The 57671-nt window shown below is 72.2% G+C and carries 45 protein-coding genes (2 of these 45 only partly in view); 19 read left to right on the forward strand and 26 right to left on the reverse strand.

Annotated features, from left to right (window positions below; translation table 11 throughout):
- The 4 genes from ACQPZW_RS09290 to ACQPZW_RS09305 all read left to right on the forward strand — a co-directional run.
- Window positions 1-639 carry the 3' portion of a carbohydrate ABC transporter permease gene (locus ACQPZW_RS09290; protein ID WP_433794407.1) on the forward strand. Its footprint begins 267 nt before the window's first position, so 639 of the gene's 906 nt are visible here — the last part of the coding sequence; its start codon lies beyond the left edge, outside the window; its stop codon occupies window positions 637-639.
- 111 nt (window positions 640-750) lie between these two features.
- Window positions 751-2343 carry a bifunctional 3'-5' exonuclease/DNA polymerase gene (locus ACQPZW_RS09295; protein WP_433797490.1) on the forward strand — a complete coding sequence of 531 codons (1593 nt, stop codon included), beginning with the start codon at window positions 751-753 and terminating at the stop codon, window positions 2341-2343.
- A 121-nt stretch (window positions 2344-2464) separates the two neighbouring features.
- The gene (metH, locus tag ACQPZW_RS09300; protein ID WP_433794408.1) at window positions 2465-6088 is read left to right on the forward strand and encodes a methionine synthase; all 3624 of its coding nucleotides are present in this window, start codon (window positions 2465-2467) and stop codon (window positions 6086-6088) included.
- A 146-nt stretch (window positions 6089-6234) separates the two neighbouring features.
- Window positions 6235-7419, forward strand: coding sequence for a zinc-dependent alcohol dehydrogenase (locus ACQPZW_RS09305; RefSeq protein ID WP_433794409.1), 1185 nt, complete (start codon window positions 6235-6237; stop codon window positions 7417-7419).
- A 1-nt stretch (window position 7420) separates the two neighbouring features.
- Here the strand turns inward: ACQPZW_RS09305 and ACQPZW_RS09310 are convergent, their stop codons facing one another.
- Both ACQPZW_RS09310 and ACQPZW_RS09315 read right to left on the reverse strand, forming a co-directional pair.
- Window positions 7421-8242, reverse strand: coding sequence for a metal-dependent hydrolase (locus ACQPZW_RS09310; RefSeq protein WP_433794410.1), 822 nt, complete (start codon window positions 8240-8242; stop codon window positions 7421-7423).
- A 111-nt stretch (window positions 8243-8353) separates the two neighbouring features.
- A complete protein-coding gene (locus tag ACQPZW_RS09315; protein WP_433794411.1) occupies window positions 8354-8782 on the reverse strand; it encodes a DUF1707 SHOCT-like domain-containing protein in 429 nt (142 codons plus the stop codon).
- 228 nt (window positions 8783-9010) lie between these two features.
- Between ACQPZW_RS09315 and ACQPZW_RS09320 the strand changes: the two genes are divergently transcribed.
- Together ACQPZW_RS09320 and ACQPZW_RS09325 are read left to right on the forward strand one after the other, a co-directional pair.
- The gene (locus ACQPZW_RS09320; protein WP_433794412.1) at window positions 9011-10369 is read left to right on the forward strand and encodes a sensor histidine kinase; all 1359 of its coding nucleotides are present in this window, start codon (window positions 9011-9013) and stop codon (window positions 10367-10369) included.
- Window positions 10366-11043, forward strand: coding sequence for a response regulator (locus ACQPZW_RS09325; protein WP_433794413.1), 678 nt, complete (start codon window positions 10366-10368; stop codon window positions 11041-11043). Before ACQPZW_RS09320 ends, ACQPZW_RS09325 begins: the two co-directional genes overlap by 4 nt.
- Before the next feature lie 71 nt (window positions 11044-11114).
- Here ACQPZW_RS09325 and ACQPZW_RS09330 read toward each other — a convergent pair whose 3' ends face one another.
- Entirely contained in the window at window positions 11115-12575 is a 1461-nt protein-coding gene (locus ACQPZW_RS09330) for a GGDEF domain-containing protein (protein ID WP_433794415.1), read from the reverse strand.
- 69 nt (window positions 12576-12644) lie between these two features.
- Window positions 12645-14453: an amylo-alpha-1,6-glucosidase gene (locus ACQPZW_RS09335; protein WP_433794416.1), complete on the reverse strand. Its 1809-nt coding sequence runs from the start codon at window positions 14451-14453 to the stop codon at window positions 12645-12647.
- Window positions 14454-14644: 191 nt separating this feature from the next.
- Here ACQPZW_RS09335 and ACQPZW_RS09340 point away from each other — a divergent pair, with 191 nt between their 5' ends.
- Window positions 14645-17275: an MGH1-like glycoside hydrolase domain-containing protein gene (locus tag ACQPZW_RS09340; protein WP_433794417.1), complete on the forward strand. Its 2631-nt coding sequence runs from the start codon at window positions 14645-14647 to the stop codon at window positions 17273-17275.
- A 757-nt stretch (window positions 17276-18032) separates the two neighbouring features.
- Here the strand turns inward: ACQPZW_RS09340 and ACQPZW_RS09345 are convergent.
- Together ACQPZW_RS09345 and ACQPZW_RS09350 are read right to left on the reverse strand one after the other, a co-directional pair.
- On the reverse strand, window positions 18033-18305 hold the full coding sequence (locus tag ACQPZW_RS09345; RefSeq protein WP_433794418.1) for a hypothetical protein: 273 nt from the start codon (window positions 18303-18305) through the stop codon (window positions 18033-18035).
- A 166-nt stretch (window positions 18306-18471) separates the two neighbouring features.
- Window positions 18472-19494 (reverse strand): DUF559 domain-containing protein, encoded by a 1023-nt coding sequence (locus ACQPZW_RS09350; protein WP_433794419.1) that lies wholly within the window; start codon window positions 19492-19494, stop codon window positions 18472-18474.
- Window positions 19495-19578: 84 nt separating this feature from the next.
- Between ACQPZW_RS09350 and ACQPZW_RS09355 the strand changes: the two genes are divergently transcribed.
- Both ACQPZW_RS09355 and ACQPZW_RS09360 read left to right on the forward strand, forming a co-directional pair.
- Window positions 19579-19770: a hypothetical protein gene (locus tag ACQPZW_RS09355; protein WP_433794420.1), complete on the forward strand. Its 192-nt coding sequence runs from the start codon at window positions 19579-19581 to the stop codon at window positions 19768-19770.
- A 258-nt stretch (window positions 19771-20028) separates the two neighbouring features.
- Entirely contained in the window at window positions 20029-20262 is a 234-nt protein-coding gene (locus ACQPZW_RS09360) for a hypothetical protein (RefSeq protein WP_433794421.1), read from the forward strand.
- A 110-nt stretch (window positions 20263-20372) separates the two neighbouring features.
- On the opposite strand, the gene ACQPZW_RS09365 is transcribed toward ACQPZW_RS09360, so the two are convergent.
- Together ACQPZW_RS09365 and ACQPZW_RS09370 are read right to left on the reverse strand one after the other, a co-directional pair.
- Window positions 20373-22361 carry an anthranilate synthase family protein gene (locus ACQPZW_RS09365; protein WP_433794422.1) on the reverse strand — a complete coding sequence of 663 codons (1989 nt, stop codon included), beginning with the start codon at window positions 22359-22361 and terminating at the stop codon, window positions 20373-20375.
- Window positions 22362-22593: 232 nt separating this feature from the next.
- Window positions 22594-22827, reverse strand: a complete 234-nt coding sequence (locus ACQPZW_RS09370; protein ID WP_433794423.1) for a hypothetical protein — start codon at window positions 22825-22827, stop codon at window positions 22594-22596.
- A 183-nt stretch (window positions 22828-23010) separates the two neighbouring features.
- Here ACQPZW_RS09370 and ACQPZW_RS09375 point away from each other — a divergent pair, with 183 nt between their 5' ends.
- Complete coding sequence (locus ACQPZW_RS09375) at window positions 23011-23385, forward strand: response regulator (protein ID WP_433794424.1); 375 nt, start codon at window positions 23011-23013, stop codon at window positions 23383-23385.
- A gap of 3 nt (window positions 23386-23388) precedes the next feature.
- On the opposite strand, the gene ACQPZW_RS09380 is transcribed toward ACQPZW_RS09375, so the two are convergent.
- Window positions 23389-25590, reverse strand: a complete 2202-nt coding sequence (locus tag ACQPZW_RS09380) for a glycoside hydrolase family 3 C-terminal domain-containing protein (protein ID WP_433794425.1) — start codon at window positions 25588-25590, stop codon at window positions 23389-23391.
- A 173-nt stretch (window positions 25591-25763) separates the two neighbouring features.
- Here ACQPZW_RS09380 and ACQPZW_RS09385 point away from each other — a divergent pair, with 173 nt between their 5' ends.
- Window positions 25764-26297 carry a TetR/AcrR family transcriptional regulator gene (locus ACQPZW_RS09385; RefSeq protein WP_433794426.1) on the forward strand — a complete coding sequence of 178 codons (534 nt, stop codon included), beginning with the start codon at window positions 25764-25766 and terminating at the stop codon, window positions 26295-26297.
- Here ACQPZW_RS09385 and ACQPZW_RS09390 read toward each other — a convergent pair.
- The gene (locus ACQPZW_RS09390) at window positions 26294-27535 is read right to left on the reverse strand and encodes an NYN domain-containing protein (RefSeq protein ID WP_433794427.1); all 1242 of its coding nucleotides are present in this window, start codon (window positions 27533-27535) and stop codon (window positions 26294-26296) included. The two genes, ACQPZW_RS09385 and ACQPZW_RS09390, sit on opposite strands and share 4 nt — an antisense overlap.
- A 353-nt stretch (window positions 27536-27888) precedes the next feature.
- On the opposite strand from ACQPZW_RS09390, the gene ACQPZW_RS09395 reads away from it, so the two are divergent.
- Complete coding sequence (locus ACQPZW_RS09395) at window positions 27889-28134, forward strand: hypothetical protein (protein WP_433794428.1); 246 nt, start codon at window positions 27889-27891, stop codon at window positions 28132-28134.
- A gap of 34 nt (window positions 28135-28168) precedes the next feature.
- On the opposite strand, the gene ACQPZW_RS09400 is transcribed toward ACQPZW_RS09395, so the two are convergent.
- The 4 genes from ACQPZW_RS09400 to ACQPZW_RS09415 form a co-directional block, all read right to left on the reverse strand.
- The gene (locus ACQPZW_RS09400; protein WP_433794429.1) at window positions 28169-28834 is read right to left on the reverse strand and encodes a hypothetical protein; all 666 of its coding nucleotides are present in this window, start codon (window positions 28832-28834) and stop codon (window positions 28169-28171) included.
- Window positions 28798-29970, reverse strand: a complete 1173-nt coding sequence (locus tag ACQPZW_RS09405) for a DUF2201 family putative metallopeptidase (protein WP_433794430.1) — start codon at window positions 29968-29970, stop codon at window positions 28798-28800. Before ACQPZW_RS09405 ends, ACQPZW_RS09400 begins: the two co-directional genes overlap by 37 nt.
- A gap of 9 nt (window positions 29971-29979) precedes the next feature.
- Window positions 29980-31023: an ATP-binding protein gene (locus ACQPZW_RS09410; protein WP_433797491.1), complete on the reverse strand. Its 1044-nt coding sequence runs from the start codon at window positions 31021-31023 to the stop codon at window positions 29980-29982.
- A 178-nt stretch (window positions 31024-31201) separates the two neighbouring features.
- The gene (locus ACQPZW_RS09415; protein WP_433794431.1) at window positions 31202-33286 is read right to left on the reverse strand and encodes a sigma-70 family RNA polymerase sigma factor; all 2085 of its coding nucleotides are present in this window, start codon (window positions 33284-33286) and stop codon (window positions 31202-31204) included.
- A 382-nt stretch (window positions 33287-33668) separates the two neighbouring features.
- On the opposite strand from ACQPZW_RS09415, the gene ACQPZW_RS09420 reads away from it, so the two are divergent.
- The 6 genes from ACQPZW_RS09420 (at window position 33669) to ACQPZW_RS09445 (ending at window position 41278) form a co-directional block, all read left to right on the forward strand.
- Window positions 33669-35243, forward strand: a complete 1575-nt coding sequence (locus ACQPZW_RS09420) for a DNA polymerase IV (protein ID WP_433794432.1) — start codon at window positions 33669-33671, stop codon at window positions 35241-35243.
- 403 nt (window positions 35244-35646) lie between these two features.
- Entirely contained in the window at window positions 35647-36810 is a 1164-nt protein-coding gene (locus tag ACQPZW_RS09425; protein WP_433794433.1) for a sensor histidine kinase, read from the forward strand.
- The gene (locus ACQPZW_RS09430) at window positions 36807-37463 is read left to right on the forward strand and encodes a response regulator (protein WP_433794434.1); all 657 of its coding nucleotides are present in this window, start codon (window positions 36807-36809) and stop codon (window positions 37461-37463) included. The genes ACQPZW_RS09425 and ACQPZW_RS09430 overlap by 4 nt, the downstream gene beginning before the upstream one ends.
- Before the next feature lie 85 nt (window positions 37464-37548).
- Window positions 37549-37824, forward strand: a complete 276-nt coding sequence (locus ACQPZW_RS09435) for a hypothetical protein (RefSeq protein ID WP_433794435.1) — start codon at window positions 37549-37551, stop codon at window positions 37822-37824.
- A 178-nt stretch (window positions 37825-38002) separates the two neighbouring features.
- Window positions 38003-39751 (forward strand): aa3-type cytochrome oxidase subunit I, encoded by a 1749-nt coding sequence (ctaD, locus tag ACQPZW_RS09440; protein ID WP_433794436.1) that lies wholly within the window; start codon window positions 38003-38005, stop codon window positions 39749-39751.
- A gap of 135 nt (window positions 39752-39886) precedes the next feature.
- The gene (locus ACQPZW_RS09445; protein ID WP_433794437.1) at window positions 39887-41278 is read left to right on the forward strand and encodes a hypothetical protein; all 1392 of its coding nucleotides are present in this window, start codon (window positions 39887-39889) and stop codon (window positions 41276-41278) included.
- 146 nt (window positions 41279-41424) lie between these two features.
- On the opposite strand, the gene ACQPZW_RS09450 is transcribed toward ACQPZW_RS09445, so the two are convergent.
- The 8 genes from ACQPZW_RS09450 to ACQPZW_RS09485 form a co-directional block, all read right to left on the reverse strand.
- Entirely contained in the window at window positions 41425-42321 is an 897-nt protein-coding gene (locus tag ACQPZW_RS09450; RefSeq protein ID WP_433794438.1) for an NAD-dependent epimerase/dehydratase family protein, read from the reverse strand.
- 61 nt (window positions 42322-42382) lie between these two features.
- Window positions 42383-43516: a cytochrome P450 gene (locus ACQPZW_RS09455; RefSeq protein ID WP_433794439.1), complete on the reverse strand. Its 1134-nt coding sequence runs from the start codon at window positions 43514-43516 to the stop codon at window positions 42383-42385.
- 123 nt (window positions 43517-43639) lie between these two features.
- Window positions 43640-44434 carry a glycosyltransferase family 2 protein gene (locus ACQPZW_RS09460; RefSeq protein ID WP_433794440.1) on the reverse strand — a complete coding sequence of 265 codons (795 nt, stop codon included), beginning with the start codon at window positions 44432-44434 and terminating at the stop codon, window positions 43640-43642.
- A complete protein-coding gene (locus ACQPZW_RS09465; RefSeq protein ID WP_433794441.1) occupies window positions 44431-45882 on the reverse strand; it encodes an AMP-binding protein in 1452 nt (483 codons plus the stop codon). Before ACQPZW_RS09465 ends, ACQPZW_RS09460 begins: the two co-directional genes overlap by 4 nt.
- Before the next feature lie 10 nt (window positions 45883-45892).
- Window positions 45893-46630: a glycosyltransferase family A protein gene (locus tag ACQPZW_RS09470; RefSeq protein WP_433794442.1), complete on the reverse strand. Its 738-nt coding sequence runs from the start codon at window positions 46628-46630 to the stop codon at window positions 45893-45895.
- Entirely contained in the window at window positions 46627-47607 is a 981-nt protein-coding gene (locus tag ACQPZW_RS09475; RefSeq protein WP_433794443.1) for a 3-oxoacyl-ACP synthase III family protein, read from the reverse strand. Before ACQPZW_RS09475 ends, ACQPZW_RS09470 begins: the two co-directional genes overlap by 4 nt.
- Window positions 47608-47765: 158 nt before the next feature.
- Window positions 47766-49415: a serine/threonine-protein kinase gene (locus ACQPZW_RS09480; protein WP_433794444.1), complete on the reverse strand. Its 1650-nt coding sequence runs from the start codon at window positions 49413-49415 to the stop codon at window positions 47766-47768.
- Between the two features lie 287 nt (window positions 49416-49702).
- On the reverse strand, window positions 49703-50401 hold the full coding sequence (locus ACQPZW_RS09485) for a TetR/AcrR family transcriptional regulator (protein ID WP_433794445.1): 699 nt from the start codon (window positions 50399-50401) through the stop codon (window positions 49703-49705).
- Between the two features lie 62 nt (window positions 50402-50463).
- On the opposite strand from ACQPZW_RS09485, the gene ACQPZW_RS09490 reads away from it, so the two are divergent.
- Window positions 50464-51411: a hypothetical protein gene (locus ACQPZW_RS09490; RefSeq protein WP_433794446.1), complete on the forward strand. Its 948-nt coding sequence runs from the start codon at window positions 50464-50466 to the stop codon at window positions 51409-51411.
- 87 nt (window positions 51412-51498) lie between these two features.
- Here the strand turns inward: ACQPZW_RS09490 and ACQPZW_RS09495 are convergent, their stop codons facing one another.
- The 4 genes in view from ACQPZW_RS09495 to ACQPZW_RS09510 are tightly spaced (each overlapping or abutting the next) and all read right to left on the reverse strand, a layout consistent with a single transcriptional unit that may run on beyond the window.
- A complete protein-coding gene (locus tag ACQPZW_RS09495; RefSeq protein ID WP_433794447.1) occupies window positions 51499-53055 on the reverse strand; it encodes a hypothetical protein in 1557 nt (518 codons plus the stop codon).
- Window positions 53045-54430, reverse strand: coding sequence for a glycosyltransferase (locus ACQPZW_RS09500; RefSeq protein WP_433794448.1), 1386 nt, complete (start codon window positions 54428-54430; stop codon window positions 53045-53047). The genes ACQPZW_RS09495 and ACQPZW_RS09500 overlap by 11 nt, the downstream gene beginning before the upstream one ends.
- On the reverse strand, window positions 54427-56490 hold the full coding sequence (locus ACQPZW_RS09505; protein ID WP_433794449.1) for a polyprenol monophosphomannose synthase: 2064 nt from the start codon (window positions 56488-56490) through the stop codon (window positions 54427-54429). Before ACQPZW_RS09505 ends, ACQPZW_RS09500 begins: the two co-directional genes overlap by 4 nt.
- Window positions 56490-57671 carry the final stretch of a PA14 domain-containing protein gene (locus ACQPZW_RS09510; protein WP_433794450.1) on the reverse strand. Its footprint extends 2277 nt past the window's final position, so the window shows 1182 of its 3459 coding nt (coding positions 2278-3459); its start codon lies off the right edge, out of view; its stop codon occupies window positions 56490-56492. The genes ACQPZW_RS09505 and ACQPZW_RS09510 overlap by 1 nt, the downstream gene beginning before the upstream one ends.

Consider the following 57671-nt stretch of genomic DNA (forward strand, 5'->3'; position numbering starts at 1 on the left):
ATCGGCCAGTACTTCCTGAACAGCGTCTTCGTCGTGCTGATCAGCACGGCCGGCACCATGCTGCTCGGGTCGATGGCCGCCTACGTGCTCGCCCGCTACAAGTTCCCCGGCAACCGGTTCATCTACTACCTGTTCGTGTCCGGGCTGGCCTTCCCCACGTTCATGGCGCTGGCCCCGCTGTTCGGCATCGCCCAGTCGCTGAACCTGCTGGACTCGTACTTCGGCCTGATCGTCATCTACATCGCGTACTCCCTGTCGTTCACCGTGTTCTTCCTGGTGGCGTTCTTCCGTACGCTGCCGCACGAGATCGAGGAGGCGGCGACCGTGGACGGGGCCGGGCACGTGCGCCGGTTCTTCCAGGTGATGCTGCCGATGGCGAAGTCCGGCCTGGTCAGCATCGCGATCTTCAACATCGTCGGCCAGTGGAACCAGTACCTGCTGCCGGTCGTGATCATGCAGAGCGAAGACAAGTACGTGCTCACCCAGGGCATCGCGAACATCAGCGTGTCCGCCGGTTACCAGGCCGAATGGGGCCAGCTCTTCGCCGCGCTGACCCTCTCCATCCTTCCCATGATCATCGTGTACGCGGTCTTCCAGCGGCAGATCCAGGCGGGTCTCACCTCCGGAGCGGTGAAGTAGGCGCTCGGGAGGGTCGTCCGACAGACGTTCGAGGAAAGTGTCATACCCCCGGGTGACAATGGCCCGGTGCTGATAGCTGTGGTGCCCGACCCGGACGGCCTCGGTGGCCGTCTGGGCCGGCACGCTTCCGGGGAGCTGTGGCACGTTCCCGACCTGGCGGCCGAGATCACCGCGCTGGAGGCCGCCGGGCAGCCGCGCTGGGTGTGGACCTCGACGGCCGTCGTCTACCCGGCTCTGCTGCGCGCCGGGGTCCGGGTGGCCCGCTGCCACGACCTGGAGCTGACCGAGGCCCTGCTGTCCGGTCATGCGGGCCGCTGGGGCGAGCCACGCGGGCTGGCGGCCGCCGTCGCCCGCCTCCATGGCCTCCCGGCCCCTCCGGACCGGCCACGGCCGGATGCCGAGCCGCCGGGTTTCGCGCAGGTCGCCCTCTTCGACGCGGTCCCGGCCGGGCGCGTGGAGGTCTCCGACCTTCTCGAGGTGTATGAGGAGCAGGTGCGCCGCATCGGCGAGACAGGCCATCCCGGTCGTTTCCGGCTTCTGGTGGCGGCCGAGTCGGCGGGCGCCCTGATCGCGGCCGAGATGGGTCACACCGGCCTGCCCTGGCGTCCGGATGTGCACGACGAGCTGTTGCGCGAGCTGCTCGGCCCACCGCAGCCGATGGGCCCGCCCCGTCGCCTGGCCGAGCTGACCGCCGAGATCAACGCCGCGTTCGGCACCCACGGCCTGCACCCGGACCTGCCGGCCGAGGTGGTGAAGGCGTTTCACCGGGCCGGCATCGACATCCCCAACACGCGGCGCTGGGTGCTGCGCCAGGTCGACCATCCGGCGGTGGCGCCGCTGCTGGAGTTCAAGGAGCTCTACCGGATCTGGACGGCGCACGGCTGGGCCTGGTGCGACGCCTGGGTGCGCGACGGTCGCTTCCGCGCTGAGTATGTGGCCGGTGGCGTCGTCTCCGGTCGCTGGGCCAGCCGGGGTGGCGGTGCCCTCCAGGTGCCCAAGGTGGTCCGCCGGGCGGTGATCGCCGACCCCGGCTGGCGGTTCGTCGTGGCCGACGCCGGCCAACTGGAGCCCCGGGTGATGGCTGCCGTCTCCGGTGACCGGCGGCTCGCCGCGGCGGCGGCCGAGGGCGACCTCTACGCCGCGCTGGCCGCCGACTCGTTCGACGGCGACCGCGCCAAGGCGAAGATCGCCCTGATCGGGGCCATGTATGGGCAGACCGGTGGCGACGCCATCCCGGCCCTGGCCGTGCTCCGCCGGCAGTATCCGACCGCTTTCGAGTTCGTGGAGGCCGCCGCCCGTACCGGTGAGGCCGGTGGTCTGGTCCGCTCCTGGCTGGGCCGCACCTGCCCACCGGCGTCCGGCGCCTGGCGCGACGCCGGCCTGGACCCGCCGGACGAGGTGGCCCCGCCACCCGGCCGGGCCCGGGGGCGATTCACCCGCAACTTCGTGATCCAGGCCACTGCCGCCGAGTGGGCGCTGGTCCTGCTCGCCACCCTTCGTCAGCGGCTGGCCGGCACCGAGGCCGAGCTCGTCCTGTTCGTGCACGACGAGGTGGTCGTGCACTGTCCCGCCGACCAGGCCGAGTCGGTGGTGGAGGCGGTCCGGGAGAGCGCGCTATCGGCGGGCCGGTTGCTGTTCGGTGACACCACGGTGCGATTTCCCCTGGACGTCTCAGTGGTTGGTGCCTACGCCGACGCCACATGAAAGAGTCGGTATCGTTGTCGGTCCGGACGAGAGGCGCTGCAGCGGGCCCATACCCGTCACGCTCGACCGGTGAAACACCCGAGACAAGGGCGCCTCCGACTCACTATCGGAGGTGTTGGCGTTGACTCAGACCGTCACTCAGCTGCGCGAGCTGCTCGCCGAGCGGATCCTGGTGCTGGACGGCGCGTGGGGCACCATGCTCCAGGGCGCGAGGCTCACCCCGGCGGACTACCGCAACGAGCTGATCCCGGCTGACCACCCGAAAGACGTCACTGGTGACCCGGATCTGCTGATCCTGACCCGGCCCGACGTCATCCTCGACGTGCACCGGCAGTATCTGGCGGCCGGCGCCGACATCACGACCACCAACACGTTCACCGCCACCAGCATCGCCCAGGCCGACTACGGGCTGGAGCACCTGGTCCGGGAGATGAACGTGCAGGGCGCCCGGCTGGCCCGGCAGGCCGCCGACGAGGCGTTCGCCGCCGACGGCCGCCCCCGGTTCGTGGCCGGCTCGGTCGGCCCGCTCAACGTCACCCTGTCGCTGTCGCCCAAGGTCGAGGACCCGGCCTACCGTGCGGTCACCTTCGACCAGGTCAAGGCCACCTATGCGGAGCAGATGTCGGCACTGGCCGAGGGCGGCGTCGACCTGTTCCTGATCGAGACGATCTTCGACACGCTGAACGCGAAGGCGGCCGTCGCGGCGGCCCGTGAGGTGGCGCCGGAGATCCCGCTGTGGATCTCCGTGACGATCGTGGACCTGTCCGGGCGTACCCTCTCGGGCCAGACCGTGGAGGCCTTCTGGCGCTCGATCGAGCGCGCCGAGCCGCTGGTCGTCGGGGTCAACTGCTCGCTCGGCGCGACCGAGATGCGCCCGCACGTGTCCGACCTGGCCCGCCTGTCGAACGTCTATGTGGCCTCGCACCCGAACGCCGGCCTGCCGAACGCGTTCGGCGGCTACGACCAGACCCCGGCCGAGACCGGCGAGCTGCTCCGCGAGTTCGCGGCGGACGGCCTGGTCAACCTGGTCGGCGGCTGCTGCGGGACCAGTCCGGCGCACATCGCTGCGGTCGCCGACGCGGTCCGTGGCGCGGCGCCGCGGGTGATCGACCCGCCCGCCCCGACCACCCGGTTCAGTGGGCTGGAGCCCTTCGAGATCGGCCCGGACACCGGCTTCGTCATGATCGGCGAGCGGACCAACGTGACCGGCTCCGCCAAGTTCCGGCGGCTCATCGAGGCCGACGACTACCAGGCCGCCGTCGACGTCGCGCTGGAGCAGGTGCGCGGCGGCGCCAACCTGCTCGACGTCAACATGGACGCCGACCTGCTCGACAGCGAGCAGGCGATGGTCACCTTCCTGAACCTGATCGCGACCGAGCCCGAGGTCGCCCGGATCCCGATCATGATCGACAGCTCGAAGTTCTCCGTGCTCGAGGCCGGCCTCAAGTGCGTCCAGGGCAAGGGCGTCGTCAACTCGGTCAGCCTCAAGGAGGGCGAGGAGGCCTTCCTCGCGCAGGCGCGACGGATCCGTGACTTCGGCGCCGGCGTCGTCGTGATGGCCTTCGACGAGCAGGGCCAGGCCGACACCCGGGACCGCAAGGTCGACATCTGCGGGCGCGCGTACGACCTGCTCGTCGCCGACGGGTTCGACCCCAACGACATCATCTTCGACCCGAACGTGCTCGCGGTCGCGACCGGCATCGCCGAGCACAACGGGTATGCGAGGAACTTCATCGACGCGCTCCCGCTGATCAAGCAGCGGTGCCCGGGCGCCCGTACCTCCGGTGGCATCTCGAACCTGTCCTTCGCCTTCCGCGGCAACGACGTCGTGCGCGAGGCCATGCACTCGGCGTTCCTGTTCCACGCCGTCAAGGCGGGGCTCGACATGGGCATCGTCAACGCCGGGCAGCTCGCCGTCTACCAGGACATCCCCGCCGACCTGCTGGAGCTCGTCGAGGACGTGATCTTCGACCGTCGGCCCGACGCCACCGACCGGCTGGTCACCTTCGCGTCCACGGTCACCGGCTCCGGCGCCAAGCGCGAGGTCGACCTGTCCTGGCGGGAGACCTCCGTCGAGGACCGGCTCAGCCACGCCCTCGTGCACGGCATCGTCGACTTCATCGAGGCCGACACCGAGGAGGCCCGGCAGAAACTGCCCCGCCCGCTCGACGTCATCGAGGGCCCGCTGATGGGCGGCATGAGTGTCGTCGGTGACCTGTTCGGCTCCGGCAAGATGTTCCTGCCGCAGGTGGTCAAGAGCGCCCGCGTCATGAAGCGGTCGGTCGCGTACCTGCTGCCCTTCATGGAGGCCGAGAAGGAGCAGGCCCGCCTGGAGGGGCGTGTCGAGACCCACCGCGAGCAGGGCAAGGTCGTCCTCGCCACGGTCAAGGGCGACGTCCACGACATCGGCAAGAACATCGTCGGCGTGGTCCTGGGCTGCAACAACTACGAGGTCATCGACCTCGGCGTGATGGTCCCGACCGCGAAGATCCTGGAGACCGCGATCGCCGAGGGCGCCGACGCCATCGGGCTGTCCGGCCTGATCACCCCGTCGCTGGACGAGATGGTCGCGGTCGGCGCCGAGATGCAGCGCCGCGGGCTCAAGCTGCCGCTGCTGATCGGCGGCGCCACCACGTCCAAGCAGCACACCGCGGTGCGGATCGCGCCGGCGTACGACGGGTCGACGGTGCACGTGCTCGACGCGTCCCGGGTCGTCGGTGTGATGTCCGACCTGCTCGACCCGGATCGGGCGGTCAAGCTCGACGAGGCCAACCGGGACGAGCAGCAGCGCCTCCGCGAGCAGCACGAGCAGCGTCACTCCAAGCCGCTGCTCACCCTCGCGCAGGCCCGGGCCAACCGGGAGGCGGTCGACTTCACCGACCTGCCCACGCCGCGATTCACCGGGGTCCGCGAGGTCGCGCCCACCATCGCCGAGCTGCGCGCGCTGATCGACTGGCAGTTCCTGTTCCTCGCCTGGGAGCTCAAGGGCAAATACCCGGCGATCCTGGCCCAGCCGGTCGCCAAGGAGCTGTTCGACGACGCCAACACGCTGCTCGACCAGATCATCGCGCAGGGCTCGTTCCAGGCCCGCGGTCTCTACGGGTTCTGGCCGGCGCACACCGAGGGCGACGACATCAAGCTGGCGAACGGGGTGTCGTTCCCGATGCTGCGCCAGCAGACGGAGAAGCCGGCCGGGCGGGCCAACCGCTGCCTCGCCGACTACATCGCCCCGGCCGGTGACCACCTGGGTGGTTTCGCGGTCGCCATCCACGGCGCCGACAAGCTGGCGGCCAAGTACGAGGGCGAGAACGACGACTACCGGGCCATCATGGTGAAGGCGCTCGCGGACCGTCTGGCCGAGGCGTTCGCCGAGTACCTGCACCTCAAGGCCCGCCGCGACTGGTTCGAGCCGGACGCGCGGCCCAAGCTCGAAGACCTGCACGCCGAGCGGTTCCGCGGCATCCGCCCCGCGCTGGGCTACCCGGCCTGCCCCGACCACAGCGAGAAGCGGGAGCTGTTCGAGCTGCTCGGCACCTCCGCCATCGGTGTCAACCTGACCGAGTCGTTCGCGATGACCCCGGCCGCCGCCGTCAGCGGCCTGATCTTCGCCCACCCGGACGCGAAGTACTTCACCGTCGGCCGGCTCGCCAAGGACCAGGTCCAGGACTACGCGTCGCGCCGCGGCCTCCCGCTCGGCGAGGTCGAGCGCTGGCTGCGCCCCAACCTCGCCTATTCGATCGACTGACCCGCTGCCGTTCCCCCGGCTGGTCGTGAGTGCTGTTTCGAGCTGCCTGAGACAGCACCGAGGGCCGGCCGGGTCTCGGGTGCGGTGGGTTGCCGGTCTTTGACGAGGTGACGATTGGGCCGGGATCCTCGGGGCATGCCGGAGGTATGCGAGCACTGACGTGGCAGGGCACCGGCAAGGTGTCCGTGGAGAATGTCCCCGACCCGAAGATCGAAGAGCCGACCGACGCGATCATCCGGATCACCTCGACCGCGATCTGCGGCTCCGACCTGCACCTTTACGACGTCCTCGGCATGTACCTCGACAAGGGCGACGTCCTCGGCCACGAGCCGATGGGGATCGTCGAGGAGGTCGGGCCCGAGGTGACGCACATCCGGCCCGGCGACCGCGTGGTGATCCCGTTCAACATCTCCTGCGGGCACTGCTGGATGTGCTCGCGCGGATTCTTCGCCCAGTGCGAGACCACGCAGACGCGGTCGCAGGGGACCGGGGCTTCGCTGTTCGGCTACACCAAGCTGTACGGCCAGGTGCCCGGCGGCCAGGCCGAGTACCTACGGGTGCCGCAGGCCCACTTCGGCCCGATCAAGGTGCCGGACGGCCACCCCGACGAGCGTTTCCTGTTCCTGTCCGATGTGCTCACCACGTCCTGGCAGGCGGTGAAGTACGCCGACGTCGAACCCGGCGACACGGTCCTGGTGACCGGCCTCGGCCCGATCGGGCAGATGTCCGCCCGCATCGCCCGGCATCTCGGCGCGGCCCGGGTGATCGGTGTGGACAGCGTGCCCGAGCGCCTGGCGATGGCTTCGCGCAACGGCATCGAGACCCTCGACACGGGTGCGGTCGACGACATCGGCGACGCGGTCCGCGAACTGACCGGCGGCCGTGGCGCCGACGGGGTGATCGAGGCCGTCGGCATGGAGGCGCACGGCACCCCGGTGCAGGCGGCGGCGATGAAGGCGGCCGGCATGCTGCCCGATCCGATCGCCCGCAAGGCGACCGAGACGTTCGGCGTGGACCGGATGGGCGCGCTGCGGACGGCGTTCGACGCGGTCCGGCGGGCCGGCACGATCTCGATCATCGGGGTGTACGGCGGTAACGCCGACCCGTTCCCGATGATGGACCTGTTCGACAAGGGGGTGACCCTGCGGATGGGCCAGGCGCACGTGAAGCGCTGGGTCGACGACCTGATGCCGCTGCTCACCGGCGACGGCGACCCGCTCGCCGTCGGTGACCTGGTGACTCACCGGGTGCCGCTGGAGCAGGCGCCGGACGCCTACGAGATGTTCAAGAAGAAGGACGACGGCTGCATCAAGGTCGTCCTCAAGCCCTGACCTACTTGCTGGCCCACACGTCCAGGTTGAAGCGCTCCAGCACGCCCGGAACGAAGAGGCCGCCGATGGAGAGCAGCGAGATGACCGTGAAGGCGGTGCGCAGGACGACCACCTCGACCTTGCCGCCGACCTTCACGGCCATGCTGTTCGGGATGCCGATCATCATCCACATGCGACGCCTGATCGGGATCGGCCAGAGGATCGGTACGCCGTTCTTGGTGATCATGTCGCCGAGGATGTGCACGAAACAGCCGACACCGGCGGCCAGCCCCAGCAGCGGATAGCCGCGGTCGCTGGGCAGGTTGGCGGCGGTGAACCAGGCGATCGCGGCCGAGGACAGGGTCACGATGACCCAGCCGGCCCGCTCCGCCCAGTCGTCGAACAGCCCGCGCAGCGCCAGGCCGCTCATGAAGAAGACGATGCCGATCACCGCCCAGTAGCCGTAGCTGTCGGCCAGCGCCGTGGTGCCCCAGGCGAGCAGCGCGCAGAACGGCAGCGTGTGGGTGAACGTGCGGTGCCCGTTGTCCCGCCGCGGATCGCGCTTCAGCTTCGTCGCCGTGTAGACGCCGAGCGAGAACTTCTCCACCACCTCGGCCACGAAGAGCGACGCCACGCCGAACGTACGGGCCACGGTCGCGCCGCCCTGGTTACGGGTGACCTTGCCGGACATGTCCAGGTCGGGCAGGAGCGCGCCACCCGCACAGATCGCCGTGCCGACCGCCACCTCCAGCGGCGTCTGACTCACGTAGGCGAACTGATCGAGCGCCCAACTGCCTGCCAGCCAGGCGGCCGCGCCGGATAGCGCGTGCGACGGACCCATCATGTGCGTTGTCCCTCCCCGAACAAAACTCGGCCACTGTGGCAGAGCGAGCGAAGAAGATCAACGATGCGGTTGGCGTGTCGCACGTGGGGTCGGCCACCCGACAGCGGGCGATCAGTGCCGGTGGTGGTGGCCGAACGTGTACTCGGGGCGCCAGCGGCCGTACCGGGCATGCTTGAACAGGCCGATCACCAGGAACGTCAGCGGGATCACCGGCCAGAAGAACGTGGCGTTGGACAGCATCCACACTCCGGTGAGGACGCCGGCGATGATCAGGACGAGGCTGGCGTGCCGGCTCACCGACCGGCGCGTCGCGGCCCGGGCCGCCGGGGTCCGGGCCAGCGCCTGACGGCCCCCGAACGGCAGGTCGGCGGTGAGTGGCGCCAGCTCGTCACGGAACCTGGCGGCGTACGCGGTGGCCAGCCGCTCCTCACCCTCGGTCAGGTCCAGCCGGCCCTCGGCCATGGCGGCGCGCAGGATCTCGGCGACCTCCTCCCGTTCCGTGTCGGACGTGCGCAGCCGGGTGGGTCCCTGGGTTTGCATGGCTTCTCCTTCGGCGGGTCTCTCGGTCTCCGCTCCAGGATCGGCCTGCCGGGCGGCCACGCGCGTCGGCCCGGGGAGGCATCCGCCGGGCGCATTCCGCGCCGTTCTCGATCTTCGGGGTACGCCCGGAGGAGTACACGGGTGCCGCGGTGTGAGCCCGGGGTGGTAGGTGCGATGCGCGCCCGCCGACCGATGACCGGGGCCGGGGCGCTGACGTAGGTTCAGCTCATGAGGCATGTGGGCCGTGGTTGGGCGCCCGGCGATCCGGCATGGCGACGTGCCCGGCGCCGGGGGCACGACGGCTGGCCGCCCGGTGCGGTGATCGCCGCGTCGATCTTCCACCTCGCGGGGTCGAACGATCTCGCCGACCGCGGCGGTGTGCACCTCACCTCCCCGGTGCTCTACCACCTGCTGCTGCTCGCCGGTCCGGTCGCGCTGTTCTGGAAACGCCGCTCCCCACTCGCCGCCTTCGTGATCGCCGCGGCAGCCTCGCTCCTGTTCGCCACCCACGCCGATCCGTACTGGATGTATGCGATGGCCCCCGCTCTCGCGCTCTTCGCCCTGGCCAAGGCCGGCCGGCGAACCGAGGCGGCGATCGCCGCGGCCGTGGCCTGGTCGCTCTACCTGCTGGTGAACGTGGTCCTGGCCGGCCCGCTCAACCTGCCCGCCGGGGTTTCGCCCACGCTGCGGGAGGCGTTGCTGGCCGGTGTCGGCCTGGCTGTGCCGGTGCTGGCGGGCATGGTGTCGAAGGTGCGGCACGAGCAGTTGGCCGCGCTGGCCCGCGCACACGAGGAGCAGGAACGGGCTCGTGGCGAGCAGAGGCGCCGGCAGGCCTCCGAGGAGCGGCTGCGGATGGCGCAGGAGCTGCACGACGTCCTCGGTCACCACCTGTCCCTGATCAACGTGCAGGCCGGGGTGGGGCTGCATCTGATGGACAACCGGCCGGAGCAGGCCCGGGAGGCGCTGACCGCGATCAAGACGGCGAGCGCGGAGGCGCTGCGCGAGGTGCGTTCGGTGCTGGGCGTCCTACGCACCGACGGGGAGGCCGCGCCCCGGCAGCCGGCGCTGGGCCTGAGCCGCCTGGACGACCTGACCGCCGACGCGGGCTTCCCGGTCCGTACCGAGATCGTCGGCGGCCCCCGCGACCTGCCGGCCGAGGTCGACCGGGCCGCGTACCGGATCGTCCAGGAGTCGCTGACGAACGTCCGCAAGCATGCCGGGCCCGGTCCGGACGCGCTCGTCGAGATCCGGCACACCCCGGCCGCGCTGCACCTGTCGATCACGAACACCGGAGTGGCCGGCGGGTCGGCGCCGCCGGAGGGCTCCAGCGGCCTGACCGGCATGCGGGCGCGGGCCGAGAGCCTGGGCGGCACCCTCACGGCGGGCCCCTTGGCGGGTGAGACCAGCGGCTACCGGGTCACCGCGGTCCTCCCGGCGGCGGGTGCGGTCCGCTCGACGGCGCCGGGCCGGGCCGTCCCGATGGAACCCGGGACGGCGGGTGATGGTGCGGTGCCCGGCGCGGGGGAGGCCGGACCGGTGGACGACGGTGTGGTGGCGGACGTCGGGCGAACGGGGGAGACCGGATGATCTCGGTGGTGCTGGCCGATGACCAGGCGCTGGTGCGGGCCGGGTTCCGGGCGCTGCTCGACGCGGAGCCGGGCATCGAGGTGGTCGGCGAGGCTGCGGACGGGCTGCGGGCGGTCGAGGTGGTCCGGCAGACCCGGCCGGACGTCGTGCTGATGGACATCCGGATGCCCGGCGTGGACGGGCTGGAGGCGACCCGGCGGATCGCCGCCGACCCGGAGCTGGCCGCCACCCGCGTGGTCATTTTGACCACGTTCGAGCTGGACGAGTATGTGTTCGAGGCGCTGCGGACCGGGGCTTCCGGGTTTCTCGTGAAGGACACCGAGCCGGTGGATCTGCTGCGCGGGGTGCGTGCGGTCGCCGCCGGGGACGGGTTGCTGTCGCCGAGCGTGACCCGGCGGGTGATCGGCTCGTTCGCGGCGGCGGCCGTCGCGCACGGGCGGCCGCCCGAGCCGCCGCGCGACCTGGGCCAGCTCACCGACCGGGAACGCGAGGTCCTGGTCCTGGTCGCCGAGGGGCTGTCCAACGACGAGATCGCCGCCCGTCTGGTGATCAGTCCGGCCACCGCGAAGACCCACGTCAGCCGCACGATGATCAAACTCGGCGCGCGCGACCGGGCCCAGCTGGTCGTCTACGCCTACGAGGCCGGCCTGATCCGCCCCGGCTGGCTCGGCTGATCCGTTCGGCCGGTCGTCAGCGTCGTCCTGGGCCGTTTCGGGCAGCGCTGCGAGCCGGCCGGGACGGGCCTTCAGTGCGTGGCGGGCACGACGTCGGCGAGGACACAGCGGTTGCGGCCCGCGGCCTTGGCTGCGTAGAGCGCCTCGTCGGCGAAACGGAGCAGGGAGTCCGGCCCGGGATGCGTCTGGGCGGCCGCGCCGACCGAGACCGTGACGCCGAGCAGTTCGCCGCCGACCTGGACGGGGAGCTCGGCGACCGCGGCGCGCAGGCGTTCGGCCAGGGCGAGCAGTTCGCCGGGGCCGGTGTGCGGGGCGAGCACGACGAACTCCTCGCCGCCGTACCGGGCCACCACGGTGCCGGCCCGTGCCGCGGCGGAGAGACGTCGGGACACCTCACGCAGCACCTCGTCGCCGGCCGGGTGGCCGTACCCGTCGTTGATGCGCTTGAAGTGGTCGACGTCGATGACCAGCAGGCCTACGCCGTGGCCGGTCCGCCCGGCCCGCCGGCATTCCAGGCTCAGCGCGTCGGAGAAGTAGCGGCGGGTGCGCAACCCGGTGAGAGCATCGGTCACGGCGGCCTGACGCTGTGCCGCGACCAGACCGGCCATCCTGGTCATCACCAGGATGAACATGACGGCACAGCTACCGCTGATCAGGGGGATGTTGAGCGGCCAGTCGAGCAGCCAGACCAGCACCTGCACGCCGGGCGCCATCAGCACGGCGATCGCCAGCACCCCGAGCCGGGCCGGTGACGCGTCCGGCTGGGCATGCTCGCTGCGCAGGTCGAAGTGCCGGACCCCGCGATGCAGGGCGGCGGCGCCGAGGAGACCGAGGGAGGCCATCCAGAGGGCGTCCAGGTACGACTCCGACACCCCGCCGCCCTCGAGGATGTTCTGCACCAGATAGATCGTGTCGACGCTGAGCATCAGGACGAGGCTGCCGAGCAGCGAGTAGAGCACCGCGCCGCGAGTGCCGGTGCCCATCGCCAGCCGGACCGCGAGGATCAACAGCATCAGATCGAGGACCGGGTACGCCGACTGGGTCAGTTTCGCGTTGAGCGGCAGCTCGGAGTCCGAGGTCAAGGGCTGGAGCACGAAGATCCAGGTGATCAGTCCGGCGCTGACGGCGACGATGAGCGCGTCGATCATGCTGGGCACGTCCCAGCCGGGACTCCGCCGGCGGATGAACAGCAGCACCGCCGCCGCGATGAGCAGGTAGTAGGCGAAGTACAGCAGGTCCGCCGGCGTGGGCTCGAGGAACTCGCCGGAGAGCACCTCGTCCACCACCGTGACGGTGTCGGCGGCGGCGTAGAAGACCTGCGCGGCGACCAGCAGGAACCAGCCGGCCCGGTGCGGCGGCCGGTGCCGGAGTGTGCCGATCAGGACGACGACCGGGGTGGCGAAGCTGACCAGCATGTACGGTGCCACGGCGACGAGGTACGGGGTCTCCTGCGCTTCCAGGACCACACGCAGCACGATGCTGATCGCCAGCACACCCAGCCAGGCGATCATGGTCCAGCGGTCTCGTCCCACCAGGCGAGCATGCGGCAGCCAGGTTGCTCCGCGGGTGCGGAACGGGCATCACGGGGTTCTCATCGGCTGTCAGAGCCGCCGGGCACGCAGGTGCTCGGCCACCGACCAGGCCTGGAAGGGGCAGCCGGTGGCCCGGTGCGGCGGATCGCCGTCGGCGGTCTCCGAGATCGAGCCCAGCCCGTGCTCGGACAGGTGGGCCTCGGCGTCGGTGAGCACGTCCTCGCCACTCGCGCCGATGCGGTGCAGGGCGGTCACCCACGGGCCGGTCAGCCACGGCCAGACCGTCCCGGTGTGGTACGCGGTGTCCCGCTCGGCCGGTGTGCCACGGTGCCGTCCCGAGTACCCGGGCTCGCCGGGGGCGAGGCTGCGCGGCCCGAGCGGGGTGAGCAGCACGGCGCCGAGGCGTTCGAGGGCGGCCCGGTCCGGGCGGGCCGGGGCGTGCGGCAGCGACCAGGCGAGCAACTGGTTGGGGCGTAGCACCGGATCGGCGCCGTCCACACCGCCGACGACGTCGTGCAGCAGGCCACCGGGCGCCGGATAGCGGCGGCCGAACCCCTCCCGGGCCTGCGGGCAGGCGCGCTCGGCCGGTCCGGGCGGGATCCCGGTACGCGCGGACAGGTCCAGCACGGTCGCCAGCCCGTTGATCCACAGCGCGTTCACCTCGACCGGCTTGCCCGCGCGGGCGGTCACCGGAACCCCGTCGACGCGGGCGTCCATCCAGGTCAGCGCGGCACCGGGGGCGCCCGCCCGGAGCAGCCCGTCGGCCGGGTCGGCGCGGATCCCGAACCGGGTGCCGGACAGGTGGTGGGCGACCACGTCCCGCAGCAGGGGCAGCAGCTCGGCGGCCAGGTCGTCGTCGCCGGCGACCGCCACGTGTCGCCCGACCGCGTGCAGGAACCACAGCGTGCCGTCGACGGTGTTGTACTCGACGGCGCCGGTGTCCGCGGTGTTCGCGAGCATCCCCTCGGACAGCGTGCCGGCGTAGGCGCGCAGCAGCTCCCGGCCCTGGTCGGCCCGGTTCGTGGCCAGGAACAGCCCCTCGTAGCCGATCATCGTGTCCCGGGACCACGACCCGAACCACGGATAGCCGGCGACCACGTCCGGCCCGTTCCCGGCGTGCACCACGAAGGCGTCGGCGGCCAGCGCCAGCGTCGCCTGGGTCTCGTCGGCGGGTGCCGCGGCGGCGACGACCTCCCGGTTGCGCAGCCGGGCCGCGGCAACGGCCGGCCCGGCCGGGAGCGGCGGATCGTCCAGCTCGCCCGCCCACGCCGACACCTCCGCGAGCTCCCCGGGGCGGCGTAGCTCGGCGTGGAAGCTCCCCGCGTACCACAGATCCTCGGTCGGGGTGAGGCCCCGCTCGTCCTCCGCCCGGTGCCGGACGCCGCGGAACCACTCGCCGGCCGGGGTGAAGCCCGGCCCACTGATCCGGTAGGCGTCCTCGACCACGCAGCCGTCGGCCGTCGCCGCGACCGCCGGAGGCGGGCCGTCCGCGGTCCGCTCGCCGTGCACGTCCCGCCAGGTGCAGAGCGCCTCCAGGGAGAGCCGGATCGGGCCGCCGGCGACCAGACGGTGCACGATCGCGACCGCCGGCCGGCCGTGCACGGCGGCGACCTCCCGCTCCACGACCACGTCGCCGAGCCGCCACCGCCACCGCGGCACCCCGTCGACCAGCGTGAACCCGGCGAGCAGCCGGTGCCCGGCCGGGGCGATCGCGCCGTCCGCCCACTCGTGCACACCGAGCCGGACGACCGCGCCGGACGGCAGGGTGACGACCGGATCGAGAGCGGCCAGGCCCAGCCTGCGCGACGCCGGAGTGTGCCCCGCGACGATCAACAGACCGTGATACCGGCGGGTGCGCAGACCACTGACGGTTCCCATGGCGTACCCGCCGACCCCATCGGGTACGAGCCATTCCCGTGTGGAGCCCTCAGTGAGGCGGGCACAGACCTGAGGACCGAAGCTGATCGGGCGGGCCGTGGGCACGGATCGAACCCCTAATCGCTCGGAGCCTTACACGCTTGACACATCGGCGTGACAGTCTCAGTGTGATCGACTCCGGGATAGTGGGGGTGAGAACGGACGTGTCGGAACGCGTACGCCTGGCGCAGGCCGATTCCGGTGAGCAGCCTTGGCGGGCGTGGGGCCCGTACCTAGCGGAACGTGCCTGGGGGACCGTCCGGGAGGACTACAGCGAGCACGGGACGGCGTGGGACTACTTCCCGCACGATCATGCGCGCTCCCGAGCGTACCGCTGGAACGAGGACGGCATGGCCGGTCTCTGCGACGACCGGCAGACGTTCGCCTTCGCGCTCGCGCTCTGGAACGGTGAGGACCCGATCCTCAAGGAGCGGATGTTCGGCCTCGGCGGCGACGGCGGCAACCACGGCGAGGACGCCAAGGACTACTGGTGGTATCAGGACTCCACGCCCACCCACTCGTGGATGCGCTGGCGCTACCACTACCCGCAGGCCGCGTTCCCCTACGACGAGCTGGTCCGGGTCAACGGCGCCCGCTCCCGCAACGAGGCCGAGTACGAGCTCGTCGACACCGGCATCTTCGACTCCGACCGGTTCTGGGCGGTCACCGTCGACTACGCCAAGGCCGGGCCCACCGACGTCTGCATCGCCATCACCGTCAGCAACCGGGGCCCCGATCCGGCGATCCTGCACGTGCTGCCCACCCTCTGGTTCCGTAACACCTGGTCGTGGGGGCTGCCCAACCGGGAGACGCCGAGCATGTCCGGCACACCCGGGCGCCTCGAAGGACAGCACCGGTCGATCGGCCACATCACCCTCGACGGGCAGGGCGCGCCGGTCGCTCTGATGTGCGACAACGAGACGAACGCGCAGCGTCTGTGGGGACTGCCGGGGCGCAGCCCGTACCCCAAGGACGGCATCAACGACCACCTGATCCACCGGACGCCGACGGTCAACCCGGAGGGCGTCGGCACCAAGGGGGCGCTGCACTACCGGCTGTGGATGGGGGCGGGCGAGACCCGTACCCTCCGGCTCCGATTGACCCGGAGTGAGCGCCCGTTGCCGCCCGCGGACCTGGGGGACGGCTGGGCCGCGGTGATGGCCGCGCGCAGCGCCGAAGCCGACGACTTCTTCGCCGAGGTGCTGCCGGAAGCCGCGAGCGACGAGGAGAAGGACGTCGCCCGGCAGGCGATCGCCGGTCTCATGTGGGGCAAGCAGTTCTACCACTTCGACGTCAGACAGTGGCTGCGCGGCGACCCCGGCAACGCGCCGCCGCCACCGGGCCGGCGCTACGGGCGCAACAACGCCTGGCGGCACATGAACAGCTTCGACGTCATCAGCATGCCCGACCCGTGGGAGTACCCCTGGTACGCCGCGTGGGACCTGGCGTTCCACTGTGTCAGCATCGCGCGCGTCGACCCCGGCTTCGCGAAATCCCAGCTCCTGCTGCTGCTGCGCGAGTGGTACATGCATCCCAACGGCCAGATCCCGGCGTACGAGTGGTCGTTCTCCGACGTCAACCCACCCGTGCACGCGTGGGCGGCGCTGCAGGTCTTCAAGATCGACGGGGGCCGTGACTTCGACTTCCTGTCCCGGGTGATGCACAAGCTGCTGCTCAACTTCACCTGGTGGGTCAACCGCAAGGACGTCGGCGGCAACAACGTCTTCGAGGGCGGCTTCCTCGGCCTCGACAACGTCGGCCCGTTCGACCGGTCCGCGGCGCTGCCCGTCGCCGGGGTGCTCGAACAGTCCGACGGCACCGGCTGGATGGCCATGTACGCGCTGAACCTGCTCGACATGGCGATCATCCTCGCCCTGCACGACCGGGCCTACGAGGACATGGCCACCAAGTTCTTCGAGCACTTCACCTACATCGCGGAGGCCGCCTACCGGCAGGGGCTGTGGGACGAGGAGGACAGCTTCTTCTACGACGTGCTGCGCCTGCCCGACGGCAACAAGGTGCCACTCAAGGCACGCTCCATCGTCGGCCTGCTGCCGCTCGCCGCCACCACCCGGCTCACCTCGGACACCCTCAACCGGCTCCCCGAGATCAACGCCCGCGTCCGCTGGATGCTGCACCACCAGGGCGAGTTCGGCGACGTGATCAGCGCCCGGCGGCTCGGCGGCGCCGACCGGCGCCAACAGCGCCTCCTCAGCATGGTCGGCCAGGACCAGCTGCTGCGGATCCTGCCGCGGTTGCTGGACCCGGAGGAGTTCCTCTCACCGTACGGCCTGCGCACCCTCTCCCGGGCGCACCTGGAGAAACCGTTCACCGTCTCGCTCGGCGGCTCCGACTTCACCGTCGGCTACGAGGCGGCGGAGAGCACCAGCGGCCTGTTCGGCGGCAACTCCAACTGGCGCGGCCCGGTCTGGATGCCGGTCAACTATCTGCTCATCCAGGCGCTCCGGGAGTACGCGGAGTTCTACGGCGAGGACCTGCAAGCCGAGTACCCGACCGGGTCGCAGCGCAAGGCCGGGCTCACCGAGATCGCCGACGACCTGTCCCGCCGCCTGATCGGCCTGTTCGTGCCCGACCCCACGTCCGGGCGGCGCCCGATCTACGGCGCCACCGACCTGTTCCAGACCCACACCGACTGGAAGGACCTCATCGTCTTCCCCGAGTACTTCAACGGCGACAACGGGGCCGGACTGGGGGCCTGGCATCAGACCGGATGGACGGCACTGGTCATCGACCTCGTCTTCAACCTCAGGACACCCCGGTGACCTGAGATCGACAATCGTCGCTAGAGTGGCCTGCTCGTACGCCCGGCCGCCGTGCCGGGCCTCAACGGGGAGGAGCTGCAGAGGGACACCTACAAGACCACGGTGAACCTCGGCGACCAGGGCACCATCGACCTGGCCGAGTCGGCGAAACAGCTGGACGTCGGCACCGAAGTGCTCGGCAAGCTCTCCACCACGAACTGCCGTTCCGGGCCGACATCGACGGTGAGGGCCGCCTGGCCGCCTGGCCGCCTGGCCGCCTGGCCGCCTGGCCGCCTGGCCGCCTGGCCGCCTGGCCGCCTGGCCGCCTACAAGCTCACGATGCCGGCGGTCGGGTCACAGGCGGCCTGCGAATTCGACATGAAGTACTCCGACTTCGGCAATCCGGTCGGACTTCGGCACCCCGGTCGACCTGAAGGCGCCCCCGGCCAAGGACATCATGGCCTCCTGACCGCCGCGCCCGATCGCGCCCGCGCCCGCCGCGTCGTCCTCGGTGCTCGTGCCCGGTCCGGCCGCGTGCACGTGGCGCGATCGGGCCGTGCACGTGCGTCGGTCCCGCGGTACACATGCGCCGCTCTGCCGTGCACGTGCGCCGCTCTGCCGTGCACATGCGCCGGTCTGGCCGTGCACATGCGCCGGCCTGTCGTGCACGTGCACCGGTCTGGCGGTGCACATGCGTCGGTCTGGCGGTGCACATGCGTCGGTCTGTCGTGCACGTGCCGGTCGGGCTGGTGCCGGCACGTGCGTTACCGAGAGCTCGTCAGCGGGCTCGGGTCACGATCACCTCGGCCACGTGGCGCAGCTGCTCGTGATCCGGGTTGAAGCCGGCGGCGATGTCCGGATGCAGGCCCGCCTTGGCCTGCTCCAGAAGCATGACGGTGACCTGTTCGACGCTCTCCCCGGCGTAGTGCTGCTCGACCTTGGCGGTCGCGGCCTGAAGCGCCGAGCTGAGCTGGTCCTCCAGCGGCCCGCGCAGCTTCTGCTCGACCGGGTTGAGTGTTTGCGGATCGAGGGTGATGTGTGGCTCGGCCAAGGTTGTCCTCCGGAGATCAGCGACGCCGGGCGGATACCCGTATCCCCCGCGACCGTAAACCCACCGGGCCCTGCTTGGCCCGAGTTTCACCGCCAAGAAGTAGCCGTAATGAGCCGGCCGCCCGTTTGCCCTGCCGCTGCGCACCTCTGGGTGGCGATCATCTCGGTCAGCCAGGCAGGATCGGTCGTGTCCGATGGGGCACCCGGCCGTCATGGGACGCGGTGGCGGAGCCGGATCCAGCTGACAGCGACGGCCCGTGCCAGCCGGCTGCCTCCAGGGCGGCACGGACGTCGGCGATGACCTCCCCGGGGCGGTGGCGCACGGCCCAGCCCGGGAAGCGCAGCAGCCGCACACCGCTGATGGCGATCTCGTTGCCGGAGCGCATGTCGGCATACCACCCCCGTGTCTCCATGTGCTGAGATCCGTCGATCTCCACCTGAACCCGCCACGGATCGAAATAGACATCCCGATAGCGGCGCCGGCCGGATCGATCGCGGCGCACGGACTGGCGCGACGGCCGCGGGAGACCGGCCAGCCGGCAGAGCCGGAGAAACTCGATCTCGTACGCGGACTCCGAGCCCCCACCCGCATCAGCCACCGCCGACTCGATGACGGGCCTGCGCCGCAGACGACGTGACGTGCCCAGAACCGTCCGCACCTGATCCAGGACCACCAGACGCTGCTGAAATGTGGCCGCGACGATCGAGACGGCGGTGGTGTCGTCGAACGCCCACTGTGCCGCGTCGACCATCGATCGGGCGGCCGTCGTGCACGGTGGTGACATGTCGAGACGGGCATCCGCGCGGGAGAGGCGCCGGGTCCGGTGGACGACCACTCCCGGCGGCGGATCACGGTCGGTCCGGTGAGCGGGCAGGAGCAGATGAACCGGCTCGGCCGCCTCCGGCAGACGCAGACCGTGCAGGCGTAGCGCGGTCAGACCGGCGAGCAATGCCGGCCGCCCGTTTCCGACGGCAAGGGACGCGATCCACCACCGCTGGATCCGCGTGACCTGTCCGGGATATGCCAGATACACCCCGAGATGCACACGTTGCCAACGACCCGAGACGACCCGGTGGTTGACGGCGCTTCCGGTGAGCCGGCGTCGCGCCTGCCGCCAGGAGATGACGCCGTGCTGAGCGCGGAGAATCCCGGCGAGAGCGATGTCCTGATCCGGTGCGGTAGCGGTCATCGGACCAGCCTCCCGGGTTTCGCGACCCGCCGGGCAGCCCCTGTGGACAACACCGCCCGACCCTGTGGACGACACAACCCATGTGTGCGCGCCGACCACCGCTACGGCATCCGCGCCGACCACCGCTACGGCATCCGCGCCGACCACCGCTATGGCGTCTGCGCCGACCACCGCTATGGCGTGTGCGTCGATCACCGTTTTGGCGCGGATGGGGTCGCACAATGCGGGTTCGTGTGCGTTGATCGTCGCCCTGGCGTGGTTGAAGTCGCACGCTGATTGCTTTGTGTGCGCTGGTCGTCGTCCTGGCGTTGATGAGGTCACACGATGCGAGATTGTGTGCGCCGACCATCGTTGTGGCGTGTGCGTCGACCATCGTTCTTGCGTGTGCGTCGATCACCGTTTTGGCGCGGATGGGGTCGCACAATGCGGGTTCGTGTGCGTTGATCGTCGCCCTGGCGTGGTTGAAGTCGCACGCTGATTGCTTTGTGTGCGCTGGTCGTCGTCCTGGCGTAGACGAGGTCACACGATGCGAGATTGTGTGCGCTGATCATCGGCGAGGGCGAGGGCGAGGGCGAGGGCGAGGGCGAGGGCGAGGGCGAGGGCGAGGGCGAGGGCGAGGGCGAGGGCGAGGGCGAGGGCGAGGGCGAGGGCGAGGGCGAGGGCGAGGGCGAGGGCGAGGGCGAGGGCGAGGGCGAGGGCGAGGGCGAGGGCGACGGCGAGGGCGACGGCGACGGCGAGCGGGTGGCGGCGATCGGAGGGGCGGGGTGAGGGCGCGGGCGAAGGTGCGGGCCAGGGCGCGGGCCAGGGTCAGGGCGGGCAAACGGGTCGGTGGTCCAAGGTGAGGCTCTCGATCACCTTGGACCACCGACACTGTTTCGCTACCCCGGAATCGCGGGGCTAATCACATCGGTGAGAAGTGGTGGGAGAAGTTCTCGGAGGATGTCTACGCCGTCGCGGCTCAGCACCGACTCCGGGTGGAACTGGACCCCGGCGAACGTGCCGCCGCGAAGTGCGTGGACGGTGTCGTCGGCCGGGTCGACGGCCAGGGTGACCCGGCCGTAGGGGGTGGCCACGACCGATAGGGAGGCGGCGACGGCCGGGGTGGAGGTGACGCCCGGGGCTGCCACGACTGGTGGGAACGCGGCGGCTGGGGTCGCCGGGGCGGAGGTGACGACCGGGGCGGCGACTGCTGGAGTGGCGGGAGTGGCGAGGGTGGCGGGAGTGGCGGGGGCGGCGGGAGTGGCGGGAGTGGCGAGGGTCGCGGGAGTGGCGGCGACTGCTGAGAAACTTGAGTAGAAGCCGACTCTCCGGGGGGTGCCGAAGAGGTCGACGTCTCGGGCCAGGCCCTGGTAGGGCGAGACGCGGCGGCGCAGCGGGAGGCCCAGCAAGGAGGCGAGGATCTGCTGGCCGAGGCAGACCGCGAAGAGTGGCCGTCCTACCTCCAGCGCAGAGGTGACGAGGCTGTTCAGAGCGGCCATCTTCGGGTCGTCGAGGTCCGACGGATCGCCGGGGCCCGGCCCGAACACCACCAGGTCGGCGGCCGGCAGGGACGCGGCGGTGACGGACTTCCAGGGGAGGACGGTCACGGTGAGGCCCAGGGCCTTCAGCTGGTGGGCGAGCATCGCGGTGAACGTGTCCTCGGCGTCGACGATCACGGCGTGCCGGCCCTCCAGGGACGGGACCGTCAGGGCGCCGGGTGCGCGGGAGTCGAGCCAGAAGCGCGCCAGGTCGTCGTTGCGGGCGGCGAGCAGGCGCTGGACTTCCGGGGACTGTGCGGTACCCCGTACCGCCGCGGGTCGGGAAGGAACCGCGCCCAGCGCGGACAGCACGCCGGCCGCCTTGGTGTGGGTCTCGGCCACCTCGCCCGCGGGTGTGGAGTGGCGGACCAGGGTGGCACCGACCGGCACCCGCAGCAGGCCGTCGGGGGTGATCTCGGCGGTGCGGATGAGGATCGGCGCGTCGAGTGTCTGCCGGCCGGACTCGTCGTGGTCGAGCAGCGCGAGGACTCCGGCGTAGTAGCGGCGGCCGCGGCGTTCGTGGCGGGCGATGACGCGGCAGGCGTTCTCGATGGGGCTGCCGGTGACGGTGGGGGCGAACATGGTCTCCCGCAGGACGCGGCGGACGTCGAGGGAGCCGCGCCCGGCCAGCAGGTATTCGGTGTGGGTGAGGCGGGCCATCTCCTTGAGGTACGGCCCGGCGACCTGCCCGCCGTGCTCGGCGACGCAGGCCATCATCTTGAGCTCCTCGTCGAGGACCATGTAGAGCTCCTCGATCTCCTTGGGGTCGCGCAGGAAGTCGAGGATGTCGCCGGATCCGTTGCGGAACGTGCCGCTGATCGGGTTCATCATGACGATGCCGTCGAGGACGCTGACGTGGCGCTCGGGGGTGGCGCCGATCAGGACCCGGTTGCCGGTGTCGACCAGGAACGTCCAGTAGGTGCCCTGCTCGCCGTGCAGGAGCCGGCCGAACGCGGCGCGCGGATCGCCCGAGAATTTGGCCTGGTAGGTGCGGTGGATGACGAAGTTGGCTCCTTCGCCGCGCCCGATCTCGTCCCGCAGCACCTCCTCGACGATCCGGCCGTACTCGTCGTCGGACAGATCGAAGCCGCCGTCACTCAGGGTGATGTCACCGGGCGGGAAGTTCGAGAGCGGCTCGGTGTGGCGCGATCTGACCAGCAGGCATTCCAGCGGGGCGCCGTCGTCGACGCATTCGAAGCCACGTTCGGTGATCTGCCGGTAGGGGACGACGGCGAGCACCGGCGTGCCGGGCGTCATCGGGATGTCGTCGAGTGTCGCGACGGTGACGACGTCGCCGGTGAGGACGTCGACGTGGTCGGCGCCGTCGCGGTGCAGCAGGGCGAATGGCATGGTCCCTCGTTTCGGGTGAGGGCCACCGGCCGAGATCCGGCCACGAAAAAGGCCGCCTCAGCGAGGCGGCCGCGGGATGCGCGGGAGATGGCCGCCGGTCAGGCGGGCCACCACATGGTCAACTGTGCGCGCATGGCGGCAAGCTTACGGTTGGGCGGCGGGTCGCGCCAGACCCCTTCAGAGGTACGCGCTACGCGTACCCCTTCGTCGCAAGATGCCCGCAAGGCCGTCGTCAGGCGGCGAATGCCAGCCGGACCGCGTCGCGGGCCCACAGCATCCGCCCGATCGCACAGTCGGGGTGTTCCCCGAACTCCTGGGCGACCAGTTCGGCGCATCCGTTCTCGCCGATCCGGTGTACGACGTCCGTGACCGCGGCCCGGATCAGTTCCGCCGTCGGCGCCCAGGATCGTTGCAGGTCGGAGGCGAAGAGAGCTTCGCAGCGGATGTCGTCGATCATCGCGTTCATCGGTTCCTCCCAGCCGTGTTGGTGCGCTGTGGTGGTCTGGACATCAGCACACCGTCCGGCGGCTGCAGACCGGGCGCGCGCCGGTTGCGACCTGGTTGCGGAGTGGATTTACAAATATCACCCCATATGCCGGGTTGGCCGGTATATGGTCCGAACACAGAGCTACGGATCGGGGGAGGCCACGTGACTACCGTCCTGGTGGCTGACGACGACGCCGACATCCGCGACCTGGTGGCCTTCAAGCTGGAGCAGGCCGGGCTGGAGGTTCTCGCGGTCGGTGACGGTCAGGCCGCGGTGGACACGGCGCGGGCCCGGTTGCCGGACCTGGCCGTGCTGGACGTCTCGATGCCGGGGCTTTCGGGCATCGACGTGTGCCGGATGCTGCGCGCCGATCCGTCCACCGCCGGCATGCTGATCATCATGCTCACCGCCCGGGTGCAGGAGCAGGACGTCGAGGGTGGTTTCAGTGCCGGCGCCGACGACTACGTGACCAAGCCGTTCAGCCCGCGCGAGCTGGTCTCCCGGATCCAGGCGCTGCTCACGCGGGCACGAACGTAACGGTCAGTTGGCGGCTTCGACCAGTTTGTCCAGGTCGTCGGCGTTGAGCGGGCTGCCCGGGAAGGCGGCCATCCGGCTCAGCGGCAGGCTGCCCAGCATCATCAGCATCTCCGGGTTGGCGGTCATCGCCGACATCAGTCCCTCGCTCTGCTCGCTCGCGGCCGCCGCGAACGCCGCGCCCAGCACCTCGGCGCCACGCGGGTCGGCGAACCACTCGCCGACGCTGGACTCGGTGGTCAGCGGCACCCGCGCCGGGTCGCCGGCCACGTGCACGGTCACCGAGGCGCGCACGTCCCGCGACGACGAGCCGACCTCGATCAGATACTCGCCGTCCTCGACGATCCACCGGCCGAGCCGGGTGTCCCAGTAGGCGAGGTCCTCCCGTTCGACGGTCAGCCGCACCTCGGTGGTGTCGCCGGCGCCGATCTCGACACCGGCGAACGCCTTCAGCTCGCGCGGGGCACGGCGCACCGTCGAGCCGGGCAGGCTCACATACACCTGCACCACCTCACGGCCGTCCCGCCCGCCGGTGTTGGTCACCGGGACGCGCACCTCGACACCGGCCGCGGTCGCCGACGCCTGGGCCGCGCCGTATCCGAACGTGGTGTACGACAGCCCGAACCCGAACGGGTACGCCACCTCCTGACCGCGGGCGTCGAAACCGCGGTAGCCGACGTGCAGGCCCTCGCCGTACCGGACGTGGCCGTGCTCGCCGGGGAAGTCGAGGTAGGACGGGTGGTCGGCGAGCTTGACCGGGATGGTCTCGGCGAGCCGCCCGGACGGGTCGACCCGCCCGAACAGCACGTCGGCCAGGGCGCTGCCACCGGCCTGCCCGAGCAGCCAGCCCTCGACCAGGGCGGGGATCTGCTCGTCCCACGGCCTGGTGGCGATGACGGCGCCGTTGGAGAGCACCACGATCGTGTGGGGGTTGGCGGCGGCGACCCGTTCGATCAGCGCGATCTGCGGGCCGGGCAGATCGATCGAGTCGCGGTCGGCGCCCTCGGTCTCGTGCACGCTGCCGACGAAGACGATCGCCACGTCGGCTCCGCGGGCCGTCGCCACCGCCTCGGCCAGCAGGCCCTCGTCGGCCTCGCCCTTCACGGTGTAGCCGGGCGCGAACGTGACGGCGGCCGTCGTCGACGCGGTGATCTCGGTGAGCGCGTCGTCGAGCTTCGTCGGGGTGATCTGCGAGCTGCCGCCGCCCTGGTAGCGGGGTGTGCGCGCGAACTCGCCGAGCACGGCGACGGTCTTCTCGCCGGGCGTCAGCGGCAGCAGGCCGCCGTCGTTCTTCAGCAGGACGATCGCCCGGCCGGCGATCTCCCGGGCGAGCGCGTGGTGGGCGTCCGCGTCATAGGTCCCGGCGGGCCGGTCCCCGGCCTTCTCCACCAGCTTGCGTACGAGCTCCGCGCTCCGCTCCAGCAGGGCCGGGTCGAGCCGTCCCGCCGCCACGGCCTCCACCAGTGCGGCGTCGCCGGCCGCGTCCGGCCCCGGCATGGTCAGGTCGAGCCCGGCCGCCACCGACGCGACCCGGTCGACCACGGCGCCCCAGTCGGAGACGACCAGGCCCTCGAAGCCCCACTCGCCGCGCAGCACCTGGGTGAGCAGCCAGTGGTGCTCGCTCGCGTAGATCCCGTTGACCCGGTTGTAGGCGCACATCACGGTCCACGGCTGGGCCCGGGTGACCACCTTGTGGAAGGCCCGCAGGTACATCTCGCGCAGGGTGCGCTCGTCGACGTCGGCGCTGATCCGCATCCGGTCGGTCTCCTGGCTGTTGACCGCGAAGTGCTTGAGCGACGCGCCGACGCCCCGACTCTGCAGGCCCTGCACCCAGGCGGTGGCGAGCACGCCGGTGAGGATCGGGTCCTCGGAGAAGTACTCGAAGTTGCGGCCGCCGAGGGGGCTGCGCTTGAGGTTGACGCCGGGCCCGAGCAGCACGGCCACGTCCTGTGCCCGGCACTCGTCGCCGAGGGCCTCGCCCATCCGGCGCAGCAGCTCGGGATCCCAGGTGGAGGCGCTGGCCACGGCCGGTGGGAAGCAGGTCGCGGGCACGCCGGCCAGCACGTCCTCGCTGGAGGCCTGCATGCGCACCCCGTGCGGGCCGTCGGTGACGGTGACCGAGGGGATGCCCGCGGACTCGACGCCCTCGGTGTGCCAGAAGTCCCGGCCGCTGGTGATCGCGGCCTGTTCCGAGGTGCTGAGTGCCATCGCTACCGCCCTTACTGAGTACCTACTAGGTATTAACTCCTCAGAAACATAGCCAGGTCAGAAGCGGTGTGGCAAGGGCCTGCTGGTAGGAAAGAGCTGTGCAGACCACCCCTGGAATCCGCCGCGACCGTGCCCGGTTACCCGCTGCCGAGCGCCGACGGCAGATCCTCGAGATGACCACGAAACTGATCGCCGAGCGCGGCTTCTGGGGCCTGTCCATGCAGGACGTCGCCGACGGTTGCGGGCTGACCGTGCCCGGCATGCTGCACCACGTCGGCTCCAAGGACAGCCTGCTCGTCGCGGTCCTGGAGTACCGGGACGAGCAGGACGCCCGCTCCCTCGCCGGGAAGCTGGGCCGGCCCGTGCACCAGCTCTGGGCCGACGGCCGGATCACCCTGGCGGAGGTGTGCGACGCCGTGGTGCGGCGCAACGCCGAGCAGCCGGAGATCGTCCGGCTGTTCGCGGTGCTGGAGGCCGAGTCGCTGGCACCCGGCCACCCGGCGCACGCCTACTTCAAGACACGCCAGCGGCGCACCCTGGACGAGTTCGCCGCGCTGGCCGAGGGAGTCGTGGACGATCCGCGCGATCTGGCCGCCCAGGTCGTCGCCATGATGGACGGCCTGCAGATCCAATGGCTGCGCGAGCCGGAGACCGTCGACCTGGTCACCGCCTGGGAGTCGGCCGCCCGCCGCCTCTTCGCCGGTTAGGCCTTCGGGTCGGGGGCGCCCAGCCACGAGCGGACCTCGGCGCACTCCTCGTCGGTCAGGGCGATCGCGGCGGCGTCCGCGCGGTTCAGCACGTTGTCGGCGAACGCCGTGGCGATCTCCTCGGCGTCCGGCGCCGGCTGCCGGTAGAGCGGCGCCCCGCCGAACGCGGTGCCCCGGGTGACGAACGCGATCGCCGACCGGCTCACGTCCACCCCCTGCTCGGCCAGCAGGTCACGGGCCCAGCGGGTGGCCTCGGTCAGGTTGAAGTGGTGCGACGAGGCGTAGTCGGCGAGCGCCCGGTAGACCGGCGGCCACATCTCCCTCGGCAGCCGCGGCAGGCCGAGCGGAGCGCTCAGCCGCGTCACCGAGTCGGGCGCCGGCCCGGCCGTGCCGGTCGTCTCGGGCGGGCCGTGCCGGCTGTCGTCCCAGACGAAGTGGTTGGAGAACTTGGCCTGCGGCAGCCGCAGGCTCTCCAGCGCGCGGACGAACCCGCCGAAGCCGAACCAGTTCGTCGAGTCGACCCCGGTGCCCAGCTGCCGCCGTAGGTCATGGGCGAGCGAGGCCAGGTTGAGCGGGCCCGGCGCGGCGGTGAAACGCCACGTCACCAGGTCACGGAACTGCTCGTAGGACGCCTCCGACTCGGGCTCGCCCGGCACCACGACCGGGACGTCCTCCTCGCTCTCCACTGGCTCGCCCTGCACCAGCTCGAGCAGCTCCTGGCTGGTGATCAGCCGGTCGGCGACCGACGTGAACGCCAGCGCCGCGTCGGCCGGGGACACGATCGTGGTCCGCCGGTCCGACCGGCGCAACCGCACCAGCAGCGGCGTCATGTCCGAGTCGCCGGACGCGATCACGAACTCCTCATACGTCACCTGGTCGGCCAGCGCGTCCACCGCGTCGACCACCATCCGGATGTCGGCGGCGTTCTTCGTGTGCGTCAGCCGGGGGCAGTCGATCACCTCGAAACCCGCGTTCACGAAGAACGGCCGGAACCGCGAGTAGTAGAGCCGCTGCAGGCCGGAGGCCGGATCGGGGTGCGGCACCCAGCCACCCGGATTCATGTAGCACCGCAGGATCAACCAGCGCCGGGGCCCCTCCACCGTCAGCGAGGTGGCCAGCCGGGACAGCCAGTTGCCCGGCTCCTCGGCGAACTGCACGGCGACATCGGGGTCCTGCCTGATCAGCGCACTGAACACATTGTCGAAGTCCAGGTACAGCGCGGCACGTACGCGGTCCATGACCGAAACCTACCCCGCGACGCACACGGTGGGCGGTCGGCCCGCGCCGAAAGCCGGTTGACTCGGCGACACCGCCGGACGATCGGAGCCCCGCCGTTGCACCTCACCCAGGTCCTCGACGTGATCGACGAGCTTCTGCGCGACTGCGGGCACCCGGAGATCCAGGCGGTGGAGCGCTTCGGCGCGGACGCGGCACCGGGCGGGCCGTCCCGGCGGGACTGCGGATCCGGTACGTCAACGGCGCTCTCGCGTACCTCTGGGGCGCGATCTGGCCGCAGGAGACCGACCTGCCGGCGCCGGACCGCCTGCCGCCACCCCGCGGAAACCGTCCGGACCGCGCCCTGGCGCTGGCCGTGCTGCTGCTGGACGCCGCCCGCCCGCCGCAGTTGCGCTCGTGGCGACTGGTCGCGCTGCCCGACCTCGGGCCCACCGGGCAACGCGGGAAGGTGCCCCGCGGCCTGCGGATCGTCGGCGCCGACGGCACGTCGCTGCTGCTGCGCGCCACCGCCGCGGGCGGCCCGGAACGCGACCCCGCGGACGAGCCGTTCCCCGGCTGGAGCGTCCCGGCGGACCTCGGCGCACGCTTCGGAGCCGCTTGAGGGCCCGGCAAAGGGCCCGGCCCCGCGGAACGGCTCAGCGCACGCTGAACACCGGGCCGCGCGGGGTGAACGGCAGGCGGGCGCCGCGCGGCACGAGGTACGCGTGGGGGCGCCGGATCCTCAGCACGTCGCAGTCGCCGTCGGTGATCACCAGGATCGGCCCGGCCGTCGGGAAGTCGTCGGCGCGTTCCAGCAGGTCGATCGCGGGCTGCAGGGTGGTCCCGCCGCGGCCGCGCACCCGGACCCGCCCGGCGATGTCGTCCACCCGCAGGTATCCGGCGTCGTAGGCGGCCGCGTCGCAGAACACCACCCGCGCGGCCGGCACGTCCCGGGCGGTCGCGTAGGAGGCGATCGCGCCGAGCGCCTTGCCCATCAGCACCGTGCCCATCGATCCGGACGTGTCCACCACCACACCGAACGTGCTGCGCCGGACCGCCTCCTCCGGGCGGTGCCGGCCCGGTCGCGGGATGTCCGGGGTGCCGGCCTGACGGCGCGACGGCCGGGCGTACGTCCGGACCGGCTCCACCATCGGCACGTGCTCCTCGAACCAGCGGGCCAGCCGTACGTCCCACGGCACGGGCGGCTGCTCCAGCACCCGGATCTCGGCCACGAGCCCGGCCGGCAGCAGACCCCGCCCACTGCTCTGGTGATAGGCGAGACCGGTCAGCAGCGCCCGGCGGCAGTACTCGTCGAGGTCCACGCCGCCGCCCCGCCGCCCCGCCGCCCGGCCCACGGCAGCGGCTCGCCCAGCATGTCGCCGACGCCCTGCCCGCGCAGCGTCGCCAGCTTCCGCATCCGGCGCAGGTCACCGGAGATCCGGTCGTACACCTGCTCGGCCGACGCGCCGGCGAACGCGGGATCGTGCAGGGTGCCGTCCGGCAGCACCCCGACACCCATCTCCACCAGCCAGCCGTTGATCACGTAGTCGCAGGCCACGTTCCACAGGTACGGGTCCCGGCCACCACACCGGTCGGCGTGCCGCAGCGCCACGTGCAGCAGCTCGTGGGCCAGCACGAACCGCCACTCGTCCTCGCTCAGCGTCCGCCACGGGTTCACGTAGATCTCGCCCGCCTCCGCCGACACCGCCGCGATCGAGATGTCCCAGGAGCGCGCCAGCGGCCCGTCGGCGACCAGCGTGAACCCGGCCGCCACCCCGCCGAGCAGTGGGTACGAGCCGAGGAACCAGCTCATCGCCAGGTCCCACGGCTCGCGTCTGGTGGCGCCGCCGGTCATCGCCGTACGGGCTCCGCCGGCCACCTCGACACCGGCCACCGCGGCCGCGGACAGCCCCAGCGCGAACCGCTCGGGCCAGCGCGGCTCGTGGCCCGGCCGGTACCGGACCGGGGTCAGGTCGAGGTCGGGTGCGGCGGCCAGCTCCGGCGGCACACCCTGCCGGCGCCACCGGGCCGCCAGGTCGTCCTCCTCCGCCGTGGGCAGCAGATCGGGCAGCGGATCCGGCTCACGACCGAGCTTGACCGCCCGCTGGAACCGGGCGACCGCGAGGCAGGCCGCGGCCCGGAAGGCGGCGTCGTCCTCGCCCTCGGCCCGGGCCGTGAGGTGGTCGAAGCCCAGATGGAGCAGGCAGTGCGCGAGCACCCAGCGCCACTCGTCGGGGTCCAGGCGGCGGGCCCGGCTCACCACGATCGAGCCGCTGACCGACACCCGGCCCGGAGCCGGCAGCGGCGCGTTGACGATCTCCACGGTCACGTGCGGGCGCGGGTAATCGAATTCGGTCATCGCTCCGAACAGTGGGTGCCCGGCAAGCTCGCCCCACGCCTGCTGGAAGGCGAGCGTGTTCGGGTCGGCCTCGGCCGCGCGCTTCGGCTTACGCGCCATCGGGCCGCCTCAGGCCCGGGCCGCGACCAGGCGCGGCAGGTCACGGCTGACCTCGACGAGGAACCAGGCGGGCAGCACCGGGTTGCCCTCGGCGTCCGGGGCGATCACCAGGCGGCCGCACTCCAGGGACAGCTCGGAGAGCTCGACGAGCATCGCCTTGGCCCGGTGCGCGAACTGGCGCAGGCTCGCCGAGGCGTGCGTCTTGCCGGCCGGCAGATCCTTGAGCAGGCGGGCCCGGAACGCCTCGGCCAGGAAGTAGAGCAGGTCCCGGTCGTCGGGGCGGGACGGCCAGCCGGCGTCGCCACGGACGATCGCGTCCAGCCCGTACCGATGCCGGACGATCTTGACGTAGCCGCCGAAGGCGGTGGCGTGCGCCGGGCTGAGCGTGCCCGCCGCCAGCAGGCCCAACATCTCCTCACCGATGTCGTCGCCGTAGGAGCGCAGCGCGTCGGAGAGCATGTGCCAGCTGCGCGGGGTGGAGAACGCCTCCTCCACCTTGGGCGGCGCCGACCACAGATGATCCGGTCGCTCGGTCAGGTAGCCGGTCACCCAGTGGTGGATGCCGGCCTCCCGCGCCCAGGCCGACCAGTCCGCCCAGGACGCCCGCAGGTGCACGTGGATCAAGCGGTTGACCAGCGCCGACGCCATCGGGCGGGCGAGCGCGTTGTCGCTGGTGCGGTTGCCGGCGCCGATCACGATCGACCCGGCCGGCAGCTCGTAGGCGCCGATCCGGCGGTCCAGGATCAGCGAGTAGAACGCCTTCTGCACGTCCGGGCTCGACGAGTTCAGCTCGTCCAGGAACAGGCAGTACGGCTCGTCGCGCGCGATCGACTCCGGCGGCGCGAACCGGCTGCGCCCGTCCCGCAGCTCCGGCACCCCGATCAGGTCCTCGGCGGCCAGCTGCGTGCCGACCAGCGTCACGCACTCCAGGCCGAGCGAGGCCGCGAAGTCACGGACCAGCGAGCTCTTGCCGATGCCCGGGGCGCCCCACAGGAACACCGGCCGGGCCACCGCGACGTGCAGAAGCAGGTCGGGCAGCTGGGCGGGGGTCACCGTGATCGCGGAGTGCATGCCGGTCAGTGTGGCGTTCCCACTGATCGGCATGCATCCGTATTACCGGCCGGGCCGCGCTTTCACCGGCCTTCACCGGTCTTCGCCGGCGGGTGGCGCTTTCACCGGCGTTCGCCGGCGGGTGGCGCCCGCACCGGTCTTCGTCTGGCGGGTGGCGCCCTCACCGGCCGGACATCGACGCCCCGATGCCGTTGCCGGTGGACAGGTAGTCGGTGCCGGGGAGCTTCCGCGTGGCCGTCCGGGCGCCCTCGGCCACCGTCGGGTCCTCCGAGACGAAGGCGAACCGCTCCACCTGCCAGCTGTTGTTGCTCGGCTCGGCGCCGGCCGACAGCGACTGCTCGCCGCGGGCGTTGCCGACCGCCGCGTTGTTGCGCAGCACCGCCGGGGCCGTGGTCATCGCGAAGCCGAGCCCGCCGTTCTCGAACGCCGTGTTGTTGCCCAGCTCGATCGCCGCCGTGTTGCCCTCGTCGACGAAGCCGTGCCCGCCGTTGCCCCAGGCGGCGTTGTGCCGCACCGAGTGGGCCGCGGCCACCGCCTCGCCGCCGCCGAGCGCGAAGCCGTTCGTGCCGTTGCGGAACGACCAGTTGTACTCGACGGCGACGCGACTGCGGAACGAGCCCAGGTCGACGCCGTCGAGGCTGTTGGCCCACGCCCGGTTGCCGCGCACCACGTTGCCGTCGCCGTCGCCGAACTGCACCGACAACCCCGAGCCCCGGTTGGCGTAGAAGTCGCTGTCCAGCACCCGGTTGGCCGCGGTTCCGCCGTCGCGCAGCATCAGCCCGACCCCCGCGTTGTCGTGCACGGTCAGCCGCTCGAACGTGTTGTTCGTGCAGGACAGGCAGGTCCAGGTGGCGTTGCGGGCGCCGGTCACCTCGAGATCCCGCACGGTCCAGTACGACGCCCGCTGCGTGATCGCCCACTGGCCGGCCGGGATCGCCGAGGCATCGATGATCGCGCGCTCGGAGCCGTACCCACTGATGGTGATCTGTTTCTCCGCGGTGCCGCTCGTGGTGATCGAGATCGGACCAGCCGGGCGGTAGGTGCCGGCGCGCAGCGCGATCGTCTGGCCCGGTTCCACCACCGCGATCGCCTTGGCCACCGACGCGTACGGCCGGGCCTCGCTGCCGTCGCTGTCGTCGGAGCCGTTCGGCGCCACGAAGATGTCCGGCCTGGCGGCCTCCCGGGTCACCGGCGCTTCGCCGGCGGCACCGGCGGACGGCGTGGGCGTGGCCGCTGTCGGCCGCGCCGGTGGGGCCGCCGTGACGGCCGGCGGCGGTGCGATCGCCCGCGGGGACTCCGGCTCGTTGACCACCGCGAGCGTCAGCCCGCCGCCCGCCGCGACGGTCGCCGCCGTCACCGCCGCCACCAGGGTCTTGTGCTGGGTCACGTGGGCGACCAGTGAGGCCGTCGTGACCAGCGGGGGAGCGGTCGCCCCGGCCTGGAACGCGGCCTGGACACCCGCCCACAGCGCCACCGGCACCGGCAGTGCGGCAACTCCGAGCAGCAGCCGCTCCGGCGACACCATCCCGGCCTGGTGGAAGTGGCACTTCGGGCAGTCCCGCACGTGCCGGGCCAGCCGTTTGCGCCACACCGAGTCCACGGTCCCGTCCCAGAACCGGATCGTGCTCGACAGCTCCGGGCAGATCGGCTTCGCCCGCAGCGCGCGGACCACCCCGCGGGAGAGCTCCAGCTGCGCCTTCATCCGCTGCACCCGGACCGCGGCGTGCTTCGGCTTCACGTCCAGCGCGGCGGCCAGCTCGGCCCGGGTCAGATCGCCGCGTGCCTCCTGCCACCAGAGCCCGAGCAGCTCCCGGTCGCCCTCCTCCAGCCAGCGGGCGGCCTCGGCCAGCTCCCGCCGCTGATCGGCGACGACCAGCTCGGCGGTCGTCCGCTCGGCGAAGTCGCCGACCGGGTCGGGCACGTCCACCGGTTCCGGGAGGTGGCGCATCAGGGTCATCTTGCGGGTACGCATGTGCATCTGAACCCGCCGGTACGCGATCGCCACCAGCCACGACCGGAACCGCTCCGGGTCGCGCAGCGCGCCCAGCGCGTTGATCGCCTGGAGCATGGTGTCCTGCACGAGATCGTCGACGTCCGGGTGCCCGTGCAGCGCGCGGCCGATGACGTTGTAGATCAGCGACAGGTGGCCGGTGAACAGCTGATCGCGGGCGGGAACGCTCCCACGCTGAGCGGCACGGACCAGGTCCGATACGCCCGCCGCCACCGCGATCTGACTCTCCGTCACCGTCCCGCTTCCTTCGTCGAAATGGCACGCCGACCGGCAGATATCGAAGATCATGCGTGCTTCTGTTGGCGGGCGTGGCCACTAGCTGCGAGAATGTCCGCTTACTTGTGATCGAGCCGTATCGTGGCACAGCCTTCGGAGACCTGTAAAGCCGCTCCCAAAGCCGTACACCGAGTTCTTGTTATCGCTCCCACGCGCGCGCATCTACTCTCCGCCACCATCCGCCCGCGACCGTTCTCACCGGAGAGGAGCCCCGTGCCCCCCACCGCGACCACGCTCACGGCCCGCCGTCGCCGGAGGCGCTGCGCCGCCCCCGGCGCGGCCGCCGTCGGCCGTCCCGGCGGGCGGCGGAATTGTCGTACCCCGCGCATAGGCTGCGGGGGTGAGGAGGGAAGCGAGCATTCTGCACGTCGACCTCGACGCGATGTTCGCCGCCGTCGAGCAGCGCGACAAGCCGTCGCTGCGGGGCAAGCCGGTGATCGTCGGCGGCGTGGCCGGGCGTGGTGTGGTGTCCACGGCGTCATATGAGGCGCGGGCCTTCGGCGCCCACTCGGCGATGCCGATGGCCCAGGCCCGCCGGCGCTGCCCGCTGAACACGGCGTTCCTGTCGCCACGGTTCCCGGCGTATCAGCGGACCAGCGCGGTCGTCATGGAGTTGCTGGCCGGGGTGTCGCCGTTGGTCGAGCAGGTCAGCATCGACGAGGCGTATATCGATCTCGCCCCCACCGGCAACGACCTGAGCCTCCCCGCGGTGACCGCGCTCGCCCACCGGCTGAAGGCGGAGATCGCCGCCGCGACGGGTGGGGTCACCGGCTCGATCGGCGCCGCCTCCAGCAAGCTCCTCGCCAAGATCGGCTCCGACCTGCACAAACCCGACGGCCTCACGATCGTCCCACCCGGCGACGAGCTGCTGGTGCTGCACCCGCTTCCGGTGCGCCGCCTCGGCGGGGTCGGCCCGGCCACCGAGCAGCGCCTGCACCGCTCCGGCATCCGCACGGTCGGCGACCTGGCCGCCGCCGCCCTGGAGGATCTGGTCGACTGGTTCGGCACGGCCCACGGCCACGGCCTGTTCCGGCTGGCCCGGGCCGACGACCCCCGCCCGGTGGTCAGCTCCCGCGAGGCCAAGTCCGTCTCCGCCGAGGAGACCTTCGACATCGACGTCCGAGACCCGGCCCGCCTCGGCCACGAGCTCGACCTGCTCGCCGCCCGCGTCGCCGGCCGCCTCCGCCGCAGCGGGCTGACCGGTCGCACCGTCAACATCAAGGTCCGCCATCCCGACTTCACCACGGTCACCCGCGCCGTCACCCGCGACCAGCCCACCGACGACGGCATCCTGATCGCCCAGCTGGCCCGCCGTCTGCTGCGCGACGTCCCGACCGCGGGCGGCATCCGCCTGCTCGGCGTCGGCGTCTCCGCCCTGTACGACTTCGCCCAGGACGACCTCTTCTCCGCCGCCGGCGAGGACCCGCCGGCCTTCGACTTCCCCGAGGACCTCCCGCCCCCTCCCGCCGCGGGACCCGCCGTCGCCACCACGCCGCCCCCACTGACTGCCGTCGCCGCTACGCCGACCCTGTCGTCCAGTGCGGCGTCCGCTCCTCCCGGGCCGCTCGCCGCCGCCGGGTCGGCCGTCCCGGGGTCTTCCGGCGCGGGATTCGTCGCTCCGGGGCTGATGCCGGGCGCCGGATCGGTTGGTGGATCCGTTCCGGTGGCGTCGCCGTCGGGGGCACCGGCTGTTCCGCCGGCTTCGGTTCCGGTGTGGCGCTCCGGCCAGGACATTCGGCATGACGAGCACGGTCCAGGATGGGTTCAGGGCAGCGGGATCGGCCGTGTCACGGTCCGCTTCGAGGGCCCGCTGACTCCCGTCGGCCGGGTGCGGACCTTCTTCGTCGACGATCCCCAGCTGCATCCCGCCGACCCACCCGACTGGTCGGACGCCGGCTCTTCCCCGCAGCCCTGACCCTGTTCCGGCGGTGCCGTCGGCGTTACGGCCGCGGCGGACCGGCCAGTCGGGCTGCCCACCGGCTCCGGTCGTCCTGGGGTGAGCTTCCGGCTTCGCCGCCGGGGGATCATCCGATCAGCTGTTCTCCGGGCGGCGGCAATGGGTTGAGGTCGTGTGCAGGCGGTTTCGGCGAGTGTCGGGGTGGCGGCGGGCGGTTGAGGTCGTGTGCAGGCGGTTTCGGCGAGTGTCGGGGTGGCGGCGGGCGGTTGAGGTCGTGTGCAGGCGGTTTCGGCGGGGCTCGGGTGGCGGCAATCGGTTGAGGTCGTGTGGGAGGAGGACCGGCGTGGAGGCGAAGGCCGCTTCGGTGGAAGAGGAGAGCTCGCCAGGGCGGGGTGCGCCCTATCCAGGGGTGGAGCCGCAGGTGGATCGGCTGCGGCGGATGGTGACGCGGCAGTTCGAGCCGGGGGTGACCGCTCGGCGGGGAGAACTCGCGGTCGATGGTGGGATCGCGGCCCTGGCGTTCGCGATCAGTCTGCTGCCGTTGACCGCTGACGCCACCCCGGGCTGGGCCTTCATCGTGCTGGCCGGGAACACTCTGCCGCTGGTGCTGCGCAGGCAGAACCCGCTGCTCGCCAACCTGCTGATCGCACCCAGTGCGGTGATCTTCGGGCTGGCCGGGTGGCCCAGCCCGCTGGTCCCGGTCGGCCCGTTGATCGCTCTGCATGCGATCGCCGCCTACGGCCGGCGCGCCCACTCGTATGCCTTTGTGGTGCTCGCCCTGCTCGCTGCCCCGGCTGTGCTGATGCTGCGCCCTGCCGAGTACGAGCCCTACGAGTGGCTCGACCTCGCCCTCGCCGCCGTCGTCGCCTGGCTGGCCGGCACCCTGACCGCCGCCCGCCGCCGTGAGATGGGACAGTTCGAGGAACGGATGGCCGCCGAGCGAGCCCTACGTCATGCCGAGTCCGAACGGGCCACCGCCGAGTCCGAACGAGCTGCCGCCGAGGAGCGTCATCGGATCGCGCGTGACATGCATGACGTGTTGGGACATTCGGTCGCGGTCATGGTGGTGCTGGCCGAAGGCGCTGCCGCTCGTGCCGAGGCCGGTCACGTGGATCCCGCCACCCTCGACCTGATCGCCGCCACCGGCCGCCGCACCATGGCCGACCTGCGAGCCACCCTCGGCCCGCTGAGATCTCCCGCGCCGGCGCCGCCCGGGAGCGAGGACATCGGCGGGCTGGTGGCGGCCGTGCGGCAGGCGGGCGCCACCGCTGAGCTGCGGGACGGGCTCGCGGAGCCGGTCACCGGGGCGGCGGGGCTGGCCGCTTACCGGATCGTTCAGGAGGCGCTGACCAACGCGCTCAAGCACGCGCCCGGTGAAGCGGTCACGGTGGAGATGACCGAGGGCGGCGACGGGCCGCGGATCATCGTCAGCAATCATCGGGACGTGGACAGGCCGGTCGGTGAGGGGCAGGGGCTGCGGAACATGCGGGAGCGCGCGGCCGCCGTCGGCGGCACGGTCGAGCACGGGCCGGCCGGCGGCAGGTGGCAGGTCACCCTCCGACTGCCGGAGCGGTACGGCCGATGACGATCCGGGTCGTGCTGGTCGACGACGAGGAGCTGATCCGGGTCGGGTTGCGCCTCATCCTCGGGTCCCAGCCGGGGATCGAGGTGGTCGGGGAGCTCGCCGACGGGACGGGCGCGGCCGCGCTGGTCCGGGACACCGGGGCCGACGTGGTGCTGATGGATCTGCGGATGCCCGGCACCGACGGGATCCGTGCGACCGCCGAGGTGGTGGCCGCCGCCCCGGACGCCCGGGTGATCATCCTGACCACCTTCGACATGGACGAGAACGTGCTGGACTCGTTGCGGGCGGGGGCGTCCGGGTTCCTCGTCAAGGACACGCCGCGGGCCGAGCTGATCACCGCGATCCGGGTGGTGGCCGACGGCAACGCGCTGCTCACCCCGCGGGCCACCCGGCATCTGCTGGCCGAGTTCTTACGGGTGGCTCCGCGGGAGCCGCGCCGCCCATTGAGCACCCCGCTGACCGGCCGTGAGCTGGAGGTTCTCACTCTGCTGGCCCGGGGCCGCAGCAACGCCGAGATCGCCGCCGACCTCACTGTCAGCGAGCACACGGTCAAGACGCACGTCGGCAGCATCCTGGCCAAACTCGGGCTGCGCGACCGGGTTCAGGCGGTCATCCACGCGTACGAGCAGGGCATCGTGTCCCCGGCCGGATAGTCACCCGCCTAGCTCGTAGGGACCACGCCGCAATCCGCTCTCGACGGCGATTCGCCCGGCTGTCCGGATCCGTAGCGTGACCTGCATGAATGAGACACGAACCCTGGCCTGGAGCTCGCTCGTCGCGGGCCTGTTGAGTTTCCTGCCCGCCCCCGGGCCGCTGGCCGGACTGCTGGCGATCATCCTCGGGTTCCTGAGCCCGACCGGCGCGGACGGGCGGCGGCCGAGGCAGGCCCGGGTGGGGATCCTGCTGGGCACGATCAGCTTCCTGCTGTTCGCCACATTCTGTGTGGTCTATTTCGGCGTACTGGGCTACCCGCTCCCGCGTATCGAGCCGTACCGACCGGAGCTGGACCGCTGACGGCCGGGACGCCGGCGGGCGCCGGAGTTCGACGGGACCCGTTTACCCGTACCGGATGAGGGAACGCCGGGCCGATGGCTGCCGGGCGGATCGGATGGGGTCCCCGACGGGCCGCACCCTCGAGCCGGGTTGTGCTGATGGTCGCCGCGGAGTACGAACAGTCCAGGGAGGACTTTCGATGACCGCTGTTTCCCCTCGCCCCGTGCAGTCCCGGCCGTGGCCGCTGCGGCCCCAGGTCAGAGGCTCGTGGCTGGCCCGGACGCTGCGTACCACCGACGCGAAGCAGATCGGGATCATGTATCTGGTCACGGCGTTCGTGTGGTTCGTGCTCGGTGGCGCGATGGCGCTGCTGATGCGGGCCGAGCTGGGCCGCCCGGGCATGCAGCTGCTCTCGCCCGAGCAGTACAACCAGTTGTTCACCATGCACGGCACGATCATGCTGCTGTTCTTCGCGACGCCGATCGTGTTCGCGTTCGCCAACTACGTGGTGCCGATCCAGATCGGCGCGCCGGACGTGGCGTTCCCACGGCTCAACTCGTTCGCGTACTGGCTGTACTTCTTCGGTGGCCTGATCGCGTTCGGCGGGTTCCTGATCCCGGGTGGGGCGGCCGACTTCGGCTGGACGGCGTACACGCCGCTGAGCACGTGGCAGCACTCACCGGGGTACGGCGGGAACATGTGGGTGGTCGGGCTGGCGCTCTCCGGCGTCGGCACGATCCTCGGCGCCGTCAACATGATCACCACCATCCTGTGCCTGCGGGCGCCCGGGATGACCATGTTCCGGATGCCGATCATGACGTGGAACATCCTGCTCACCAGCGTGCTGGTGGTGCTGGTCTTCCCGTTCCTGGCGGCGGCGCTCTTCGCCTTGGCCGCCGACCGGGTGCTCGGCGCGCAGGTCTTCAACGTGGAGACCGGCGGGCCGATGCTGTGGCAGCACCTGTTCTGGTTCTTCGGCCATCCCGAGGTCTACATCATCGCGCTGCCGTTCTTCGGGATCATCACCGAGGTGGTGCCGGTGTTCAGCCGCAAGCCGGTCTTCGGGTACAAGACGCTGGTCGCGGCCACGGTCCTGATCACCATGCTGTCGATGAGCGTGTGGGCGCACCACATGTTCGCCACCGGCCAGGTGCTGCTGCCGTTCTTCAGCCTGCTCAGCTATCTGATCGCGATTCCGACCGGGATGAAGTTCTTCGTGTGGATCGGGACGATGTGGCGCGGTCAGATCACTCTCGAGACGCCGATGCTGTTCGCCGTCGGGTTCATGGTGACGTTCCTGCTGGGCGGCCTGACCGGGGTGCTGCTGGCGTCGCCGCCGGTCGACTTCCACGTGCACGACAGCTACTTCGTGGTCGCCCACTTCCACTACGTGCTCTTCGGCACGATCGTCTTCGCGGTGTTCTCCGGGATCTATTTCTGGTTCCCGAAGATGTTCGGCCGGATGCTCGACGAGCGGCTGGGGAAGGTGCACTTCTGGCTGACCTTCATCGGCTTCCACACCACGTTCCTGGTACAGCACTGGGTCGGGAACGAGGGCATGCCCCGGCGGTACGCCGACTACCTGCCCGGTGACGGCTTCACCACCCTGAACATGATCTCGACGATCGGCTCGTTCGTGCTGGGGGCGGCCACGCTGCCGTTCCTCTACAACGTGTGGAAGTCGTACCGGGTCGGCACGGTGGTCACCGCCGACGACCCGTGGGGGCACGGCAACTCGCTGGAGTGGGCCACCTCCAGTCCGCCGCCGCTGCGCAACTTCGACCGGATGCCCCGGATCCGCTCCGAGCGGCCGGCCTTCGACGCGAAGTTCCCGCAGCTGGCAGCAGGTGGGCAGTCTGCGGCCGGGCCGCCCGAGGGTGGTGCCAGGCCGTTGACCGAGGAATCGACCGGCGGGGCCAGCTATCTGGAGGACCGTACCGATCGTTGAGATAGACGGTTAAAAGGCGAACTGTCGGTTTTGGGCATAGATGCTCATTGTGAAAGACGTGCTAAAGGTCCGTACCTAGCAAACTGCGCAAGGCGATGAGAGATCGGACAACCCGCCCCTTCCGGAAGGGACCTCATGCCGATCGCTCTGCACGCACTGGTGGCCGCCGCGCTGGCCGTTCCCGCCGCGCCCGTCGCCGCGACGACGCCCCGGGACTGCGCCGGGGACTTCACCGCGCGCTCCCGGGCCGACCTCGCGAAGATCACCGTCCTGGATCCGGGACCGCTCGCCCGCGGCATGCCCGCCCTGACCGACGTACGCCTCGCCAGCGCCGAGGGCACCGTCGACAGCGTCGGCCGGCCGCACCGCAGCATCGCCTCCGGCCGGCACGCCGACTCCCGCATCCTCGGACTCCCGGGCGGCGGCGCCGGCGCCCGCCACACCGCGCCCGGCCCCCGCGGCCCCGACGAGAAGAGCCTCGTCCCCTTCCGGGCCGCTGGGCTCGCCACCGTCGCCGCCGGCCGGTCGACCGCCCACGCCAGCTGGGACGACGCCTACCGCTGCGGCAAGACCGGTCCGCTGACCAGGGCGGCGACCATGCTCAGCGGGCTGTCCTTCCTGGACGGCGCCGTCAACGCCAACGGCCGCCCGACGAGCCTGCTCAAGATCGGGCCGACCGGCTCCACCCAGAGCGCCACCGACCTGATCGAGCTTCGCAACGGGCGGGTCGGCGTACGGGCCGGAGCCGGCGCCACCCTCGGTGACCTGAGCCTCTTCGCCGGCACCCCGCAGGAGATCGCGATCAAGGTCGTCGACCAGCCGACCCTCGAAGTCGTCGCCGGCGCTCATCCCCGGGACAACGAGGTCTCCTACCGGCCGGCCGTGCTCCGCGTCTCCACCGCCGGCAAGCCGGTCCACGTGCTCAAGGACGCCGGCGGTTCCGTCTCCCTGAGCCTGCTCAGCGGCGTCGCGCAGGGCCCGCCGACCGGGCTCGAGGTCCGCGTCTCCCTCGGCGGGGTCGAGGACTCCCACCGCGGGCGCACGGTCGGCGCCTCCGCCGGCACCGTGCGCGTCGAGGTCAAACTCGGCATTAAGCACGTGCTCGACGTCGTTCTCGGCCAGCTGTCGGTCACGGCCGGTGCGCCCGCCGGCGAGGCCCCGGGCCGTCCGGGATCGCGGCCCAGCCCGTACCCCGGCCGCCCCTACCCGGGCGGATCCGCGCCCGGTGGTGTTCCCGGCTACGACGACGACCCCACCGACAGCGGTGGTGACACCGACGCCGACAGCGGCGCCGGCTCTCCCTCGCCGTCGGCCTCGGACCCGGACTCGGGCCTGCCCTCCGGCTCCACCGACGACGACGGTCCGGTCCCGGTCCCCGATTCCGCGATCCCCTCCGACGGTACGGGCGGAGGCGGCCTCGCCCTCACCGGCGCCGATGTGACCGTTCTCGGATTCGCCGGCGGCGGCCTCGTCCTCGCCGGTCTGATCTCGCTGGTCCTGACCAGGCGACGGCCCACCCGGGACTGATCCACCCGCCGCTGAGACCCACCCCACCGGGCCGCCCGTGCAGACGGACGGCCCGGTGGTCGGCACTGCGACCCGCCGACCGCGTCGCCCGGACAGGGATCGATGCCGGAGCCGGTCGGCTTCCGCCCGTCACCCCCGGCCGGACCTCAGCGGATCGCGGGCAGCGTCTCGACGAAATCGGCGAACGACCGGCGCGGCGTCCAGCCCTGCGCCCGGGCCCGGCCGATGTCGAGAGTGACCGGACTGGTGAGCTGCTCCACGGCGTACCGGGAGAGCAGCGGTGGCCGTCGAGTGATCCGGGCCGTCCGGGTGATCACCGCGGCGGCCGCGCGAACCAGAGAGATCGGCAGATGTGCCACCGGCACGCCGCACACCGCGCCCACCACCGCGTCGCGCTGGTAGGCGACCGCATCGGCGATGTTGTAGACCCCCGCGGGCCAGCCCGTCGCGGCCAGGCAGGCGTCGGCCAGGTTCTCCACCGCGGTCAGGCTGAGTGCCACGTCCGGCCCGGGAAGCCACGCCCGCCCACCCCGCACCACGCGCCGCAGCCGGGGCAGCAGATGCGGGTCACCGGCCCCGTAGACGGCCCGCGGCCGTAACACCACCGCCCCCGCGTCGAGCGCCAGCCGTTCCCCGGCCGCTTTGGTCCGGCCGTAGGCGGTCATGCCGCCCAGCGGATGGTCCTCGCTGATCGGTTCCGGACCGGCGGGCGCGTACACGCTCGCGCTGCTCACCCACACGACCGGCCGGTCCCCGGCGGCCTCCAGCAGGCGGGCGGTCCCGTCCACGTTCACCGCGCGGAAGGCGGCCTCCGACGCGCGGCCGGGCGGCGGGTCACCGACGGCCGCCGCGAGGTGCAGCACGACGTCGGCCCCGGCGAGATCCGGCGTGGTACGAGCGGCGTCCCAGTACCGATGCTCCCCGACGGGCCCGGGCCGCCTCCCCAGACAGACGACCGTGGCTCCGGCGACAGCGGCGGCCCGGGCCACCACACCCCCGCAGAACCCACTGCCGCCGGTGACCGCGACCAGCCCCGACCCCATGCCCGGATCCTCTCACCCCCGGACGGCGGCTCCCGCACGCCCGAACGACGCGTGCCGCCGGTCAGCGGGTCGCGGCGACGGTGAGGGTGGCCCAGCCGGGCAGGGCGCTGCGGCGGTCGGCCCGTGCCGAGAGGACCACCGGGCGGTACGCGGCCAGTGCCACCAGGGCGTCGGTCAGCTGCCGGCGGGCCAGGCGGGCGCCGGGGCACGCGTGCGGGCCGGCGCCGAAGACCAGCTGCGTCACCTGCGGCGGGGCCGGGTCGGACGGGGACGGGTCACGGTCGTGGGCGCCGACCGCGTGGCGGGCGATCAGGATCAGACGGTCACCGCGGCGGACCGGCCGGCCGGCCACGGTTCCCGCCGCCGCGGCCACCCGGGGGAGCAGCGGTGTCGGCGCGGTGACGCGCAGGAGCTCGTCGGCCAGAGCTTCGGGAGCCGTTTCGGCGTACCCCCAGAGGTCGGCGTCGGCGCACCAGGCCGCTGCTCGCGGCAGCCCCGCGACCGTCGTGTTGATCGCGGCGACCGCGAGCATCGCGGCAAGGCCGTCGGGGACCCGGCCCGGAACCCGGTCGGACGCTCCGTGGAAAGGACCGTCGGAGGGCCGGTCGAGGGCGGGGCTGACCAGGGCGTTCAGGTGATCGGCGGCGCGTCGGGCGGCACGGCGGCGGGCCGGGGACGGCAGGCCGGGCAGGTGTTCGCGGGCGGCGGCAGAGGCGGCGGCGCGGGCCGCGGACGCCAGCGTGAGCGGGTCGACGGTGAGCCCGAGGAGGGCGGCGGCGGTGGCCCCGGAGAGCTCGGCGGCCACGTCGACGAGATCGACCGGAGCACCGTCGGCGAGCGGTGCGAGGCGGCGGTCCAGCACCTCCATCCAGACCGGGCGCAACCGGGCGACACCGTCCGCGCCGAGTGACTCGGCCAGCCCGCGCCGCGTACCGCGATGGTCGTCGCCCTCCTGATCGAACAGCAGCCCGCCACCGGTCAGCCGGCCCGCCGCGCCGCCGGTCGTGCCCTCGGCGGTGCGGTCCAGCGGCACCCGGACCAGCGCATCGGTGAACGCCTCGCGCGAGTGGGCCAGAACGGTCCCGCCGATACGTGCCGTCGCCCGCCACCGGGTGGCTGCCAGAAGCGCGAACAGCACCGGATGACCGCGCAGATAGACCCGGCGGTCCCGGCGGCGCGCCCGTGCCTGTGACATGTCGGCCCCCGCCCTCGTCCCGTCCGGCGAACGCGATCATCGGTCGCGCCGGGGGCGGAGGTCAATTCGCGCGGGGCACCGACGGGCGGCCGTGCCGGGGCGGACGCCGACTCCCGAGGGGCGTCAGCGGACGTGGACCCGGGCCTGGTCCGGCGGGCGGTAGCGGCGGTCCCAGTACCAGAGGAGGGTCCGGCGGGCGCCCCACGCGCGCAGTCGCCGCAGGCTGGACTCGACGACCAGGTCCTCGGCGCGGGTGATGCGGGTGGTGACGCGGCGGGCCCGGTTGAGGAGGGTGACGTCCTCGGAGCCGTCCTCGAGCGCCTCCCTGGCGGTGCCGCCGCAACGCACGTACAGGTCGGCGGTGAGGGCCAGGTTGTGCCCGTGGACGAGGACGTAGGGGCTGCGGTATTCCGGCGCCCGATGCGCCCGGCGGTAGCGGCCGTACACCGCGGCCAGCCGGACGGCGGCGGGGAAGACGGTGCGCTCGGCCCAGGTGGGCCGCTCGTCGTGGCGCGGGACGCTGCGGCCACAGACCAGATCGAAACCCTCACCGAGGTACGCCCGGGAAGTCGCCACCCAGTCCGAGGCGGGCAGGCAGTCGGCATCGGTACGGGCGAGGAACCGGGCACCGGTCGTGATGGCGTGCCGGAACCCGGTGTCGGCGGCGGTGCCGGCCCCGCGTTCGGTCTCGGTCACCACCTCCACGGGGAACGGCGCCGTCCCGGCGAAGCGGCCCACCACGTCCACGGTGCCGTCGGTGGACGCGTTGTCGACGACGATCAGCCGGAACCCGGAGTCGGTCTGCCGGGCCAGCGCCGCCAGGGTCGCCCCGATCGAGGCGGCCTCGTTGTAGGCGGGCACCACCACGGCGATCACCTCGGGACCGGGTGGGCGCCTCAGCGGATCCGGGGTGCTCATGGCCGTACCCTCTGGTGGGGAATGCCCGAGGCCAGCGATGCCGCAGCGTGCCGGTCGGGTTTGCGGGAGCGCCCCGCCAGGGGCACCGGGGCGAACATCACACGGTCGGGCCGGGCCGAGCCCATCCGGTCGAGCGGCCCCCGCAGAGCGGCCTCGACGGCGGTCCGGCTGGCTCCGGGCGCGGTCTCGACGATCGCGACCACGTGCTCGTCACCGTCACCGGCGGGCACCCCGACGAGAACCGCGAGCGACACGCCGGGCACGTGCAGCGACGGCTCGTACAGGCCGGGGTAGATGTTCTCGGCCTTCCGCAGGATCATGTCCTTGCTGCGCCCGCCGAGAACCGCGCGTCGGCCGGACAGGGTGGCGATGTCGCCGGTCGCGACCCACTCGTGCGGCTCGGCGCCGAGGTAACGGTCACAGACTCCGGCCCCGGCCAGCAGCAGCTGCCCGTCGTCGCCGATCCGGCCGCGCACCCCCGGCAGGAGCTCGCCGACCAGGTCGCCGTCACCGGTCCAGGCGCGCTTCTCCCGCGACTCGACGGCGGCCGCCGGGAACACCTCGGTCAGCGCGTAGACGCCCCACGCCTCGTCGGCCCCGGCCGCCCGCACCCGGTCGAGCAGGTGCGCCGAGACCGGCGCCGACCCGCTGTAGACCCGCCCGCCGAACGGCACGCCACCGTCGAGCGCCGCCCGCAGCTGGGGTGGAGTCAGGTAGACGGCCTGCGGGCGCAACCCGGTGATCTGCCGGGCCAGCGCGCCGGGCCGCCGGTCCGGGGCGGCGACCGGCGCCGCGGCGGCCAGCGACGGCACCGTCACGAAGAACGTGCCGCCGAGCACCGGCGTCCCGGCGACCGGGCGGACCAGCTCGGCCACCGACCGCAGCCCGGCGTCGAGCCCGGCCCGCGTGTGCACGACCGCGCGGGGGCTGCTGGTCGTCCCGGAGGTGAAGATGATCACCGCGTCGCCGTCACCGTCGTAGGCGGGCGGCACCGGACCGGCGGGGAGCTCCAGGACGGGCGCGTTGCCGGGCAGCCGGCGGCCGACCGTGGCGGTGGGCCCGAGTCTCGTGAAGTCGGGCAGCGCCAGACCCGCCCGGCGGGCCAGCGGGGCGGCCCATCCGGCGACCGCCTGGGCGGCCGCGTCGGCGACGATCAGCGCGGGCCCGGCCAGCGACAGCCGGGCGGTGAGCACGTCGGGGCCGGCCGTCGGGTCGAGCAGCGCCACCCGTACGCCCAGGCGGTACGCCGCGAGCACCATGGCCACCGCGCGCGGCCCGGGACGGATCGCCAGGCCGAGGGTGTCGCCGGCGCGCAGGCCACGGGCGTGCAGGGCGGTCGCATACCGGTCCCGGAGCCCGGCCAGGTCGTCGCGGCTGACGGTTCGCCGGCCGTGGATCAGGGCGGGGGTGTCGCCGGACAGTGAACCGGTGCTCAGCGCGTCGAGCAAGGGGCTCCCCTCATCGTGGGTCCGGGGTCAGGGCGCCACTGCCACGGTCGAGGTACCAGCGGGCGGTCCGCAGCACCCCGTACGCACGCAGCCGCCGGGTCGAGTTCTCCACCACCATCGACCGGCAGTGCACGATCGATGAGGTGGTCCGGCGTACCCGATTGAGGAAGAGCCGGTCGGTCGGCGACGGCTGCCGCGGCATCCCCCCGCACGCCTCGTAGAGCGCCGCGGTGATCGCCATGTTGTTGCCGGCGTGCATCCGGTAGGGGGCCCGGAACCCGCTGTCCCGGTGTGCCGGCCGGATCCGCCCGAACGCCGCCGCCAGCACCACGAGCAGCGCGAACACCGCCCGCCCGGCCGGACCGTGCTCGTCGCGGCGGGCGGTGATCCGGCCGCAGGCCAGGCCGGCCCCACCGGTGAGGGCGGCCCGGGCCGCCGCCGTCCAGCCGGGCCGGGGCAGGCAGTCGGCGTCGGTACGCGCCAGCAACTCCGCCCCCGCCGCGATGGCATTCCGGAACCCGGTGTCGACCGCGCAGCCCACGCCCTTCTCGGCCTCGACGAGCACCTCCACCGGGAACGGCGCGCGCCGCCGGAACGCCTCGACCGCGGCGACCGTGGTGTCGGTGGACCCGTTGTCGACGACGAGCAGGGTGAAGTCGAGGTCGGTCTGGGCGGCGAGCGCGTCCAGGGTGGCGCCGATCCGCGCCGCCTCGTTGTAGGCCGGCACGATCACCCACAGGCCGGTCATGACCGTTCCCACACCATGGTCATCATGCTGACACCGCCGCCCAGCCCGATGAACAACACCCGGTCCCCGGACGCCAGCTGCGGGTACGTCCGGCTGAGCTGCACGCCGAGAGTGGCGCTGGCCATGTTGCCGAACGAGGTGACGGTGACGTCGAGCCGGTCCTTCGGCACGCCGGTCACCTCGATGAACCGCTCAAGGTACGGCAGCGTCACCTGATGCACCAGGATCCGGGCGTAGTCGGTGTACTCCATCCCGGTGCGCTCCCGGACCCGGTCGAGGATGCCCGTCCCGATCGTCTCGAACACCCCACGCAGCCGGTGCCCGTCGCCGGTGAACCAGGTGTGCTCCTCGCTCCTCGGATGCCGTGACCCGCCACCCGGGATCCCGCCGGCCGTCCAGTGCTCGGAACGGGTGACGGTGTCGACGTCGATGATCCCGCCCCGCTCGACCGGCTCGACGACCACGGCCGCCCCCGCGTCGCCGAACGTGTACCCGGCGAACGCCTGCCGCGCCTCGGCCAGCCCCGACACCCGGGGCCGCATCACCCGGCTCGGCGTCTCCCCGGTCACCACCAGCGCCCGCCGGGCCCGCCCGGCCAGGATCATCGACCGGGCCAGGTCGATCCCGTTGACGAAGCTGTTGCACGCGTTGGTGACGTCGAGCGCGTGCGCCCGGCTGCCCAGCTCGTCCTGCAGGATGTGCGCGGTGGCCGGTTCGACCATGTCCCGGCTGGCCGACGCGAACAGCAGCAGGTCCACGTCCTCGGGGCGCACGTCGGCCGAGGCGAGGGCGGCGCGGGCGGCGTGCAGGCCGAGCGTCGAGGCGTACTCCCCGTCGGCCGCGAACCGCCGCCGTTCGATGCCGGTGAGCCGGGCGAGCAAGCCGCGGGGAAGCCGTCCGATCCGGTCCTGCAACTCCGCCGTGGTGACCTCCTGCTCCGGCAGATGGGCCCCGACCCCGGTGATTCCGACTAGCACTATCCCCCCACAGACCGTCCGGCCCCTCAGCATGACCGAACAGTGACCGGAATGACGACCGTGCCGGAACAGCTTTTCAGCCGGGAAGCCCTGGCACCATGATCACGTACGCGGCGATCGGGTCTCGGCGGAGGTGATCGGTCGGTGGTGGCCTGTGGTCAGGGGCGGGTGGTGAAGGAGGCCAGGATGGCGGTGAAGTCGGGGAGGTGGGCGGCCCAGGATTCGCGGGTGGACTGCCACTCGAGCACGAAGGCGCGGCCTCCGCTGATCGTGACCCGGCGCAGGGAGCGCATGACGGTGCCGTCCCGGTCGTGGAACGTGTACTCCCAGACGGCCGCTGACGGGGTCGGAAGCGCTTCGAGGCGTAGCCGCCGGTATCCGGGCAGGTAGGTCTCCAACTCGGCGATCTCCAGCTCGGCGACCACGTCGGCCGGGGGCTGGGCCAGAGCGGTGATGCCGAGTTGCAGCCGGTCGGCTCCGGCGCGGAAGGCCGTCCCGCCGGGGATGTCGCGGCGCCGCCACCCCTGCGGGACGGCGATCCGGTAGCCGTCCGGGCCGTTCCACCAGGTGTGTCCGCGCGGCGGAGCCTCGTTCCGGCGGTCGGCCGGGACCGTCGCGAACCCCGTGGGGTCAGGGGGGACGACGGGAGCCGGTGGAACGGCGGGGCCGGGCCGGCCGGCTGCCCCACCTCGGCCGGGCTGGGCGTCGTCACCGGCGAGGCCGGGTGCGGCGGCGTCACCGGCGGCGCCGGGTGCATCGGTGGTACCGCCGGGGCCGGGTGCGGCGGCGGACCCGGCGGGGGCGGACAGGACGGTGGCGGACCCGGCCGGATCGGTGGCGGACCGGTCGGGGGCGGGAAGGATGACGGCGGGACGGTCGGGGCCGGCCGCGGCGATGGTGACGGTGGCGGACGAGGCGGGGGCGGCGGTGTCCGTACCGGCGCGGGTCTCGCCCTGGGCCGTCGCCGCGACGGTGGTGAGTGTCGTGGTGACCGCTACCGCCGCGAGGATGGCCGGGATCCGGCGGCGCGTCGCCGACCGGGACCGTCGCCTGCTCGCCTCGACGACGCCACGCAGCGCCCATTCCGCGCCGGTCATGCTCGGCCGGTCCGACGGATCGCGCCGCAACAGCCCGGCCAGCACCGGCGCGAGCGGCCCGGCCCGGCGGGGCTGCTCGGGCCGGCCGGCGCCGATGGCGCGCAGCACCTCGGCGGTGGTCGGCCGCAGGAACGGCGGGCGGCCCTCGACGGCGTGGTAGAGCGTCGCCCCGAGCGACCACAGGTCGGCGCGCTCGTCGGCGGCGTGGTCGAAGATCCGCTCGGGGGCGATGTATTTGGGGGAGCCGAGCACGACCCCGGCGTCGGCGAGGGTACGGATCCCGTTCGGCGTGACGAGGGGCCCGAAGTCGGTGAGCACCACCCGGCCCTCCGTGGTGATCAGCACGTTGCCCGGTTTGACGTCGAGGTGCAGCACTCCGGCCCGCCCGGCCGCCCGCAGCGCCGACACCAGCACGAGGCCGATCCGCGCGACCCGCACCGGCGACAGTGGACCGGTCTCGTCGATCACCTGGTGCAGCGAGCGGGACGGAAGGTACTCCATGACGATCCACGGCCCGTCCCACGACGGCAGCACGTCGATGGTGTGGATCACGTTGGGGTGCTCGACGCGGGAGGCGGCGACGGCCTCCGGCAGCACCCAGTCCCGCATCAGCTCCCGTTGCCCGACTGTCAGGCCGTCGGGGAGGGCGCAGTGCTTGACCACGACCTGCGCCTCGGTCTTCTCGTCCACGGCCAGCCAGATCCGGCTCATGTGACCTGAGGCGAGCGGGCGGACGAGCCGATAACGTCCCCCGACGACCTCTCCCTCCGCGGCCATGTCTTTACCCCGTCTTCAAGATATGTTTACGCAGGTCAGATGCTGGGTCGACAGTAGCCGGTGGAGGCTAGCAAAGATCGATTACAGTAACTCTCAGCACCGGTACGACTATCCACTGTGACCAGCGCCGGGGCCATCGTCCGAGTGGCGCGCGCAGGCGTGGTGTCGGAGTTCCGACACCATCCGGGTGGTGGGGCGATTCGGGTGTAAAGGGGTGAACGTCAGCCGAGGACGTCGAGAGCGGCGAATGCGCGACCGGCGAGGGCGCGGACGGCGGAGCGGATGCCCGCGGGAGACTCACCCCCGGCGACGCGCTCCCGGATCTCGGCGTGCAAGGCATGGTCGGCGGCCGCGATGAGGGCGGCGGCCATGCGGTCGCCGGGCGGCAGCGTGTCGGACGGCGGGCCGGCGGCCATGCGGTCGCCGGACGGCAGTGCGTCGGGCGGCAGGGTGTCAGACGGCGGGGCGGCGGCCATGTGGTCATCGGGCGGCGGGGCGTCGGCCAGGGCGTCGGCCAGGGCGGTCTCGGTCAGTTCGCGGAGGAGCCGAGCGCGGGCCATCAGTGCGGGGCTCTCGTCGACGACCCGCCAGAAACGCTCCGCCCCGGGCTGCAGGCCGAGCGTCGGGTCGTCGTGGTCGAGCCGCTGGAGGAACGCCCGGTGCACGGCCGTGGCGGCCGTCTCGCCGTCGGTTCGCCCGCGCACGGCTCGCGCCAGTCGCTGGACCACCTCGTCCTGCCGGTCGAAGAACAGGTCCTCCTTGGTGGGGAAGTAGTTGAAGACCGTATTGACCGAGACGGTGGCGGCGCGGGCCACTTCGGCGACCGTGACCCGGTCGAACCCCTTCTCCAGGAACAGCGCCAGTGCGGCGTCGGCGATCGCGGTCCGTGTCGCCTGCTTCTTCTCGTCACGTAGACCCACGTCCGGAATCTTAGCGTCACTGAAAACTTGGAGTGACACCAAAATTCGGCTACGGTCGGCGCATGCCACTCGACTTCGGTGTCTATCCGGGCGGCCTCGGCGGGACCGCCGACGGCTCGATCACCCCCGGCCCCGCAGAGGACCCGCATCGCATCGCGGCCGCCCTCGACGCTCTGCACGGCGACCGGCCGTTTTTGGTGCGGGGCTATCTGCACTACAGCGACGCCGCGCCCGGCATCCTGCAGGCGCCACCCGGGCCCGCGCGATACGCGACCGGCCGCCGGCGCCTCGACCTGGTGCTGTGCTTCCGCGAGCCGGGTGACGATCTCACCGGCTGGCTCCGCTTCGTGCGCGGGCAGATCCGGCTGCACGCGGCGGTCCTGGCCAAGGTGCAGATCACCGAGGAGCCGGACAACGCGGGGCCGGGTGGTGACGGTGAGTTCCCGGCGGTGCGGCGGGCTCTGATCGAGGGGACGCTCGCCGCACGGGACGAGGTGGCCCGGCTCGGCGTGGACGTCCTGGTGGGCTGCAACACGACGCTCGCCTTCGACCCGGGTCAGGCGTTCTGGACCGGGCTCGGACGGGCCGGTGGCGACGACTTCCGGGGCGCGCTCGACTACGTGGGGCTCGACTTCTTCCCGGACGTCTTCCGGCCCGTCCCGGCGGAGGATCTCGCCGGGACGGTCGCCGGGGTGCTGCGGCACCACCGGCACGAGAGCCTGGGCGCGGGCGGCATCCCCGCGTCGGTGCCGCTGCACGTCACCGAGCACGGGTGGCCGACCGGCGCCGGCCGGACCGCCGAGCGCCAGGCCGAGGTGCTGGAGACGGTGGTACGGGCCGTCGACGCGTCCGCCGGTGAGCTGAACATCGACACCTACGAGCACTTCGCGCTCCGGGACGCGGACAGCGCCGTCGACGACCCGATGTTCCAGTTCGGCCTGATGACCTCCGACTACCGGCCGAAGCCGGCGTACGCCACCTACCGGCGACTCATCACCGAACTGGGATGAGAGACGGCCGCCGGCCCGGGGACGGAGGCCCCCCGGCCCAGGCCGAGCGGGGGTCAAGGGAGGGAGACGGTCACGGGAGGGAGACGGTCACCGGACCGGCACCAGAGTCCACTGCAGACCACCCTGGGTGTCGTACCAGCTCAGGGCCGGAGCAAAACCGGGACCCGGGTCTCGGGTGGCACGCAGGCGGACCGCGTCCGCGGCGCCCCGGGCGGAGAGCAGCAGGTAGCGGACGCCGTGACCGGCCGGGTCGGCGACGGCCGCCGCGAAGTCCCGGTCCGGGGTGATGACGAACTGTCGTGGACGGTCGCTGGCCAGGACGATGCCGAAGGCGTAGGCCGCGTCGGTGAGGACCGCGCCCTCGGGCAGCTCCATGGCGTCCAGGTCGGCGGCCACCTGCCGGTTGACCAGGGTGAGGCTTCGGGTGCGCGCCGCGCCCTCCGTGGTGAGCCACTCGGACTCCTCGCGGGCCAGGGTCGGCCGCCCGAGGGTGACGACCGTCGACGGGATGGCGATCAGCACGGCGGCCAGCGCCGCGGTCACCACCGCCCGGCGGGGACGGGTCGCGATCAGATGCCCGGCCAGCAGGACGGTCAGCGGGACGACCGTGATGTGGAAGCGCAGCCAGCCGAACGACGTCCCGGACAGGAACGCCAGCGCGTCGAACGCCAGCACCGATCCGAGGACCGTGAACGCGGCCAGCACCCGCGGGTCGCGCCGTCGCCACGCGGCGGTCAGTGCGGCGACGAGCACCAGCACGAACAGCGGGGCCAGGCCGAGCATCTGCTGCAGCCCGTAGCCGATCCGGCCGGCCAGGTCGTCGCCGGTCACCGAGCCGATGCCGGTGGCGTTCGCGGACACCTGGGCGGAGTTGCCGTACTCGGAGGAGAACGTGGCGAACCACTGGCCGACGATCAGCTTGCCGGCCAGCGCCCAGAGGACCACCGCGAGCACACCGGGCAGGCCGGCGATGACCGCGTCGGTGCGGGCCAGGGCCAGCCTGCGGGGGCGGTCTCCGGTCGTACGCCGGAAGGTTGTCAGGAAGACGAGAACCGGGACCGCGGCAACCGGGGCGAGCGCCTCGTATCTCGCGCCGTAGGCGAGCCCGATGGCGAGGCCGACCGGCACGAGCTGTTCGGCGCGGCCGTCGGCGAGCCAGATGACCAGCGCCCGCACCGCGAGCATCAGGCAGAGCAGGAAACCGGCCTCGCTCATCCCGTTGCCGGAGTAGATGACGATCATCGGGTGCAGCGCGAACGCGCCGGTCAGCACGAGCCGGGCGACCCGTGGCACGTCGGAGCGGCGCAGCACGTCGTGGAGCACCGCCACGGTCGCCGTCATCAGCGCCGCGGAGACCAGCACCACGAGCAGCCCCTGCTGGGTGAGCGCCGGGAAGACCAGGCCGAGCGGCAGGAACGGCAGCAGGATCAGCGACGGCAGCGGGTTCCAGACGAAGCCGATGGCGGCCAGGTGCGGATCCCGGCTGAACAGCGTGTACCAGGCGTTGGCGGCCCGGCTCGCCGAGTCGCCGGGCACCAGGTCGCTGTGCCAGAACCACAGTGCCATGGCCAGATAGACGACGGCGTAGAAGACAAAAGGCTTCTTCAGGGCAGCGGGGGTACGGGTGAGCACGTCAACCGACATCGGCGGTCTCCTTGGTGAGGTGCAGCCCGTGCGTAGTCTTCTCCCAATAGGACGGTTTGAAGACCAGCTGCCAGGCGGCCTTGGCCCCGGCGAGGCTCATCATGGCCCAGTAGCCGGGTGACAGCAGGGCGGTGCCGAGCAGGTCGGGCCGGTCCATGGTGCGGGCCGACAGCACGTTCAGATAGATCACCGTGGCGTTCCCGAAGACCAGGCAGATGACGCCCAGGTAGTAGAAGGGCGGCACGAAGATCTCCTCCATGACCGCCGGCCGGTCCAGGAACCACAGGATCGTGGTCGCCCACAGGACGGCGTTGAGCAGAGCGGCCAGCGGGGTGCCGCCGACGAACAGGTTGAGGCAGAGGATCCCGCGCCAGCCCAGCTGCCGGGCCGTCGCCCGCGGCGACCGCAGATGCACCAGCCAGGTCATCAGATAGCCCTTGTACCAGCGGCTGCGCTGCTTGATCCAGTTGATGAAGTCGGAGTTCGCCTCCTCCAGCGTCACCGAGTCCAGCACACCGACCCGGTATCCGGAGCGGGCCAGCCGGATGCCGAGGTCGGCGTCCTCGGTCACGTTGTACGGATCCCACGCCCCCAGCTCGCGCAGCTCGCGCGCCCGGAAGTGGTTGCTGGTGCCGCCCAGCGGGATCGGCATCCGCAGCGCCACGAGACCGGGCAGCAGCGACCGGAACCAGGTGGCGTACTCCAGTGCGAACCACTTGGTGATCCGGTTCTGGTCGATGTTGAAGTAGCCGAGCTCGGCCTGCAGGCACACATAGGACGGCCCGAGCCGGCGCAGCGCCACCACCGCCCGGCGCAGTTGCAGCGGGTCGGGGATGTCCTCGGCGTCGTAGATGGTCACGAACTCGCCGGTGGCCTGTTCGAGGCCGACGTTGCAGGCCTTCGGCTTCGTCTTGGGCTGCGACTCGGGAACCACCAGGATCCGCACGTGATCGGCGGTCGCCACGGCTGCCGCGGCCTCGATGGTCTCCTGGTCGTCCTCCTCCAGCAGCAGGATGATCTCCAGTTTGTCGGCCGGGTACTCCAGCGCGCCCAGGTGCGACATGAGCAGGCCGATCACCGACGGCTCCCGGTAGGCGGGCACCAGGACGGTGTAGACCGGCAGCTCGTGATCGGGGACGGCACGGGCCTCCTCGTCGCTGACCCGGATCAGGTGCTCGCCGCGGGTCGACGCCCACACCAGCACCACCCGGAAGACGATCGCGGCGCCGTACGCCACGGTCACGATCGCCACCACGGTCTGCAGCACGAGCATCGGCCGCAGCACCGCCCACACCGCGATCAGGACCAGTGCCACGACCAGGCCGGCCCGCTGCGTCCGGGACAGCACGACCCGGGCCGAGAATCCGGGGCTCATCGGGCGACCCCCAGCAGGACCACGGCCATCGCCACCAGTGCGGCCAGCGCGAACCGGCCCCGTGGCAGGTACTGCCGGACGGCGGTGACCGGGGCGGGCGCCGGGGACCAGCGGGTCACGAAGACGGCCACGGTCAGGGCCAGCACCGCATCGGTGAAGACCGGCAGCCGCGCCACGTCGAACGCCGCCGTCCCGAACAGCCGGCCGGTCAGCAGCACGGCCAGGACCGCGCCGACGGTCACCGCGGCCAGCGTCAGGGACGCCACCGCACCCCGCGCCAGTGCCCGCACGGTCGGTCCGAACAGGACGAGCGCGCTGATCAGCAGGCACGCGACAGCACCGGCCAGGGCGAGACCGGGCAGTTGTTGCGCGGGCAGCACCAGTTCGGTGCCCTGATGTGCGGTGACCAGACCGCCTCCGCTGCTGGTCGGCCCGGCGGGACGGCCCAACAGGGTGACCACGGCCCGGATGCCGGCGTCGACCGGCTCACGGACGGCCGGCGCGACCCCGGCCACCGCGAGCAGCGGCAGCAGCAGCGCCCAGCGCAGCCGGGCCACGGTGCGTGTGCCGACCAGCAGGATCGCCGCGCCGGCCAGGAACGACAGCGCCGCCGGAACCAGCCGGCCGTCGGTGCGCAGGAGCAGCAGCAGCGTCGTGCCGGCGGTCAGGAACACCGTGGCCAGCAGCCCGTCCACCTGCCTGTCGTGCACGTCCGGCTCGGCGCTCGACGGCCGGATCCGGCTCGCGGCCAGGGCGGCCGCGGCGGCGGCCGGGATCAGCAGCGGCACCCCGGAACCGCGGCTGAACAGCCCGTCCCAGACGTCCGCGGCGAGCGCCGGGAACGCCACCGCGGTCAGCGCCACGGCCAGCAGGAGCCGGGTGACGACGGCCCGGCGCACCGCCACCACCAGTCCGCCCGCGCCGGCCGGAGCGCCGTACACCCAGCTGCTGGTCACCGCGTAACGCAGCGCGAACACCACGACGACGGCCAGCACGTTCGCTTCGAGGTAGTGCAGTCCGGCCAGTTGCACCAGCCCGTACAGCAGGCCGAGATGGACCGGGGTGAGCGTGTTGTTGAGCAGCAGGAACCGGCCGAACCGGCGGCGCCGGGCATGCTCACCGGGCGGCATCACGAGGTTGTCGATGACCGCGAAGTTCCACACGATCGCCACCTGCACGGCCAGGAACGCGGCGAGCAGGTACGGCAGCCCGGCGCCCTCGCCCAGCGCCCACAACGCCGCCGAGTTGACCGCTGTGCCGGCCGCCCCGGCCAGTGCGAACCCGGCCAGCCGGCCCAGCGGCGAGGCGGGATGCCGGGACGCCCCGAGCCGCAGCAGCGTGAGGTGACGCAGGTAGCGCAGACCCTCGCGGAACGACGCCTTGCTCTCACCGGCCTGACGCGGCTGGAAGGTGTACGGCACCTCGGTGATCTGCCGCATCCGCCCGCGGACCACGACCTCCAGCAGGATCTTGTACCCGTTCGGCCGCAGCGCCGTGGTGTCGAGCGCGTCCCGTCGTACCGCGAAGAAACCGCTCATCGGATCGGTGACCGACCGCAGCCGGACCGGGAAGAAGATCCGGGCGAGCGTGCCGGAGGCGCGTGAGACGACGCGCCGGAAGGCGCCGCCGAGACCGGTGACCCGCCCGCGGGTGCGGTAGCGGCTGGCCACCACCGCGTCGGCCTGGTCGACCTGCCCGGCCGCCAGCAACTCGGGCACCGTCGCCGGCGGATGCTGCAGGTCACCGTCCATCACCACGACCCACGGCGCCAGCGCCGCGGCCAATCCGGCGGTCACCGCACCCCCGAGACCTCCGGTCCGTTCGCCTCGCGGCCGATGCAGCAGACGTACGCCGTCCGGATCCGAGGCGGACAGAGCGGTGATGACCTCCGGGGTGTGGTCGTCGCTGTCGTCGACGAAGACGATCTCGCTGGGGGTGGCGCCGAGCGCGTCACGCAACTGCTCGACCAGGGGCCGTACGTTGTCCGCCTCGTTGCGGGTGGGCACGACGACGGTGACCGCCGGCGAAGCCTTCAGCCGGACTGGGATTACCTCCACCATTACGGGATCTCCCTCTGGGACGTGAATCGTGCTACCGCTCCGCCGCCCGCCTCGTAGTACTCGACGACGACGGTGTGCTCACCGCCCGCGACCTCGATGTCGGCGGTGAAGGTGGTGGGGCCGTGGTCGGACCAGCCGTCGACGACGGTGACGCCGTCGAGCAGCACCCGGATCCCGTCGTCACCGGTCGCCGCGAACCGGTACGTGCCGGGCTCCCAGGCGGCGGTCCGGGTCCAGCGGGCCGAGAACCCGTCGGCCGGGAGGGCCGGGCCGGGGCTGCCGTCGCCCCAGTCGAACGCGACCGCGTCGTCGGACCTGGTCAGCACCGGCGTCCCGGACAGCTCGCGGTTGCCGAAGTACTCGGCGGCCCAGGTGTCGACCGGCCCGACGTCACCGACCCGTTCGTAGCCGAACCGGGCGATGGCGCCGCCGCCGTTCTCGAAGTACTCGACCCGGATCTGGTGGGGGCCGTCGAAGAGCAGACGATCGGTGCTGAACGTGTCGTTCTGGTTGACCCACTTGTCGACGATCGGGACACCGTCCAGCCAGACCCGGATGCCGTCGTCGCTCTGACCGGAGAACCGGTAGATGCCGGCCGGCAGGGTGTCGGTTCGTGTCCAGCGGGCCGAGAAACCGTCGGCGGGCAGCCCCGCGGCGGGCGAACCGCCACCCCAGTCGAAGCCGATCGTGCTGTCCGGCCGCGTCAGTACGGGCTCACCGGCCAGGTCCATGCCGGTGAAGTACTCGGCCGTCCAGTCCGGTGGATCGGGCGCCTCGGTGGTCTGCCGGAAGGCGAGTCTCGCGACCGCGTCGCCGCCGTTCTCGTAGTACTCCATCACCACCGTGTGCGGCCCGCCGCCGAGCAGCGTGGTCCGGGTGTGCGCGGTGGCACCGGAGTCGGCCCAGGCGTCGATGATCCGCTGACCGTCCACGGTGACCCGGACGCCGTCGTCGGCCGTGGCGACGAACTCGTAGTCACCCGGGGCGAGGCTGAGCGTGCGGGTGTACCGGGCGACGAAGTGGTCCGGGCTGATCGCCGGGTCCGGGGAGCCGAGCGCCCAGTCGTTGTCGACGTTCGGCTCGGCCCGGGTCAGCGTGGGCGCGGTGGACGGCACGGTCGGGGCGGAGCCGGCGCCCGGGGTGTTCCAGTACTCGGCCTTCCAGTCGGTGCCCGGTTGGTC

It is taken from the genome of Actinoplanes sp. CA-252034 (assembly GCF_050956125.1).
Classification (GTDB): domain Bacteria; phylum Actinomycetota; class Actinomycetes; order Mycobacteriales; family Micromonosporaceae; genus Actinoplanes.

What these genes read in the sequence shown, in the direction of transcription:
- ACQPZW_RS09305 (WP_433794409.1), top strand. Translation starts at nt 6,235, where the DNA reads ATGCGAGCACTGACGTGGCAGGGCACCGGCAAGGTGTCCGTGGAGAAT.
- ACQPZW_RS09310 (WP_433794410.1), bottom strand. Translation starts at nt 8,242, where the DNA reads ATGATGGGTCCGTCGCACGCGCTATCCGGCGCGGCCGCCTGGCTGGCA.
- ACQPZW_RS09315 (WP_433794411.1), bottom strand. Translation starts at nt 8,782, where the DNA reads ATGCAAACCCAGGGACCCACCCGGCTGCGCACGTCCGACACGGAACGG.
- ACQPZW_RS09320 (WP_433794412.1), top strand. Translation starts at nt 9,011, where the DNA reads ATGAGGCATGTGGGCCGTGGTTGGGCGCCCGGCGATCCGGCATGGCGA.
- ACQPZW_RS09325 (WP_433794413.1), top strand. Translation starts at nt 10,366, where the DNA reads ATGATCTCGGTGGTGCTGGCCGATGACCAGGCGCTGGTGCGGGCCGGG.
- ACQPZW_RS09335 (WP_433794416.1), bottom strand. Translation starts at nt 14,453, where the DNA reads ATGGGAACCGTCAGTGGTCTGCGCACCCGCCGGTATCACGGTCTGTTG.
- ACQPZW_RS09350 (WP_433794419.1), bottom strand. Translation starts at nt 19,494, where the DNA reads ATGACCGCTACCGCACCGGATCAGGACATCGCTCTCGCCGGGATTCTC.
- ACQPZW_RS09365 (WP_433794422.1), bottom strand. Translation starts at nt 22,361, where the DNA reads ATGCCATTCGCCCTGCTGCACCGCGACGGCGCCGACCACGTCGACGTC.
- ACQPZW_RS09370 (WP_433794423.1), bottom strand. Translation starts at nt 22,827, where the DNA reads ATGAACGCGATGATCGACGACATCCGCTGCGAAGCTCTCTTCGCCTCC.
- ACQPZW_RS09380 (WP_433794425.1), bottom strand. Translation starts at nt 25,590, where the DNA reads ATGGCACTCAGCACCTCGGAACAGGCCGCGATCACCAGCGGCCGGGAC.
- ACQPZW_RS09385 (WP_433794426.1), top strand. Translation starts at nt 25,764, where the DNA reads ATGACCACGAAACTGATCGCCGAGCGCGGCTTCTGGGGCCTGTCCATG.
- ACQPZW_RS09390 (WP_433794427.1), bottom strand. Translation starts at nt 27,535, where the DNA reads ATGGACCGCGTACGTGCCGCGCTGTACCTGGACTTCGACAATGTGTTC.
- ACQPZW_RS09405 (WP_433794430.1), bottom strand. Translation starts at nt 29,970, where the DNA reads ATGGCGCGTAAGCCGAAGCGCGCGGCCGAGGCCGACCCGAACACGCTC.
- ACQPZW_RS09430 (WP_433794434.1), top strand. Translation starts at nt 36,807, where the DNA reads ATGACGATCCGGGTCGTGCTGGTCGACGACGAGGAGCTGATCCGGGTC.
- ACQPZW_RS09435 (WP_433794435.1), top strand. Translation starts at nt 37,549, where the DNA reads ATGAATGAGACACGAACCCTGGCCTGGAGCTCGCTCGTCGCGGGCCTG.
- ctaD (WP_433794436.1), top strand. Translation starts at nt 38,003, where the DNA reads ATGACCGCTGTTTCCCCTCGCCCCGTGCAGTCCCGGCCGTGGCCGCTG.
- ACQPZW_RS09445 (WP_433794437.1), top strand. Translation starts at nt 39,887, where the DNA reads ATGCCGATCGCTCTGCACGCACTGGTGGCCGCCGCGCTGGCCGTTCCC.
- ACQPZW_RS09450 (WP_433794438.1), bottom strand. Translation starts at nt 42,321, where the DNA reads ATGGGGTCGGGGCTGGTCGCGGTCACCGGCGGCAGTGGGTTCTGCGGG.
- ACQPZW_RS09455 (WP_433794439.1), bottom strand. Translation starts at nt 43,516, where the DNA reads ATGTCACAGGCACGGGCGCGCCGCCGGGACCGCCGGGTCTATCTGCGC.
- ACQPZW_RS09460 (WP_433794440.1), bottom strand. Translation starts at nt 44,434, where the DNA reads ATGAGCACCCCGGATCCGCTGAGGCGCCCACCCGGTCCCGAGGTGATC.
- ACQPZW_RS09470 (WP_433794442.1), bottom strand. Translation starts at nt 46,630, where the DNA reads ATGACCGGCCTGTGGGTGATCGTGCCGGCCTACAACGAGGCGGCGCGG.
- ACQPZW_RS09480 (WP_433794444.1), bottom strand. Translation starts at nt 49,415, where the DNA reads ATGAGCCGGATCTGGCTGGCCGTGGACGAGAAGACCGAGGCGCAGGTC.
- ACQPZW_RS09490 (WP_433794446.1), top strand. Translation starts at nt 50,464, where the DNA reads ATGCCACTCGACTTCGGTGTCTATCCGGGCGGCCTCGGCGGGACCGCC.
- ACQPZW_RS09495 (WP_433794447.1), bottom strand. Translation starts at nt 53,055, where the DNA reads ATGTCGGTTGACGTGCTCACCCGTACCCCCGCTGCCCTGAAGAAGCCT.
- ACQPZW_RS09500 (WP_433794448.1), bottom strand. Translation starts at nt 54,430, where the DNA reads ATGAGCCCCGGATTCTCGGCCCGGGTCGTGCTGTCCCGGACGCAGCGG.
- ACQPZW_RS09505 (WP_433794449.1), bottom strand. Translation starts at nt 56,490, where the DNA reads ATGGTGGAGGTAATCCCAGTCCGGCTGAAGGCTTCGCCGGCGGTCACC.